37 protein-coding genes are annotated in these 46,506 nt (G+C 41.0%); 30 read left to right on the forward strand and 7 right to left on the reverse strand.

All coding sequences use genetic code 11. From position 1 onward, the window contains the following. The first annotated feature begins 470 nt into the window (after positions 1 to 470). From DEM91_RS05630 to DEM91_RS05650, 5 genes are read left to right on the forward strand one after another with little or no spacing between them, the layout of a single operon-like run. Positions 471 to 1,343 (forward strand): hypothetical protein, encoded by an 873-nt coding sequence (locus DEM91_RS05630; protein WP_008124312.1) that lies wholly within the window; start codon positions 471 to 473, stop codon positions 1,341 to 1,343. Positions 1,344 to 1,361: 18 nt separating this feature from the next. Then, positions 1,362 to 2,849 (forward strand): TolC family protein, encoded by a 1,488-nt coding sequence (locus DEM91_RS05635; RefSeq protein WP_025072087.1) that lies wholly within the window; start codon positions 1,362 to 1,364, stop codon positions 2,847 to 2,849. Positions 2,850 to 2,856: 7 nt separating this feature from the next. Continuing rightward, the gene (locus tag DEM91_RS05640) at positions 2,857 to 3,846 is read left to right on the forward strand and encodes an HlyD family secretion protein (RefSeq protein WP_025072086.1); all 990 of its coding nucleotides are present in this window, start codon (positions 2,857 to 2,859) and stop codon (positions 3,844 to 3,846) included. 45 nt (positions 3,847 to 3,891) lie between these two features. Further along, positions 3,892 to 5,055, forward strand: coding sequence for an ABC transporter permease (locus DEM91_RS05645; protein WP_249858265.1), 1,164 nt, complete (start codon positions 3,892 to 3,894; stop codon positions 5,053 to 5,055). 58 nt (positions 5,056 to 5,113) lie between these two features. Next, positions 5,114 to 6,376, forward strand: coding sequence for an ABC transporter permease (locus tag DEM91_RS05650; protein WP_249858266.1), 1,263 nt, complete (start codon positions 5,114 to 5,116; stop codon positions 6,374 to 6,376). Positions 6,377 to 6,593: 217 nt separating this feature from the next. Here the strand turns inward: DEM91_RS05650 and DEM91_RS05655 are convergent, their stop codons facing one another. From DEM91_RS05655 to xseB, 3 genes are all read right to left on the reverse strand, one after another. After that, positions 6,594 to 7,691 (reverse strand): Mrp/NBP35 family ATP-binding protein, encoded by a 1,098-nt coding sequence (locus tag DEM91_RS05655; RefSeq protein ID WP_249858295.1) that lies wholly within the window; start codon positions 7,689 to 7,691, stop codon positions 6,594 to 6,596. A gap of 37 nt (positions 7,692 to 7,728) precedes the next feature. Then, complete coding sequence (trmB, locus tag DEM91_RS05660; protein WP_249858267.1) at positions 7,729 to 8,499, reverse strand: tRNA (guanosine(46)-N7)-methyltransferase TrmB; 771 nt, start codon at positions 8,497 to 8,499, stop codon at positions 7,729 to 7,731. A gap of 256 nt (positions 8,500 to 8,755) precedes the next feature. Further along, entirely contained in the window at positions 8,756 to 8,950 is a 195-nt protein-coding gene (gene xseB, locus DEM91_RS05665; protein WP_249858268.1) for an exodeoxyribonuclease VII small subunit, read from the reverse strand. An 891-nt stretch (positions 8,951 to 9,841) separates the two neighbouring features. Here xseB and DEM91_RS05670 point away from each other — a divergent pair. The 3 genes from DEM91_RS05670 to DEM91_RS05680 all read left to right on the forward strand — a co-directional run bounded on the left by DEM91_RS05670 (position 9,842) and on the right by DEM91_RS05680 (position 13,562). Continuing rightward, the gene (locus tag DEM91_RS05670; protein ID WP_249858269.1) at positions 9,842 to 11,941 is read left to right on the forward strand and encodes an ATP-binding protein; all 2,100 of its coding nucleotides are present in this window, start codon (positions 9,842 to 9,844) and stop codon (positions 11,939 to 11,941) included. A gap of 108 nt (positions 11,942 to 12,049) precedes the next feature. Further along, on the forward strand, positions 12,050 to 13,009 hold the full coding sequence (locus tag DEM91_RS05675; protein ID WP_249858270.1) for a helix-turn-helix transcriptional regulator: 960 nt from the start codon (positions 12,050 to 12,052) through the stop codon (positions 13,007 to 13,009). Position 13,010: 1 nt separating this feature from the next. Then, the gene (locus DEM91_RS05680) at positions 13,011 to 13,562 is read left to right on the forward strand and encodes a 3'-5' exonuclease (protein ID WP_249858271.1); all 552 of its coding nucleotides are present in this window, start codon (positions 13,011 to 13,013) and stop codon (positions 13,560 to 13,562) included. 106 nt (positions 13,563 to 13,668) lie between these two features. Here DEM91_RS05680 and xseA read toward each other — a convergent pair whose 3' ends face one another. Further along, positions 13,669 to 14,964: an exodeoxyribonuclease VII large subunit gene (xseA, locus tag DEM91_RS05685; RefSeq protein WP_249858272.1), complete on the reverse strand. Its 1,296-nt coding sequence runs from the start codon at positions 14,962 to 14,964 to the stop codon at positions 13,669 to 13,671. Positions 14,965 to 15,245: 281 nt separating this feature from the next. Between xseA and DEM91_RS05690 the strand changes: the two genes are divergently transcribed. The 16 genes from DEM91_RS05690 to DEM91_RS05765 all read left to right on the forward strand — a co-directional run bounded on the left by DEM91_RS05690 (position 15,246) and on the right by DEM91_RS05765 (position 33,998). Then, complete coding sequence (locus DEM91_RS05690; protein WP_249858273.1) at positions 15,246 to 16,145, forward strand: sirohydrochlorin chelatase; 900 nt, start codon at positions 15,246 to 15,248, stop codon at positions 16,143 to 16,145. 87 nt (positions 16,146 to 16,232) lie between these two features. Beyond that, positions 16,233 to 19,304 carry a SusC/RagA family TonB-linked outer membrane protein gene (locus DEM91_RS05695; protein ID WP_410525626.1) on the forward strand — a complete coding sequence of 1,024 codons (3,072 nt, stop codon included), beginning with the start codon at positions 16,233 to 16,235 and terminating at the stop codon, positions 19,302 to 19,304. A 58-nt stretch (positions 19,305 to 19,362) separates the two neighbouring features. Next, positions 19,363 to 20,718: a RagB/SusD family nutrient uptake outer membrane protein gene (locus DEM91_RS05700; RefSeq protein WP_249858274.1), complete on the forward strand. Its 1,356-nt coding sequence runs from the start codon at positions 19,363 to 19,365 to the stop codon at positions 20,716 to 20,718. Between the two features lie 102 nt (positions 20,719 to 20,820). Continuing rightward, positions 20,821 to 22,038 carry a DUF4929 family protein gene (locus tag DEM91_RS05705; protein WP_249858275.1) on the forward strand — a complete coding sequence of 406 codons (1,218 nt, stop codon included), beginning with the start codon at positions 20,821 to 20,823 and terminating at the stop codon, positions 22,036 to 22,038. 94 nt (positions 22,039 to 22,132) lie between these two features. Further along, the gene (locus DEM91_RS05710) at positions 22,133 to 24,976 is read left to right on the forward strand and encodes a M16 family metallopeptidase (RefSeq protein WP_275975245.1); all 2,844 of its coding nucleotides are present in this window, start codon (positions 22,133 to 22,135) and stop codon (positions 24,974 to 24,976) included. Next, positions 24,960 to 25,853 (forward strand): ChaN family lipoprotein, encoded by an 894-nt coding sequence (locus DEM91_RS05715; protein ID WP_249858277.1) that lies wholly within the window; start codon positions 24,960 to 24,962, stop codon positions 25,851 to 25,853. Before DEM91_RS05710 ends, DEM91_RS05715 begins: the two co-directional genes overlap by 17 nt. Positions 25,854 to 25,887: 34 nt before the next feature. Continuing rightward, positions 25,888 to 26,370 (forward strand): hypothetical protein, encoded by a 483-nt coding sequence (locus DEM91_RS05720; RefSeq protein WP_249858278.1) that lies wholly within the window; start codon positions 25,888 to 25,890, stop codon positions 26,368 to 26,370. A 40-nt stretch (positions 26,371 to 26,410) separates the two neighbouring features. Further along, complete coding sequence (locus DEM91_RS05725) at positions 26,411 to 27,343, forward strand: fibrobacter succinogenes major paralogous domain-containing protein (protein WP_249858279.1); 933 nt, start codon at positions 26,411 to 26,413, stop codon at positions 27,341 to 27,343. A 265-nt stretch (positions 27,344 to 27,608) separates the two neighbouring features. Then, positions 27,609 to 28,997 carry an MATE family efflux transporter gene (locus DEM91_RS05730; protein WP_249858280.1) on the forward strand — a complete coding sequence of 463 codons (1,389 nt, stop codon included), beginning with the start codon at positions 27,609 to 27,611 and terminating at the stop codon, positions 28,995 to 28,997. Continuing rightward, positions 28,969 to 29,610, forward strand: coding sequence for an AAA family ATPase (locus DEM91_RS05735; RefSeq protein WP_249858281.1), 642 nt, complete (start codon positions 28,969 to 28,971; stop codon positions 29,608 to 29,610). Before DEM91_RS05730 ends, DEM91_RS05735 begins: the two co-directional genes overlap by 29 nt. Before the next feature lie 7 nt (positions 29,611 to 29,617). Then, positions 29,618 to 30,124: a metallophosphoesterase family protein gene (locus tag DEM91_RS05740; RefSeq protein ID WP_249858282.1), complete on the forward strand. Its 507-nt coding sequence runs from the start codon at positions 29,618 to 29,620 to the stop codon at positions 30,122 to 30,124. A 7-nt stretch (positions 30,125 to 30,131) separates the two neighbouring features. Then, positions 30,132 to 30,398, forward strand: coding sequence for a hypothetical protein (locus tag DEM91_RS05745; RefSeq protein WP_249858283.1), 267 nt, complete (start codon positions 30,132 to 30,134; stop codon positions 30,396 to 30,398). Beyond that, positions 30,395 to 31,543: a dTDP-glucose 4,6-dehydratase gene (gene rfbB / locus DEM91_RS05750; RefSeq protein ID WP_249858284.1), complete on the forward strand. Its 1,149-nt coding sequence runs from the start codon at positions 30,395 to 30,397 to the stop codon at positions 31,541 to 31,543. Before DEM91_RS05745 ends, rfbB begins: the two co-directional genes overlap by 4 nt. A 13-nt stretch (positions 31,544 to 31,556) precedes the next feature. Continuing rightward, the gene (locus tag DEM91_RS05755; RefSeq protein ID WP_249858285.1) at positions 31,557 to 31,967 is read left to right on the forward strand and encodes a sugar 3,4-ketoisomerase; all 411 of its coding nucleotides are present in this window, start codon (positions 31,557 to 31,559) and stop codon (positions 31,965 to 31,967) included. Then, on the forward strand, positions 31,960 to 32,898 hold the full coding sequence (locus DEM91_RS05760) for a GNAT family N-acetyltransferase (RefSeq protein WP_249858286.1): 939 nt from the start codon (positions 31,960 to 31,962) through the stop codon (positions 32,896 to 32,898). Before DEM91_RS05755 ends, DEM91_RS05760 begins: the two co-directional genes overlap by 8 nt. Next, entirely contained in the window at positions 32,895 to 33,998 is a 1,104-nt protein-coding gene (locus tag DEM91_RS05765) for a DegT/DnrJ/EryC1/StrS family aminotransferase (RefSeq protein ID WP_249858287.1), read from the forward strand. Before DEM91_RS05760 ends, DEM91_RS05765 begins: the two co-directional genes overlap by 4 nt. Positions 33,999 to 34,122: 124 nt before the next feature. Here the strand turns inward: DEM91_RS05765 and DEM91_RS05770 are convergent, their stop codons facing one another. Then, complete coding sequence (locus DEM91_RS05770) at positions 34,123 to 34,731, reverse strand: porin family protein (protein ID WP_249858288.1); 609 nt, start codon at positions 34,729 to 34,731, stop codon at positions 34,123 to 34,125. Positions 34,732 to 35,638: 907 nt separating this feature from the next. Here DEM91_RS05770 and DEM91_RS05775 point away from each other — a divergent pair. From DEM91_RS05775 to DEM91_RS05800, 6 genes are all read left to right on the forward strand, one after another. Then, positions 35,639 to 35,863 (forward strand): DUF4492 domain-containing protein, encoded by a 225-nt coding sequence (locus tag DEM91_RS05775; RefSeq protein ID WP_008124255.1) that lies wholly within the window; start codon positions 35,639 to 35,641, stop codon positions 35,861 to 35,863. A 12-nt stretch (positions 35,864 to 35,875) separates the two neighbouring features. Further along, complete coding sequence (locus tag DEM91_RS05780; RefSeq protein WP_249858289.1) at positions 35,876 to 37,438, forward strand: cytochrome ubiquinol oxidase subunit I; 1,563 nt, start codon at positions 35,876 to 35,878, stop codon at positions 37,436 to 37,438. A gap of 19 nt (positions 37,439 to 37,457) precedes the next feature. Continuing rightward, positions 37,458 to 38,600: a cytochrome d ubiquinol oxidase subunit II gene (locus DEM91_RS05785; RefSeq protein ID WP_249858297.1), complete on the forward strand. Its 1,143-nt coding sequence runs from the start codon at positions 37,458 to 37,460 to the stop codon at positions 38,598 to 38,600. A 163-nt stretch (positions 38,601 to 38,763) separates the two neighbouring features. After that, positions 38,764 to 39,414: an endonuclease III gene (gene nth / locus DEM91_RS05790; RefSeq protein ID WP_249858290.1), complete on the forward strand. Its 651-nt coding sequence runs from the start codon at positions 38,764 to 38,766 to the stop codon at positions 39,412 to 39,414. A gap of 3 nt (positions 39,415 to 39,417) precedes the next feature. Continuing rightward, complete coding sequence (locus tag DEM91_RS05795) at positions 39,418 to 40,128, forward strand: DUF2461 domain-containing protein (protein WP_249858291.1); 711 nt, start codon at positions 39,418 to 39,420, stop codon at positions 40,126 to 40,128. Next, positions 40,125 to 41,666 carry a ComEC/Rec2 family competence protein gene (locus tag DEM91_RS05800; RefSeq protein WP_249858292.1) on the forward strand — a complete coding sequence of 514 codons (1,542 nt, stop codon included), beginning with the start codon at positions 40,125 to 40,127 and terminating at the stop codon, positions 41,664 to 41,666. Before DEM91_RS05795 ends, DEM91_RS05800 begins: the two co-directional genes overlap by 4 nt. Positions 41,667 to 41,682: 16 nt before the next feature. On the opposite strand, the gene DEM91_RS05805 is transcribed toward DEM91_RS05800, so the two are convergent. Together DEM91_RS05805 and secA are read right to left on the reverse strand one after the other, a co-directional pair. Next, a complete protein-coding gene (locus tag DEM91_RS05805; RefSeq protein WP_249858293.1) occupies positions 41,683 to 42,474 on the reverse strand; it encodes an ABC transporter ATP-binding protein in 792 nt (263 codons plus the stop codon). A 164-nt stretch (positions 42,475 to 42,638) separates the two neighbouring features. Further along, entirely contained in the window at positions 42,639 to 45,971 is a 3,333-nt protein-coding gene (gene secA, locus DEM91_RS05810) for a preprotein translocase subunit SecA (protein ID WP_249858294.1), read from the reverse strand. Between the last annotated feature and the right edge of the window lie 535 nt (positions 45,972 to 46,506).

The following is a 46,506-nucleotide window of genomic DNA, read 5'->3' on the forward strand; positions in this document are numbered from 1 at the left end:
TTCACGCTAAGTGAATGATAATGAACAGTTAATAAATTACAAATATTTTCCAATTATTTGGAAAGCAACATAGAAGAGGTTATGAAACTTTCTCAAAATTCGCGTATTTGTGACCAACTTTGCCGTTGGATGATTTCACGCGAGTTTTGAGAGGCACTTTGTAAAGATAATTCAGCATTGATAAGCCTTTCATATTGCGCACCACCGATTTTAGAATAGGATGCTTTTTGTTGTAGAAATATAAATTTTCAATGAAAGAACCGTAAGTGTTGAAGCGGACTATCAGTTAAAATTTTCGATTTTTTCTAATGCAGGGTAGTTCGGTAATTATCAGATATTTTGACGAATAACTATTTATTTTTTTACTTAAAAAGACGAAATAATGAACTTTAACATATTTACCAACACTAATTGTTTTGTTGTTCAAGATATATTCGTTAAATTTGCATCATATTAATAAGTGATAAGCGGTGAAAAAAAAAGTTGTAATTCCCATTCTTGTTTTTATAATCCTATTGCTGGCGGGCGTAGGCATTTTAACCTATTATTTGTTTGAGCAAAAAGAACAAAACAAAGAAATGCAAGCCTTGGCAGAGTTGGATAAGAAAGAAATGGAAAACGAATACCAGCGCTTCGCCAACCAATATAGCGAAATGAAGACGCAAATTAGCAACGACTCTATTATTGCACAACTCACCAAAGAACAAGAGCGAACCCAACAGTTACTCAATGAACTGCGGCAAGTGAAAAGCAATGATGCGAGAGAAATTGCACGCCTAAAAAGAGAGTTGGCAACAGTTCGTGCAGTATTGCGTAGTTATGTGCTCGAAATAGACTCGCTCAATCGTCTTAATCAAAATCTCACAGCAGAGAATACTCGTATTAAAGGAGAATATGAAGCTGCCAACCGGCAGATTGAAGGACTTAGCACAGAGAAGCAAAATCTTTCTGAAAAAGTGGCAATAGCCGCACAGTTAGATGCCATCAACATCAATATGTCTTTGCGTGATAAAAGAGGTCGTTCTACTTCAAAGATGAAAAAAGCGAAAACTCTACAAGTTGATTTTAGCATTGCAAAAAACGTTACTGCAACCAATGGCATGCGAACCCTCTACGTTAGAATTGTCTCACCGACAGGAACTGTTCTTGGTGGGGCAGGAACGTTCCCCTACGAAAATAAGAATTTACAAGCTTCTATGAAGAAAACGGTTGAATATGGTGGCGCCCAAACAAATGTTACAACTTACTGGAATATAGATCAGGCGTTAGTGGCAGGGAGTTATCAAGTGAGTATCTTCGCAGAAGGGAATATGATAGGATCAAGAAGTTTCACATTTAATTAAAGGTATTACATATTTATCATGAACAGATTGCTTACTATATTCATGCTTGTGGGTACGGTGCTACCCCTTAGCGCACAAACCAAGCTCACACTGGACAGCTGTCGAGCGATGGCACTGCGCAACAACAAGCAACTGAATGTAGCCAGACTTCAGCAAGACGTTGCAAAGAACACTCGCAAGGCACTGCGTACGAAATACCTTCCCAAGGTAGATGCTATCGGTGGATACACATACTTCAGTCGAGAGATTTCCTTACTCAACGACCAGCAAAAGGCAGGATTTGGGAGCATGGGTACGCAGCTCAATAATGCTATTGGTGGAAAAATCTCTGGGAACATTGCAACGTTGGTACAGCAGGGAGTACTTTCTCCTCAAATGGCACAGCACATGGGTGCTCTGCTTGGAACGATTGGGGAATCGGTTGCTCAGACTGGCAACACTATTGGCAGTAGCATCAACGATGCACTTCGAACCGATACTCGACAAGTATGGGCTGGTTCTGTGGTGGTGAAACAACCCATTTATTTAGGTGGAGCCATCATAGCAGCAAACAATATTGCTGATATCACGGAACAATTGGCTGCCAACGACCTAACATTGCGTACACAAACGACCATCTACGACATTGACCATGCGTACTGGCTGGTGGTATCACTCAACCAGAAACTAAAGTTGGCGAATAGCTATCGTCAATTAGTGGGCAAACTCAACGACGATGTTCATCAAATGATAGAACAGGGAGTGGCGACACGTGCTGACGGTCTAAAAGTAGAAGTGAAAGTGAACGAGGCTGACATGCAAATCACACAAGCACAAAATGGCGTATCACTCGCTAAGATGTTGCTATGTCAACTCTGTGGTTTATCTTTAGAAAACGACATCACACTGGCAGATGAAGACAATGAAATGTTAGGAACGGTGATGACACCAACCAGCTATCCTAACACTGATCTTCTCAGCACTCGTCCAGAATTAAGAATGCTACAAAATACCATTGATATAAGCAAGGAAAATACCAAGCTCGTTCGAGCTGCTTACTTGCCACACGTAGCCCTTACAGGAGGATATATCATCTCAAATCCCAATATGTTTAACGGATTTCAAAGAAAGTTCTCTGGAATGTGGAACGTGGGATTGATGGTGCAAATTCCTGTATGGAACTGGTTTGAGTGCGATTACAAAGTGCGCGCCACACGTACGTCTACCCAAATAGCTGAACTCAACATGAGTGATGTACAAGAGAAAATTGAACTGCAAGTTACACAAAGTAAATTTAAGTTCAAGGAGGCTCGTAAAAAGCTTGCCATGGCGTTAAAGAATATTTCAAGTGCAGAAGAAAACCTGCGATGCGCCAACTTGGGATTCAAAGAAGGCATTATGAACGCAACGGAAATCATGGCAGCACAAACAGCTTGGCAAAAAGCACAAACACAGAAAATAGACGCAGAAGTAGAAGTTAAACTTGCCGAAGTTGACCTCAAAAAGGCACTGGGCATCTTACAATAATAACATCATGTCGACAAAAACACAACACAACAATATCTTGCTGGCAATCTTAGGATTTGCCGCAGCCGTTATCCTCGTGGCTATCATCGGTTTCTTCACACTTGGAAGAACGCCAGAGATTGTTCAAGGAGAAGTAGAAGTATCTGAATACCGGGTATCAAGCAAGATACCAGGACGTATTTTAGAACTCAGGGTGAAAGAAGGTGACTATGTTCGAGTGGGCGACACCCTTGCTATACTCGAAGCACCCGAAATGAATGCTCAAGAGCAAGCGGCTTCAGCGACGCAACAGGCTGCTGCTGCAATGAGCGACATGGCTGACAATGGCGCACGAAAGGAGCAAATACAAGGCGCTTATCAACTGTGGCAACAAGCGCTTGCAGCATGCGACATCGCACAAAAGTCTTATCAGCGTGTGCAAAATCTCTTCGATCAAGGTGTGATGAGTGCTCAAAAACGCGACGAAGCCTTTGCAGCTTATAAGGCTCGTGAAGCACAAGTAAAGGCAGCAAAGAGTCAATATGATTTGGCGAAGAATGGTGCACGAACTGAAGAAAAACGTGCCGCTGCTAAACAAGCACAGGCTGCCCAAGGTGCTGTAAACGTAGTAAAATCGCTCTTGAGAGAAACCGTACAAATAGCAAAGGTAGAGGGTGAGGTAAGTACTATCTATCCTAAAGAAGGAGAATTGGTAGGAACAGGGTCACCCATCATGAGTATCTCTGTGATGAAAGACCTTTGGGGTACGTTCAATGTACGCGAAGATCAACTCAAAGGCTTGAAAGTTGGTGACACCTTCAAGGCTTACTCACCTGCTTTCGATAAAGAAATCAACATGAAGGTGTACTACATTAAAGACCAAGGGTCGTATGCTGTATGGAAAGCAACGAAGACTAATGGGCAATATGATTTGAAAACATTCGAGGTAAAGGCTCGCCCCATTCAGAAATTTGAAGGTCTCCGCCCTGGTATGTCTCTCATCATACGCGAGTCATAGACGCTTTTTTCCGCCAATTCAACATACATTTTTTCTGTCAAAACAATGGTAAAAAGAATATTGCAAATAGCCTTGCGCGAATGTGGAGTACTGATTAAAAACCCCATGTACGGGTTTTGCATGATCATATTCCCACTGCTCGTCATATTCTTTTTCACCTCTTTACTGAACGAAGGGCAACCTGTAGAGATGCCAGTAGGTGTCGTGGATCAGGATAACACACCCACTTCTCGCCGCTTGATACGAAACTTGGATGCTTTTCAGACGACGAAAGTGGTGGCACATTATCCCAACATGAATGATGCCCGACAGGCGATGCAACGCAATGAGATATATGCGTTTCTACTCATACCCAATGGTACGACCGAAGGCATGATGAGCGCGCGCCAACCAAAGATTTCCTTTTATTACAGCAGTGTAACACTTGTTGCAGGTTCTACCTTGTTCAAGGATCTCAAAACTATTGCCACATTAGGCTCGGCAGGCGTTTCATCAGCCAAACTATCAGCGATGGGGAAAACTCAAGGGGAGATACGAACCTTTTTGCAACCCATTGCAATCGACCTACACATGGTCAACAACCCATGGGCGAACTACAATGTCTACCTCAGTACCACGATGATTCCAGGTGTACTCATGCTTTTTATCTTCCTTATTTCTGCTTACTCGATAGGAACAGAACTTAAGTTTAAAGAGTCGAAAAAGTGGTTGGGGATGGCTGACAATAACATCTATGTGGCAATGATGGGTAAGATGTTACCGCAAACCATCATCTTCCTCACCATATTCTATGCCTTTGAGATTTATATTTATTATGTGCTTCAATTTCCACACACAGGAGGTTTGCTGACAATTTTAATCACTGGACTGCTTGCCGTGCTTGCTTCACAAGCGTTCGGAATCTTCATTTTCGGACTTGTTCCTTCGCTTCGAATGTCAATGAGCGTTTGTTCTTTGTGGGGAGTGCTGAGCTTTACCACCAGTGGTGCTACCTTCCCAATATTCTCCATGAATCCTATGATAGAGGCAATGGCACAGCTTTTCCCGCTTAGGCATTATTACATGCTCTACCAGATGTGCATCTTCAATGGATTTCCGTTAACCGACGCATGGTTCAACTTGTTGGTATTGGGCATATTCATCATTCTTCCCGTGTTTACGATGCGACACATCAAACAAGCCATGCTTATTTACAAATACATTCCATAAAACATTTCAGGTCCAAAACCTACAACCTGTTAAATCATTCAAGGAGCAAAAAAATACAATGAACGACGGCTTATTATATAGAATCAAAGAAGGCATACTGGATATGTGCTACATCTGGATGAAGGAAATCCGTTCATCGTTCACCGACGAGGGCGTTTTGATATTCTGCATCTTGGTACCACTGCTCTATCCCCTGATCTATTCATGGGCCTACAACAATGAAGTGACCAGAAACGTTCCTGTCGCAATCGTTGACAACGCCAACTCTCAGTTAAGCAGAGAATTCATTCGTTCTATTGACGCATCACCAGACACCAAGGTTGCTTACTACTGTAACAGTCTCCCTGAAGCGCAAGATTTGGTAGCCAAACAGGTGGTACATGGCATTGTCTACATACCCGAGGACTTTTCAAGAAAGATATATAGAGGTGAGCAAACACACGTGAGTGTGTACTGCGATATGAGTCTTATGCTCACTTATAAAGCCATTTTACAAAGCGCACAAGCTGCAGCCAGTAGTCAAAACACAAAACTCCAAGTGCAGCAAACCAAAGGATATACGCAGCGAGATGATGAAATTGCCACCCAACCTCTTGCTGTAGATGAAGTTCAAATCTACAACTCAACGGGAGGATATGGCAATGCCATCATTCCGGGAGTGCTGATGATGATTATTCAGCAAACGCTACTCTTGGGCATTGGCTTAGCTGCTGGTACTGCAAGAGAGAACAACAGATATCAAGACTTGGTTCCTATCAGTCGCCATTATAATGGCATCTTTCGTATCGTGTTAGGGAAATCCATAGCCTATTTCATGCTTTACATCGTACTCGGTGCTTATTTAGCACTGGCGGTACCCAAGTTTTTTGGTTTTACCTCATTAGCAACGGGACACTCCCTCATCGGACTCCTCGTTCCCTATATACTCGCCAGTATATTTTTTGGAATGACTTTATCGTGCCTCGTACGCTATCGAGAAAACGTAATCCTATTAGTTATCTTCACATCCATACCCCTTTTGTTCATGACTGGGATATCATGGCCGCAGCATAACATACCAGGAATGTGGCAAGGAGTATCTACTCTTTTCCCCTCTACCTTTGGTGTACGGGGATTCTTACGTGTTCATAGTATGGGAGCTACGTTGGCTGACATCCGTACCGAATACCAAGCATTGTGGATACAGGTGTTAGTGTACTTCATACTCACTTGCCTTGTGTATCGTTATCAAATCATTCATACCCGTCGCCAAGCGATTGACCGCTTCGAATATTTGAAGAATAAGGCAAAAGCAGCTAAAGAAAGTAAGGGAAACGACTAAACCTTGGAGAAATTCTCTTTACGAATTCTTCTCTTAAGATAAATATCTATCACGAACAAAAAAGATAAAGAGCAGGTTCGTTAGTTCAGAATTGACAAGAATCCCTTTCGGGAGAACAGTCCTCGGAAAGTGAAGATTACATTTTTCTGAATGATTTCACCTGCCCCATGTTTTGGTGCAACCATCAATCGCCCAGTGGAGATATAACTCTTTTGAATTATTTCACCTGCACTCTCTTTGTAGGATTTTGTTCTTTATTGCGACGATTTGTTACCGTCACCACTGCTTGCGCTAAGTTCAGAAAGGCTTGTCCTGTCATTGTGTTCACATCAACAGCCGACGGTTCACCACCATCTCCATGCTCACAAATGCTTTGTACCAAAGGTATTTGTGCCAAGAGTGGCGTATCCATCTCTGCTGCAAGCCTCTTACATCCTTCTTTTCCAAAGATATAATATTTGTTCTCTGGAAGTTCTGCAGGTGTAAACCAAGCCATATTTTCTACCAATCCTAAAATCGGAACATTCACCTTTTCATTACGATACATATCAATTCCCTTGCGTGCATCAGCTAAAGCGACGTCTTGCGGTGTACTCACTATCACTGCTCCTGTGATAGCAAGGGTTTGTAATAATGTGAGATGAATATCACTCGTACCCGGAGGTGTATCTAAAATAAAATAATCAAGGTCTCCCCAATCAGCATCAGCAATCAATTGTTTTAAGGCATTTGAAGCCATTGCGCCACGCCACAACGTTGCTGTGTCAGCATTTACAAAGAAACCCACACTTAAAAGTTTGACACCATATTTCTGTATGGGCTCTATCAACTGTCTACCATCCTTTTCTACCGAATATACGTGTGCATCTTCTACCCCAAACATCTTTGGAACTGACGGACCAAAGATGTCTGCATCCAACAACCCAACTTTATATCCCAATTGAGCTAAGGCGATAGCCAGATTGGCAGAGACCGTGGACTTTCCCACACCTCCTTTCCCAGAACTTACAGCTATAATATTTTTTACTTGTGGTAAAAGTTTATCTACCGTTGGGCGTGGCGTAGACTTAAATGCCGTTTTGATAGTCACTTCAACCTCCTTCGATACGTGATAATGAATGGCAGCTTCAGCAGCCTTGAGCGTTGATTTCAGAAATGGGTCCGTCTCTCGAGGGAATAGTAAAGTAAACTCCACTTTCATGCCGTCAATTCTTACGTCATCTTCCAGCATTTCGCTGTCTATCAAGTTCTTTTTCGTACCAGCATACACTACCGTTGCCAGTGCGTCTGTAATCAGTTTAGGATATATGGTCATCATTATTTATATCAAATTATTCTATTATTTAACATGTTTATTTACCCACAGTCTTATCGCTTCGCTTGCTTCGGTGATAGCTGCGATAGTCGTCAAGTGGTATTTCTATATCGGGTTCTTCCAGCATGCCATTTCGGGGTAGCTTAAACTTCAAGTATTTGATGTTTAGACCTCTTGCTATCCACATCGATTCGTAATAAGTCTGGATAGACAATATTTGCTTTGTTGCTTCATCCATATCTGTGGTATGATACAAATCTTCTGTACTTTGAACGATGGGCAGCTGGTTGTTATCCACCATGGCAAGGGTATATGTAAAAAGAAAGTTAGAGTCTGTCTTCAGGTGTATCAATCCACCATCTAACAAAAAGCATCGATAGCGGTTCATAAAATACGTACTTGTGAGTCGCTTCCGCACGTTTTTCATTTGCGGATCTGAAAATGTGAGCCATATTTCCTGTACCTCGTCTTGACCAAAGAAACGATCTATCAGTTCGATATTGGTACGCAGAAATGCCACATTCGCGAGTCCTTGTTCTATCGCTTGCTTGGCACCAGTCCACATACGTGCGCCCTTGATGTCAACTCCTATGAAGTTGATGTGGGGAAACAGTTTTGCCAATCCCACCGTATATTCGCCCTTTCCACATCCCAGTTCTAACACTATCGGATGATTGTTCTTGAAATATTGCTCTCGCCAATGCCCTTTCATTTCAAACGGCACTTGCTCTATCACTGAATGCGGATATTGGAAAACATTTTCAAACGTTTCCATCTCAGCAAATTTTGCTAATTTTCCTTTGCCCATATTGGTTGTTGCTATACTGCAAAGGTAAGCAATTATTTATTTTCAGCCAAACGACAATTATGCTTATTGCGGTGAATCTATTTAGACAGCAAACTCATTTTTACAATGCACTGATGGTCTGCAATATATAAATTCGTTATACTTTTCCTTGCTCATCCATGTAGACAAGCCTGCTAAAGCATTGCATCAAAATCCAAGAGTCACGGAGTTGTAAAAAATAGGGTAGGCAACACCTCTCAAAAGCACTTTTACAAGTTTACTCGTTTTGCGAAAGTATCTTCTTTATATCTTCGTCCACCTTGGTGAGTTTCGCTTTACACATCTTGATAAGTTGCTGAGCTTTCTTAAGTTCCGTGGTCAGTTCATCAATGTCCAACTCATCATTTTCCATGCGCTGCACAATACTTTCCAACTGTTGCACAGCCTCTTCGTAGTTCATTTCCTTTGCCATTTTTCTGTTCTGCTATATGATAAAAGATATTGCCATGCCGCCTTGCACGACACGACCCTCGACATGAGATCCGGCGCACCATGTGATTTGCACAGTCTGATGTCTCTTCCTGTCCCATGGTTGATATGGCAAAAGTACGAATAAAATCAGAAATAAGCACATTAGTAGTCATATATATAATGGTTAAGGCACGGCTCTTGTCGTTAAATAGCGTTTGGCTCTTTTATCCAATAGCAATCAAATCATTATCAGGTCACAGACAAAGACACACATTTTTGTATCATCAAGAGTATCAATCTTGCGAGGTGTGTAGGCTTAAAAGCCGCCCATCAATTCTTTTTTATTCTTGATTTTAAGTGTTTATTGATGCTGAATTATCTTTACAAAGTGCCTCTCAAAACTCGCGTGAAATCATCCAACACCAAAGTTGGTCGCAAATACGCGAGTTATGCGAAAGTTTCATAACCTCCTGTTATTGAAGTTGTTACATTTAACCCTGTTCTTTTTCTTCCTATTTTCACCACCTTTTGGCGATTAAAGCATTGAGATAAGCGTGCAATTTGCATGCTTTAATGCTGCTGAAGCATGTGAATAACAGCTCTAATACATGTTTCCAAGACCGTTAAGTCCATGTTTCAGCTTGAAAAGGCATTGATTTTGACAAAATCAGCCCATTTTTGCAGTTCGTTTGCCTATTGATTTTTTCTATTTTGAAGATTTTAGATGACCGTTTTTCGGTAAAATAACAGGACAAAAACAGCGGTTGCCTTTATCAAGAATGAGCAGGAAAAAATAACGCAACACTTTTCAACTTTTTGGCAACCTATACACTTTTTTGGCATACCCTGCACCGTATCTTTGCCACATCAACACAAAAAATAGTAGAGAATTATGGCAAAAACAAGCATTCAGTACATCAAAGAGGCTGCAAAGAAATTGGTGGATAGCAAATTACAGCGGTTAGGTGCAGCCAAGACACAAGAGATTTTCAAAGGTGTGATGCAATCGGTTGGATTGGAAACAATGGGAGAAGTGTACTTGTTTGTTGCCCAGTTTGACCTGACTTGTCGCGATAGAATATCCGATATGGACGATCTTGCCAGCTATTTCGAATGCTCGTCATTAGACATGATAGAGTATGTGCCAGCACTCACATCGCTCGAAAGCAAAGGTATCCTCGTGCGTAGGGGTAGGAATGAGGAAAACATTTTGAAGCAGAATTATAGCGTATGCGATGCTGTAGTATCTGCTGTGATTGACAACAAGCCTGTTGATATCCGTCATGACACGATAGAAGAGGTGCAGATGGATAAGTATGAGTTTTGCAAACGAATAGCAGAAAAGGTAGAAAGCCCGAACATTGTTACCAATGAACTGATATTATTTGCTGAAAAATTAGAGAAATGTTGCCAGCATCTTGCGTTTATACGCCAGCTAACGGACAAAGTAGGGAACATTGTCGACCGAATACTGTTCTACGATATATGCCATGACAATTTTCAAGAAGATGGAGATGGAACTTCAGATCTAAATACTACATTGAAAGATTTGTACAGTAACATCAGCGAACGCATTGCCACACGAAAGAAGATTGTCGAGCGAAAGCATGTTCTCTTCACCTTGGAACTGATAGAGTTGGATGACAATTATGACGAAGACCTGTTACTAACAGATAAAGGGAAGGAATTTTTCTACGCTGAAGACCTCGTGGCGTTCAGCAAGTTGTATAAATACCGTGACATCTATTCGTTCGTCAACGGCATATACGATTTCTTTCATTCCTCAAAACGCTACAATAGCAACCGACCGAATGAGATGGTGACTCGCATTATCAATAAAACAGTGCATAGCTATGAGCAGACAAACCAGCATTTAGCTGAGGTGAGAAGAATACAGAACCTCATACCCGACGCCTTCGAAAAGATGCTTTTCTACACCGTGGCAAAAGAAATGATAGACGGTGAAGAAACATCTTTGTCACTTGCGGTTAAGACTATCTACCCTCGTCAGATGCGGAAAAAGGTGTTGCAAGACTTCAAGGACAGAAGAAGTGAACTACAGAAAAAGGAATTGGTTGTGATTGAGACAAACTTCTCCTTATTTGGAGAGGACACACTATTGGTCATGACCGACAAAGCAAAAGAGATATTGCTGGGCGAAGATGCGGAACTATTTATGAGAGAGGTGTCAGACAAACAACTAATCCCTTGCAACAAGATAACGAAAAAGAAACTATTTTTCTCTCCAGCACTTGAAAAACAGTTGTCGCTCCTGCGCAATAGTTTAGAGGAAGAATACTATCAAAGGCTCTGCAACAGAATAAAAAAGAACAACCTGCCTACGGGCATTGCCGTTTTGCTGTATGGAGAGCCTGGCACAGGTAAGACCGAAAGCGTGTTACAGATAGCCAAAGCCACAGGGCGCGCTATCATGCACGTGGACATCAGTGCTACGAAAACATGCTGGTTTGGCGAAAGCGAGAAACTCATAAAGAAGGTTTTTACCGACTATCGGCGATTGTGCACCAAGAGCAAGCTAAAACCTATCCTGCTATTCAACGAGGCTGATGCCATCTTCTCCAAGCGTAAAGATGTGAACAATGGAAGCGTTGCACAGACAGAGAATGCCATTCAAAACATTATTCTTGAAGAGATGGAAAACCTCGATGGCATCCTCATCGCAACCACCAACTTGGCGGACAACCTTGATAGGGCTTTCGAGCGGAGATTCTTATTCAAGATTCATTTTGATAAACCTACCATCGAAGCTAAGAAAAACATCTGGATGAGTAAGTTGCCTACGCTCTTGGCTACCGATGCGCAAACGTTAGCGGCAGCTTATGAGTTGAGTGGCGGACAGATAGACAACATTGTGAGGAAGGCTGTGATGCAAGAAGTCGTTCATGGCGACAAGCCTACGCTCCAATTGCTTGTGGAGATATGTAACGAAGAGCGTATCAAACGAAACGATGCAAAACGTATAGGATTTTGATAACGATGTTCGATGGCGATACAAGCGAGAAAACAAATAACAAACAAGCAGGGTGACAAATGTCAGCAGCTATTTGTATCTTTGCAATCAATAAAAACCTAATGCCTTATGCCAGCAAACCAATTTGGAAGATATGTATGGCTTGTGGATACGCTTCGACGCTACAAATACCTTTCCTATAAGGAGATTAACGCCAAGTGGCAACAAAGCGGACTAAGCTATGGTGAAGGGGATGAGCTGCCTCTTCGCACTTTTCACAATCATAGGAAAGCCATTTACGACATATTTAATATTGCCATTGAGCTTGACCCTGATGTGAAAGGTTATAAATATCATATAGAAAACCCAATCGAACTGGAAGACGACAGCCTTCGTAGTTGGCTCATCGACTCGTATGCTACTTTGAACCAAATTCAGGTAGATAGCAAGTTGAAAGACCGAATAGTGTTTGAGGATATCCCATCAGGAAATACATGGCTTACCACTTTTATGCAGGCGATGCGCGAGAATAAAGTCATGAAGATTACACACCAAGGCTTTGGCAAGGACTTCCCAAACACCTTCGAGATTGAGCCATATTGTCTGAAAGTAGTAAAGCGACGTTGGTATGTCATTGCCAACAACCCTTACTACACGGCACTTAATAAGAAACATAAAGAAGAAGAGGGGTATTCACCACGAAAGGAAATACGCACCTACGGACTTGACCGTATCATAGAGGCAACGATTCTTGACAAAACCTTTGAAATGAAAACAGATTTCGACATCAAGAAGTTCTATGAAGGTTGCACAGGCATCATTCCAAGTGACGAACCGATAGAACGTGTCGTCTTAAAAGCCTACGATCAAGCGCCTGACTACCTTCGCACGCTACCGCTGCACGAATCTCAAAATGAAATTGAAACCTGCGAAGAGTCTGTCACTTTCTCATACCACGTGAGGTTGACGTACGACTTCGTGCAACTTATTATGCAACAGGGAGATCAGATAGAAGTGTTGGAGCCAAAGAAATTGCGTGACCAAATTCGAAATATGGCAAACACCTTACTCTCTTATTACAAGGACTGACATGGAAGGATTGAACTTTATAGCAATAGATTTTGAAACAGCAACAGGCAAACGAGCATCTGTTTGCGAAGCTGGAATATGTGTGGTGAAAGACGGAAAGATTGTCGAAACCAAGTCGTGGTTAATCCGTCCCGAAGACAATGCCTACTCCTATTGGAACATTCAGATACACGGCATTCATCCCGAAAATACGGAGAATGCGCCCAGTTTTCCATGCGTATGGCAAGAAATATTGACCTATCTAAAGGAAACGCCTATACTCGTAGCTCACAATGCAGCCTTCGACATCTCCTGCATTCGCAAATCATTAGAGTTGTACCACCTCGATACACTTGATGTTGACTATTATTGCACACTTCGTGCCGCACGTCATCACTACGATTTTGAATGCCATACGCTTGGTTATCTCTGTGAGCAGTTTGAGATTCCCGAAGGTACACACCATCGGGCTGGCGATGATGCCGAGATGTGTGCGCGCCTGTTTCTTCGAGAAATAAAAGATGCAGGCTGGTGCGAACTTACAGAAATGACGTATTGTAACGGGAAGTTATAGTGACATGTTCGTCCAAGGAATTGTCCCTCAGACGAAAGTGTCAGCACGATTTGGTTGCCTTTCTCCGTATATTTTTGAAAAAAGAGTGACAACTCTCTCTTGTTTCCTACTTCACTGTTGATTTGATGATGCCATTCTCTACACGTGTTTCTATCTCATCTCCAGCCTTTAATTGGTGTGCATTGCGCACTGCCCGCCCTTGATGCAGGGTGATACTATAGCCACGTTTGAGTAAAAGTTGAGGGTCGAGTAGTGAGCAACGCTGTTCCAACAAGTCGAGATGATGACGAGCATCAAGGAGGAGGCGCTGAACAGTGGGGGATAATCTGGCAGAGTGAACCTCTATGTGTTGCTGTGCCTGATGTACGTGGAGCCTTGCGGAAGTAGTTAAACGCTGTTGGCACTGCTGCAAATGCGTCAATTGCTGGAGTTTAACACGAGAAAAGAGGAAGGGTATTTTACTCGTAAGGAGGTCAAAACGGTTCTTTTCAAGTTCCATGGCATGCCTTACTGTTTGTATTATTTCCTGTTCTGCATCATCAATGCGATGCCAAGTATTTCTCAAATGTTCAACCAAGTAGGCTGCTGCAGCGGTAGGTGTCTTTACTCGTTGAAAGGAAATCATGTCGAGTACGCTCTCATCCCTATCGTGTCCAATTCCTGTGATAATGGGCAAAGGGAAATTAGCCACGTTCTCGGCTAATAAAATGGTGTCGAAACCACTCAAATCACTGGTAGCACCGCCCCCACGAATGATGACCACCACATCGAACTTGTCTGCCTGATCATTGATTTGGTTCAAAGCATTAATCACACTCTGCTCAACTTTTTCGCCTTGCATCACAGCAGGGAAGAGCTGCACATCGAAAGAAAGCCCTGCATCATTGTCTTGTAGCTGTCGCAAGAAATCGCCATAGCCTGCCGCCTGTTCGCTGGAAACGACAGCAACACGCTGAGCAAAGAGTGGCAAGGTGAGTTCTTTTTGTAAATCAAAGACGCCCTCTGCCTTTAATTGGGCAATGATTTCTTGTCTTTTTCTTGCCATATCACCCATCGTATAAACGGGGTCAATGTCTGTGATAATCCATGAGAACCCATAAGCCTCGTGAAAATTTGCATAGACCTTCAGTAACACTTTCATGCCAGCTCGTAAGGATTGTCCCGTCATGCGCTCGAAATACGGTCGCATCAGCATCCACTTGTTCTTCCAGCATTTAGCGGAAGCCTTGGCTATGGGCGTATTGGTTTGCTCATCTTTCTGCACTAACTCCATGTAACAGTGCCCTCTCACCTCACGTACCTCAGACAATTCGGCCTCTACCCAATATTCATCGGGCATGACAGTTTGGAGAGTTTCGCTCACTATTTCGTTGAGTTCATAAAGCGTTAATTTTTGTTTCATTTGCTTTGATATTTCACATACAAATATACAATTTTATTTTGAAAGGCGATGCATGGTAATAAAAATGCACTGGCAGATAACTCCGATTGTTACGTTTCTTAAATGAACTTACAATTGGAGATACAAGAGAAACTGCCCAGAATGATTTAGAGAAAAATCATCATATTTAGGTATTGCCTTGACAATTAGGAGCTATTACCTTTGCAAACTTACAAGAGACATGCAAAGCATGTTGTTGAACGAAAAAAAATTAAATAACTAATTTATATATCATCTTGAAAATGAAAAATTTAAGAAAAAAACTTTTGGCATTAATATTTTTATTGACAATAGTAGGTAGTATGCAAGCCAAAAATGCGTTAATTGTAATAGCGCATGGCTCACCTATGCCCAGTTGGCGTAAACCAGTCTTGGATTTAGAACAAATCGTACGGCAAAAATTAGCAACTCATCCCGTAAAAGGCATTGACTATATGCGTGTGGCACTCATGGAATATACAGAACCTTCGATAGCCAATGTAGTAAAGGATTGTTTGGAACAAGGAGCTGATACCATCTTTGCGTTACCTTTATTCATAGCCCCATCAAGTCACACGGAAGAAGATTTACCTAACATTCTTGGCATGAAGTATAATAGATATGTACGCGAAGAGTTGGCAGAGGAAAATACCGAGATGGTTCATACCAATGTTCCTATTGTCATGGGACCAACATTCTATTATAGCTACGTGTTAGAAAAGACGATGTTACAACGAATAAAAGCGATGTCGAAAGATGAGGCAAACGAAGCCGTAGTATTTCTTGCACATGGCGACCCAGAACGTATTGGATTTTGGAACATGATGTTAGAACATGTACAAAAATACATCAAAGACAACAGCAAGATAACTTATACTGATGCACGACAGATAGAGATGGGACATGACTTCGCAAATGAACTACTACCTATATTAAAACGTGCCGCACAACACAAAAAGCGAATATTGGTACAGGGCATTTATCTTACTTCAGACGTGAAACGTATGGCAGATAGGCACAAAATGCAGGAAAAACAAGCGGAGCTAACCCGAGATGGCGTAGAAATAGTTTACAGCAATGAGGGAATTTTGCCTGCATCATCTGATTTAATTGCCAATTGGGTAATAGAAGAAACGACACAATGGTTGAAGAGCAAGAAATAGCTCTTCAATCTTATCCGTTAGTAAAATAGTGCATACATGTTACGTATTAAGCCAAAACACACAGCCAAAACAACCAAAATCGTACAGATGACTTTGCTGCTATTTGGGAACACATCATGCAAGAAAAGTATTTTTGTCTTGCTCTGTATGATATGGGGCATTCTCAATACTCATGCTCAAACAAGTAAGGTTTTCGGTTATGTTACTGACACAAATAACGAGCCTCTAATAGGCGTGTCAGTGAAAGTGGAAGGCACTAATACGATGACTGTTACAAATAACGAAGGACGATTTTTATTAAGTATTCCACGACAAAACTCATTTACTGTAACATTCTCATATGTGGGATATACCACAAAAAAAGTGAAATGTAAAGATAACACACCATGCCTAAACGTGAAGTTGTCAGAAGATGTAAATCAAGTAAATGAAGTTGTAATACGTGCAAAAAGCAATATCAACGCGATTGACTTGCGAGCTAAATCGGGTGCAGTGGTTAATGTAGACATGAGAGCACTTAAAGATAAGCCAATGATTGACATGGGATTGGCTCTGCAAGGAATGGTACCAGGATTAATGGTTTCTAATACAGGGGAATTGGGTAAAGCCCCTGAAATACGCATACGTGGAAACTCTTCATTTAGAAAGGGGAATATGACCAATGAACCATTGTATGTTTTAGACGGAAAAATAATAGCTGCCGAAACCTTTTATAACCTTCCCCCACAAGATATTGCAAGTATTAAGGTGTTAAAGAACGCATCAGCATGTGCCTTATACGGCGTTAAAGCTGCTAATGGGGTTTTAGAAATAACTTCACAACGTGGATATTGCGGTAAACTTACCATTTCCTACAGCAACAATATCGGAATTACGGGACGAGGAAAACGAGGAGTTCGGCTAATGAATTCCAGTGAAAAATTGGAATTCGAACGACTTTTACAAAATCCTGCCACACCAGGTTATCGGTTTAGTGCTGACTACTACAACAAGTATGAGGCAGATAATCCTGATAAGGCTCAACTTATCAAAGAAGGAGAAGTATATCTCAATGAATTACGGAAAATTGACACAGACTGGTTTAACGAACTGATACATAATAATATCTACCAACGCCACAGCTTCAGCTTGAAAGGCGGGAATAATTCAACGACTTATTATGTTTCTGCGAACTATGCCAATCAAGGTGGAAGAATGAAAGGAAATGACAAACAACGTTATAGCGTACGTCTTAGCTTAGACCAAAGGTTAGGAAAGATTGGTTATATGATGCTGGGAGTAAATGGTGCATACGCAAAAACGAATACGCCAACTGGCACAACCTTCGACCCAACTTCATTGGTGTATAACCTTAATCCTTACGAAACAACTTCATCGCAACTTTATTCATACCCAGGACAAAGGTTCAAAGACTTGCTTTACCAATTTCAACAAGACCATACAGATAAAGACGTGGGGTTTTCCGCCAACCTCACTCTTACTCCTTTTGCAGGACTAACATTGGCATACATTGCAGGTGCTGACTTGAGCTTTGGCAATAATCATCGATTTACTCCTGCTACCTCTTACAGTGAACAGCATCAAGGTATCCCTCTCCTAAGGCGCGGGATATACAGCAAATCTCAAAATGCGACAACAAACATATCGAGCAATTTTAGAGCAACATATAATCAGGTAATCAATGACATACACGACCTTACTCTTGGTGCGAATATAGATTATTACTTTTACGACAATGAAGGAGTAGGCATCACAGGATATGGTGTGGGTAATATAGACTCACCTTCTGCCATAAACCATTCGCTACAAGGGCTTAGGCAACCTGAGATACGAAACCCACATGACAGAAACGCACAATTGGGTATAGGAGTGGTAGGTGGCTATTCCCTTAAAAACATCTACGACTTTTACGCTACCTTCAAAGCGGATGCGTCATCCGTTCTTCCTAAAGAGAAACGTTGGAACTCTGCTTGGGCAACGGGAATAGGGTGGACGCCAACCAATTATTCTTTTTTGAAGGGCAATAAGATAATATCTGCACTGAACCTAAAAGCATCTTATGGCGTAACAGCTAATCTTAATGGTGTTTCGGTATCACAAACGATTGGCACATTCTCATTTTCCAACAAAGGCTATGATGAGGTAAGGCCATTGGAACTACTTATGCTTTATAATAAAGACTTGAAAGCAGAGCAAAATAAATCAATGGACGCTGGTCTAACCCTTGAACTATTTCACCGCATTACATTTGATGCGAATTGGTATAATCGCATTACAGAAGAAGCCCTGTTGGATGTTCCTATTGCAACAAGCACAGGGTTTCAATTGATGAAACGCAACGTTGGAATTCTACAAAATAACGGTATAGAGTTAGGCTTTAACGTTAGGATTATTGATAATTATGACAGCAGGTTAAATTTGCGTGCCAACTTTTGCTATAATCGCAACAAAGTTATTGATCTATATGACGGCAATCGATTATATACGAACGAAGATGATATACTGCCAACTTACGAGGTAGGTAAATCGTACGATATGCTGTATGGGCTTCATTCATTAGGTATCAATCCTCTTACTGGTTATCCAGTATTCAAGACTCCTGATAACAAGGAAAAACAAGCAAGCGAATTTCTTACGAAGTCTGATTTCCAATCCTTAGGTCATCTCACGCCACCATACAACGGAGGATTGAATGTTGATTTTCAATACAAAGAATTTGAAATGAATGTTGGCTTTTACTACACGCTTTCGGGTATTCGTCAATTTGATTACAAGTACGTACGTAATAAAGACAATGCAAACAAGAATGCTATTGCTGGACTTACTGAGCACATGTGGTTTAAGCAAGGAGATGAGCACAAAATTTATCCCACACCCTATTACGCAAACAGTGTGGCTGAAGAAAACATGGCTTTGTATGCAACCTCTCGCACAGTTGGTTCAAGCAACATGTTAAAATTATCCATGGTGTCATTGAGATACCGCATTGCAGGAAAATGGTTAGAAAAGCATTTACCTTTTTTACAATTCGCCTCAGTGGGATTTCAAGGTTCAAATCTCTATACATGGACATCCTTTAAGGAGTCGGATCCAGAAAGTGGAAAACTTTCTGGAACACTTCAACCTGTGTTCACATTTAATATGAACCTAACATTTTGAAATTATGTTTAAGATAACACGCAAAAATATATTATTGTTTCATTATATCATTTCTGCGATGATATTTACATCGTGTTCGCTCAACATTCCGCCAATGGATATGTTTTCAGACCCCGATGCGATTACCAATGTTCAAAATGCACGTTCACTCTTAACTTCAGCATATAGGGCATACCCTCATTACGAATTGGAGTTTTCAATCTTAGGCAATGACTTTTGCCCTACGTCACTCTCTCACAGCAATGTAGAATTAACAAACCTGTATGCGTGGCGTCCTAAAGAAATCACACAACTTTCCACGAATCTTTGGCTTGGATATTATAACGTTATTGCTATCTGTGATGCTTTAGATGAACGACTGCCACAAGTGCAGATAGAAAAAGAAGATGACAGGCAGGAAATCATCAATATTTCTTCGGAAAGCAAACTACTAAAAGCTTGGTGCTATTTGCAATTACTCAAGATATATGCCCCAGCTTACGACAGAAACCCAGATGACATGGGAATCATACTAAAGTCGACACTCGGAATAGAAAACAAACAGCGTAGTTCTATCAAAGATTGTACGAGTTATATCGAGGATTTATTACTACAAACAGCCAAACATCCCTTTAACAACAAAAACCAGATGTGGATGTCGAACGATGCTGCTCACTACTTATTAGCCGATCTCTACCTTTATATGGGACAATGGGATAAAGTTCTCGAATATGCTGTCCCACAGCTTTCGACAATGCCAAAGGCAGGGTCGGACTCCTATGAAAAAGAATACCATTCTTTATGGACTGACAAAAACTCAACAGAACGTATTTTTGCTTTTTATATGGATAGTCCTGTTTTCACTAATTTGGAATACGACAGAAACAAAGGAGATTTATTTGCCATCAACCCAAACTTTGCAATTGACAAATCAGACAAACGTTATGACATGGCGATTATACCCAAAAAGATGTACAACAAACAGGTCATGCTCTTGGGTAAATATAATAAATTGCAAAAAGACAACATGGTTGTCTCCTACCTTAACAAAATGCGGCGGGCAGGTCTTATCTTCATGGTGGCTGAAGCTTATGCACAAATAGGAAATAATCACAAGGCTATTGCAACGATAAACAGTTATCGAAAATTAACTGGAAAGAACATGCTTACAGAAAATTTGAATGGCAAAGATTTAGTCGATTCTATCCTTTACGACAAATACCAAGAGTTTGTTGGAGAAGGCACTAATTACTTTGACTTAAAACGTACACACAACAAACCGCTTGCTCGCTTAACTCTATGGGGCGAGGGACATTCCGCTTATATATCAGAAGACGACTATCGGTGGACTTTCCCTATACCAAAAGCAGAATACCGCTTTAATCTTGCTGAAATCAACCAAAACAAAGGCTGGTATTATACAAATGACAAATGAAAAACAGGTAAAGGTGTCTAACATGACATCACACTAAAAGACATCACACGGGACTGGCAAATATCTCATAAAAATAACTCAATTTTTTATAACAATTACACAATGAAAACCATTAAATTTACATTAGCAGCCCTTTTGGCACTTTTGCTTATACCCTCTTGTACAGAGGATAAGGATGAGCAAATGACAAATCATCTAAATCTTGAACTGCAAGGAGTTCATGAGATTGCAGAAGATGATAATACGACGATCACGATTAAGGCAAGTCTGTCCTTTACACCAGAGGAAGACGTTACTGCCAATTTGATTGTCACAGGAAACGACGACAAGATAGTAGAACTTTCTACGCAAAATCTTGTTTTCAAGAAAGGTGAAAAGGTTCAAACCTTTACTATCAAGTCCAACAACAAACATTTAGTTAAAGGAGTCCGTTCTATTACCATCAATGTGGGTCACATAAACAATGATAATGTAAAATTATTAAAGCCTGTGACTATTAATGTTCGACAAGATAGTGATATCCCAGTTTTAACAGAAGCACAACAATCATTAATCAAGGGTTATAAAGAAAAGTTTGGAGTTGACCTCACAAGCATCCTTGGTAAAATAAAGGTAAAAGCAACTGTTAGTTATAATGCAAGTGACAAAGAACAATACTTTGGAGGTAAAGAGAAAGAAACATTCAACGGTTACACCATTATTACACTCAGCGAAAAAGCCACTGCCGACAAACCCGTTCTAAAGATGATATCCAATGCAATGGGACTTAACGACTTTTTCTACATGGTACTTAAAAAGAAGACAGTTGAGGATACTGAATTCTTCCAACAACAACCTAATGGCTTGGCTGTTGTGAAAGCAGTAAAGTTTGATCCTAAGGAAGATACATTCACGACAGCTCTTGACAATATTGAACTCAATATTAAAGATGGAAAAATTAATTTCTTAGGAACGGGAAAGGATGTATATGGAGACGAAATAACTGTAGTGCCTTTTTCATACAAGTTCTCTGCATGGGACCGTTTGCAGAACATTGTAAAGCAAGGGAATGTCTCCGTTACCATCAAATTGCCTTATGAAGACCATGAGCAAACGATATTGATAAACCAAGATGTAATTGATGCAGGTGGAAGTATTTCCCCAAATAGATGGCTCGGATATAGCACCATAGACAAGGATTCATATAAGAACGATCCGTCTGACTACATCAAGCCTACCTCTGTTCTTGACTTCAAGGGAGGGAAGATGTCTTTTACATTCCCATGGGACTTTGATGAGGCGAATGGCTACACACAAATAAATGTAGAATATACCTTTTAATATTGGTTAAAAAACAGAATCATCTCCTCTTCTATTAAGAAGCGGTGACAACTATTAGCAATAAGAATTTCACAAAATCATACCCTAAAGGTATATGCACATAAAACTAACAACTTGTAGAATAAGCTTATTATCACTTCTACTTGTTATTTCTATTTCTATATCAAGGGCGAGGGGCACAACGTTCCCTCCCCTTTCCCCCAATGCTGTTGAGGGGAAACTCACCAATGGCTTACGTTACATCCTTGTACCTACTACAAACCAATCGCATAAAATAGAAATGCGGATGATTATGCGAATAGGTTCGTTGGTTGAAGATGAAGAACAAAGAGGATGCGCACACTTTTTGGAACATTTAGCGTTTGAGGGAACTAAACGTTTTCCCAATCGCACTATGATACAGGCTTTCGAGGCGCAAGGAATGAAATATGGGCGAGATATTAATGCGTTTACGGGATTCGACCGTACCATTTATTCCTTATCTCTACCAATCACCAGTGCCCAACAACGTTCTGAAATACTGCAATTAGCACTTCATTCGACAAGCGATTGGCTTGGTGCTATTGAAATATCAACATCTCATGTTGAAAATGAGAAAGGCACCATTATAGAAGAACTTCGCAGTTATACCCTGCCTGATGATTTTTATACGCTAAAAATAGGAACAGGAAGATATTCTAAGCGTATGCCTTTAGGATCAGAACAAGAAATTAAAGCTGTAACGCCTAAAGCATTACTACAATATTACAATAAATGGTACAAGCCTCATAATGCAACTATTATTATTGTTGGAGATGTAGACGTTAAGGAGGCTAAACATTTGATATCAACAACATTGGGACATCTTCCAAAAACAAACAAGCAAACTACACCTCCCACCTATCCTTTAACTTACAGCAAAGGCACCAACTATATGGTGTTAACCGATAGTTTACAAACCACTCAAAAAATTGATTGGATAATTCCACATGTCATGCCTTTTACCACCAATCTGCACAACATGCTTGAACGTAAACGTATGGAAATTGTGTGTTCTTTACTCAACAACAGATTAAAGGAAAGCGGAACAAGGTGCGAAGTCTATGACTCGTGGTATTTAGCAAATAAAAATCATTTTACATTCTCATTTTCATCAACGCATAACAGCACATTGCTACAATCCATAAGAACTGCCTCAGCAGAGTGTAGACGTATTGTCAAGCAAGGTATCTGCTCCATAGAACTTCAACATCTCATCAAAAAGCAACAAGAAAAAATGATTGTTGAAAAAGAAGACAAAACTGCTACTGAGATTTGCGATGATCTAATCGATTATGTTATTTTTGGGGAAAGACGAATTTACTCTAATCAAGAAGCCAATCTGCTGAAAGTGCTATTAAGTAAAACTACGAGCAAAGATATCGTAAAGCGTTTAAGCTTCTTGTTGAAACAAATGCGAAAATCAAGCCTAATAGCTTACAATAGTCATAGTGACAATTCATTGTCCAAGCAAGCAATCATACAAGCATGGCAACAAGGACAGCGGCAAAGCATGGAAAGATACACATTCCATCCACCTCATCCAAGTTCTCCATGTGCTGCCATACAACGCCCCGAAAGGGATCTGAAAACGTACGAGATTACAAATGGGGCAGTAACAAACCAAAACATCCATGAAAAGTTGGGCGTAACCGATATAAAACTTTCCAATGGAATACGCTTATTGCTCAAACCTACCAATACTGCCGACTCTACCATTTACATCGCATGGATAGGACGTGGCGGAATGGCAGACCTTACAACTCTACAACAAAAGCGCTACTACGATGCTATTGCTTATGTGGATCTGGGTGGTATACAAGGATTGCCAAACGACACGCTGTCTGACATCATGATGCAAAAATCACTCTCAATGGCTTTGGGAGTAGATCAATATTGGCATCAATTATTAGCTTCTGGACCAGTCTGCTATAGCTCTTCTTTATTTCGTTTGATCAGAGAAAAAATAATGCATCCAGGCTTAGATTATCCACTATTCGAAAATCTGAAACAATCAGAAATAACGAATAATGGAAAAGAGACCTTGTTACAGCGTATGATGAAACGAGATATTAACCGACTCATAGATATTTGCATTGATTCATTGGTTGGAAACGGAAGAGATAAAACTTTTTTAATGAATAAAGCAGATTGGCAACAGCTTAATTTAGATACGTTGGCAACCTACTATAAGCGTACATTTGGTGATTTGCGCAATACAACAATCATCCTAACAGGGGGATTTGATTTGACAAAAATTATACCGCAAGCTGTCGCTATCTTTTCTGAAATGCCTCAACAAGATGCTATGCCTTTGGACAATCGACCTATAAGTTTACCATGCAATGAGGTGCGAAAAGTATTCATAGACAATGATAGTCATCAAAAGGGAACACTCTACATGGTACTTCCCTTCAACTATCATCCTGGGTTGAGAACGTCTCTCTGCATCAAACTAATGCGTGACTTGTTGCAAGAGCGTGTTATTGATATCCTGCGAGAAAAGCTTCACATCGTATATTCACCTTACGTCGACCTATTTTACGATGGATACCCACAACAACGAGCATATTTACAACTTACCATCGATGCAGAAAAGAACAATCTGGAAAAGGTTGAACAAACTCTCTGCAACATCGTCACACAATTTCAAGACACTGCTGTAAGCACAGCTAATCTTGAAAAAATGAAGCGATCGTTTTTGGTAGCTAAGCAGCAAGCTCTATCCAACGACACGCCCATAGAGTGGAAAAATGCACTCACATTATTGATTAAGAATGATGAGAGCATTGCTGACTTCAATCATTACGAATCTATATTACAACAAATCACAGCACAGGAAATACAACAAATGTTTAAGCAATATATAAAATTAAACAAACGAATAGTACTAATAAAGACAGATGAAACAAAAAAATAAATTTCTATCCCTTCTACTTGTTATAGTAGCAGCAGGATCCATGGTCGTCAATGCGCAACAGACTACCTATGATGCTTATCGATTATACGACAACAGTGGCAAAGCTATCGATTATCAACAAATGGTGCGACAACTATCAAAGGCAGACGTCGTATTTTTAGGCGAGATACATAATTGTGCCATTACTCACTGGTTAGAGTTACGCATTCTGCAATCACTCTATTTGGCTCATGGAAGAAATTTGGCATTAGGTATGGAGATGTTCGAAGCCGACAATCAACTCATTCTTAATGAATATCTGCAAGGACTTATTTTCTCTGACAGATTCGAAGAAGAGGCGCGTATATGGCCCAATTACGTTACAGATTATGCGCCAATTGTCAACTTCGCTCGTGAAAACAAGATATCAACTGTGGCAACAAATGTACCAAGAAGATATGCGGCAATGGTTAAAGAACACGGGTTAGCATTCATTGATTCACTTTCTAAAGAAGCCAAGGAGTATTTCCCTCCATTACCCATTCCCTACGAGCCAAACCCACAAGCCGAACAAGGATTTGCCATGATGAGAATGTTGGGTGGTGGAAAATCAAATAAAGATAACAGCCACCTTTCTGAAGCACAGGCACTCAAAGATGCAACAATGGCATGGCATATCGCACAAACCTCCACTCCTAAAATGTTGCATATAAATGGAAATATCCACACTGATGGCAACAGTGGCATTATCACCTACCTAAGGAAATATGCCCCCAAGAAAAAAATAATTACTCTACGTACTGTGCGACAAGAAGATATTACATTTTTAGATGATACATACAAAGGATTAGCAGATTATTACCTTTGTGTGCCGGAGGATATGACAAATACTTATTAGATAAACAATTATAATAAAATAAACAACGTATAAAATGAAAATCAATTACAAGCTCGTACTGTCATGCGTGTTGTTCATGATTACGCCTTTCCGAACAATGGCAACAGAATATTTGACCATTGAGTTTAAGGACAAAAGTTTTGTTACCTTTGGTATGGACAAACAACCCGTCATTTCTTTTAAAGGAGGAAATTTGGTGATTACTGACAATTTCAATGAAACAAAAGAAATGGTCACCAATCAAATCGTACGCTATTATTTCTCAAAACAACAACCCACGACAAACATTGATGAAGAACGAACAGTTGCGCAGAAACCATTTGTTCTCAATGGACATGTGATGTACCAAGGGCTTACATCATCATCTGTCGTAAGAGTTTTCACCCTCAACGGAGTAGAAGTAGCACATTACAAAGCCGATTCGCAAGGTTGTGTGGATATTGATGTCTCAACCATGCCACATGGCGTTTACATTTTCCATTCAAATAAAAATGTAATTAAAATTGTAAATAAATAACTTTTATAGAAAACAATATAAACCATAATTCACAAGAAATATGAAAAGAAAAATCATTCTCTCGTTTGTTTTATCAGCTATTGTGATAAGCATCAATGCTCAAGAGTACAACATGAAGATAAACAAAGTAAACGGTGAAGTACTTACTATTGCAACAAGCGAAATCAAAGATGTCATGTTTGAAGAGATAAAAGGCAAGGAGGAAGAGCCACAAGATGAACCACGCTTTATTACCATGGGTGGTAAAAAATGGGCAATGGGGAACCTTGTTTATGATAATGGAAAGTGGCGAATTGCTGCCAACCAATGGGAGTACTTCAATGCTGTCTATGGAAGAGCTGGCGAAGGAAATACCAAATGTAAACTCAGTGATACGCAAGTAGATCATTTCAGATGGGGAGTATTAGGCAATGCAGCCATAACACAGGGGTCAGACGTTGTAAAAGCCTTTGGTAATGGATCTTGGGATATTTACAACATCTCTGGAAAAATGTATAAAGATATTGATTGTAAAGATGAGACCAAGAATTTCGATGAAGCAAAATATGGTGATTTGGCATTTTGGGCTACGAAAGGTAAATGGCGCATGCCGTCTAAAGCCGACTGGAATTACTTAAAAGATGGGTGCGATTGGCAGTTAGGTTATATTACATTAGATAACGGCAAGCAACTTTATGGCTGTCTGATTACAGAAGCCGCAGGAGATTTTGGTGAAACAAATACCATAGCTAAAGAGTTCTCGAAAGCTGAAGTAGAGAAAAATCTCTTTTTGCCATTAGCAGGGTATCGCTTTGAAAACAAGATAAAAAATGCTGGATATGGTGGTTATTATTGGACAAGCCAACTGTTCAATAAAACAGATAATTATGCTTTTGAAGTATCGTTCGACCACGATGGATTCTACATTAATCAAAATGGTGGCGATGCTAATAATGGTAACTGTATCAGACCTATCTTGGTAGAAACCAAATAATAAAAGCTGTTTCAAATAATAATGAAACAACTCTTTATGACCCCTTGGAAGTAGGAAACTTTCTGACGGAACGTTTCTTACTTCCATTTTTTAATACCGACTCTCTTTATTCGGATAAACACACATCAATTTTTACATGATATCTATCGCCCTAACTGCTACAGTTTTGAAATGAAAGGACAACAGGTGGTTAGTTTTATCTTTATATTAATGTTTAAAGTTTAGAATATTTTCGTACTTTTGCAAAGATAATAAGGAGATGTTCATGGATAATAAATCAGCGACATTAGAATTAGGAACCAAACCTGTTGGCGCTCTACTGATGCAATACGCCATGCCGGCCGTGATTGCCATGACGGCATCATCGTTATATAATATGATAGATCGCATTTTCATCGGTCAGGTGGTGGGTCCGTTGGCAATTTCAGGATTAGCTATTACCTTTCCGCTCATGAACTTGTCTGCTGCTTTTGGTGCTGCTGTAGGTGTAGGATCGTCTACTGCTATTTCTGTGAAGTTGGGACAGAAGGACTACGATATTGCTGAGAATGTATTGGGCAACTCTGTTACATTGAATATTATTATAGGACTTGCCTTCGGAATTATCTGCTTAATCTTTTTAGATCCCATCATTTTATTTTTCGGAGCCAGTGAAAATACCTTGCCTTATGCACGAGACTATATGCAAGTTATCTTAATTGGTAACATCATATCGCACATGTATTTTGGCATGAACAACGTGCTGCGGGCGGCCAGCAAGCCCAAGCACGCCATGTACGCCACCATGTTTACCGTGGTTATGAATATTATCCTCGATGCCATCTTTATCCTTTGGTGGGGCTGGGGTATTCGAGGAGCCGCTTTCGCAACGATTATTTCACAAGCCATGGCATTGGTTTGGCAGCTCAAGTTGTTTAGCAACCCCAATGAGTTGTTGCATCTAAAAAGAGGTATCTATCGCCTTAAAACAGATTTAGTAAAAAATATTATCGGCATTGGCATCTCTCCTTTCCTGATGAACGCTTGCGCTTGTATCATTGTTATCTTCATGAACAATCAGTTTGTGCGCTATGGAGGTGACATGGCAGTAGGAGCTTATGGCATCGCCAATAGTATCGCCGTGGTTTTCATCATGTTCGTCATGGGCATCAATCAAGGAATGCAGCCAATTGCAGGTTACAATTACGGTGCAATGCAGTTGGATCGGGTGATGAGGGTTTTACAGTTATCCATTATAGCTGCCACGGTTATCATGACAGTTGGTTGGGCTATCGCCATGTTCATACCCTATTACTGTGTGCGTCTCTTTACAAACGACCCGACACTCATTGAGATGTCTATCAAAGGTGTGCGCATTGACCTGCTGATGTTTCCTGTCGTTGGAGCGCAGATGGTTATTACCAACTTTTTTCAGTGTATCGGAAAAGTAAAAATCAGCATTTTCTTGTCTTTATCCCGACAGCTACTTTTCTTGTTACCTCTGCTGGCTATCTTACCTCCCATGTTTGGAATAGATGGCGTATGGGCCTCACTACCTGCTTCAGACCTTGTTGCTGTCATCGTGGCTGTGACGATGATGACGATTTATATGAAGAAATTCAAAATACAACATAAAGAATCTACCAATGGAACACAAAAAGAAGATAATCATTAACATTGGCCGACAAGTGGGCAGTGGTGGACGCATTATCGCCAAACTGCTTGCCGATGAGTTTGAATGTCAGTTTTATGACAAAGAGATACTCAATTTAGCTGCTAAAGAAAGCGGGTTCAGTGAAAAGTTTTTTGAGCAAAATGATGAACACAAAGGTTTTTTCCAAACCCTCTTTCACACGCATGCGCCCTTATTAAGTGATAATAACTTCTACGACAATAAGTTCTCACAAGAGAGTCTTTTTCAGTTCCAAAGCGAAGCCATCATGAAGGCTGCCGATGAAGGCAGTTGTGTTTTTGTGGGACGAGCCGCCGACTATGTGCTGCGAACTTATCCAAACGTCGTAAACATCTTCATCACTGCCAACATGAAAGACCGCATCAAATTAGTTTGCCAGCGATTAGGCTGTGATGAAAAGAATGCCAAGAAGTTGATTATCGACAAAGAAAGTGAACGCGCTTCTTATTACAATTACTACACTGGAAAGAAGTGGGGACACAGTTGTAGCTACGACCTCTGTATCAACTCGAGCTACATGGGATTGGAGAAAACAGCAAAATTCATAGGAGACTATATCCGCATGCGGTTTGGATATAGCTCTGAAAAAAGGTAATGCGTAAATGAAAAGAATTGGTATTATCAGCGACACGCACGCCTATTGGGACGACAAGTACGAGAAATACTTTGCCGAGTGTGATGAGATATGGCACGCTGGCGACATTGGCTCATTGGAAGTGGCACAAAAATTGGCTGCCATCAAGCCGTTAAGGGCTGTTTGTGGTAACTGTGACGGTGGTGACTTGCGACGAATGTGCCGTGACAAACTGCGGTTCAAGTGCGAAGATGTGGATGTACTGCTGACGCACATCGGCGGCTATCCCGGCAATTACGCCCCACAAATACGCAGCTTGCTTTTTGCTTCGCCACCTCAATTATTCGTTTGTGGACACTCGCATATCCTGAAAGTGCAATACGACAAAACACTCAACTTGCTTCACATCAATCCCGGTGCGGCAGGCTTACAAGGCTGGCACCGTGAAAGAACGCTGATAAGATTGACCATAGAAGGCAATAAATTCACCGATTGTGAAGTTATTACATTAAGTGATAAGAACCATCATCCATAGCACACAGATGAAAAAAGCACATACCTATTTATTTCAATTTATCGTACTGACAGGCGTGTATTATGGTACACAACTCCTGTTCAATTGGGGTGGTGAATATCATTGGCAAAATTTGATGATTGGGAGTGCCTTGTTCGGAATGACGATGATGTTGCTCAATATCTATTCCGACTATAGAGAACAGAAAAAACGAAAGGAAAAGAATCAGGAATATTTGGAAACTTACGATAAAGTGATTAAAGACAAAGATCATAAAAAACAACAAGAAATATGAAAACATACTTAGTGACAGGAGCCGCAGGCTTCATCGGAGCCAACTTCATCAAGTATTTGCTTGACAAAAAGTACAAGAATGAAGACATCAAGGTGATTATACTGGATGTACTGACCTACGCAGGCAATCTCGGTACTATCAAGAATAATATTGACAACAAACGTTGTTTCTTCGTGAAAGGCGACATCAGAGACAGAGCTTTGGCAGACAAGTTGTTTGCTGAACACGATATAGACTTTGTCGTAAACTTTGCCGCTGAGAGCCATGTGGACCGCAGTATCGAGGACCCACAACTGTTTCTTTCGGTGAATATACTTGGCACTCAAAACCTCATGGACGCTGCCCGAAGGGCTTGGGTCACGGGCAAAGATGCACAAGGTTATCCCACATGGAAAGCTGGCAAACGCTATCATCAGGTTTCTACCGACGAGGTTTACGGCTCATTGGGCGCAGAAGGATTCTTTACAGAACAAACTCCGCTGTGTCCGCACAGTCCCTATAGTGCGTCAAAGACCAGTGCTGACATGATTGTCATGGCTTATCGCGACACCTACCGCATGCCCGTGAGCATCACGCGATGCTCTAACAACTACGGTCCTTATCACTTTCCAGAGAAGTTGATACCGCTCATTATCAAAAATATCCTTGAGGGTAAGCAACTTCCTGTGTACGGTAAGGGCGACAATGTGCGCGACTGGCTCTATGTAGAAGACCACTGCAAAGCCATTGATATGGTGGTGCGAGAGGGTAAAGAAGGCGAGGTGTACAATGTAGGTGGGCATAACGAGATGAAGAACATCGACATTGTGAAGCTCACTATCAAGACCATTCACGACATGATGCAGCAGGATAAAGACCTGAGAAAGGTGCTGAAGAAGCAAGAAGTGGATGAACAAGGCAACATTAAGATTGATTGGATCAACGATAACTTGATTACTTTTGTCGCTGATAGATTAGGACACGACCAGCGTTACGCTATTGATCCCACAAAGATAAAGAACGATTTGGGGTGGTATCCTGAAACTATGTTTGCCGACGGAATCGTGAAAACCATCAAATGGAACCTACAACATCAGGATTGGATCAACGAGGTAACCTCTGGAGACTATCAAAAATACTACGAACAGATGTACGGTAACCGATAAGAAACACGAGCAGTTGAAAACGAAAATCATTGACTTAGTTAAGATCGTTGACCCCAGAGGAAACCTAACCGTTGCCGAAGGTTGCAAGGATGTGCCCTTTGATGTGAAGCGGGTGTACTGGGTGTACGACGTGCCAGCAGGCGAAAGTCGTGGTGGACATGCCCACAAACGGTGCAAAGAGTTTTTAATTGCATTGAGTGGCAGCTTCCATGTAACGCTCAACAACGGCAAGGAAAAGACTTCTATACTGTTGAACCACCCTTATCAAGGCCTGTTTGTCGATACTGATACATGGCGGACGTTAGATGACTTCTCCTCGGGAGCAGTATGCTTGGTATTGGCATCTGAGCCTTTCGACGAAGAAGATTACATTCGAGAGTATCACTCGTTTATGGAATATATCAAGAACAAACCTGATGTTTGAGATAAAACGATATGCACCAAACGACAAGGAGCGTTGGAACAGCTATGTGAGAGAGGCAAAAAATGCCACCTTTCTGCTTGACAGAGCCTATATGGACTATCATCAAGACAAGTTTGCGGACGCTTCATTGCTCTTTTACAAGGAGGGTATGCTGTACGCGCTGTTGCCTGCCCATATTGCAAACGACACCTTATACACACACTTAGGATTGACATACGGTGGTCTTGTCATGGACTATCGGGTTACCGCTTCCGACATGTTGTGCCTTTTCGAGGAACTTAACACATACCTTCGCACACAGCACATCAAGCGAGTGGTGTACCGTCCCACGCCTTCTATCTATCACCTAATACCTGCCGAAGAGGATTTGTACGCACTCTTCAAAGTCTGCAACGCTCAATTAGTGGCACGCAATATTTCTTCCGCCATCCATTTGGCACATCCACTGAAGTGGAGTAGAGACCGAAAATACGGCATTAACCGATGTGCGAGAAATGGCATAGAGATAAAACAGAGTACAGACTTTGCCGCCTTTTGGCAAGTATTGGAAGACAATTTAATGAATAAATACGGTGCGAAACCCGTTCATAGCTTGCAGGAAATAGAACTGTTGCACCAACGTTTCCCCTATCACATCCAGTTGTATGTGGCATGCAAAGATAACATGGTGTTAGGAGGAACCGTTCTTTATCTCACTCCCAATGTGGTGCATACGCAATACATCTCGGCATCGCCAGAAGGAAAGCAACTGCGTGTCATCGATGGGCTGTTCCATTTCTTACTCCATCAATCGTGGGACAAACGACAATATTTTGATTTTGGCACGTCTACTCTGCAAGATGGGCATCTGCTCAACGCTTCACTCATTCATCAAAAAGAGGGGTTTGGCGGTCGTGCTATATGTTATGACACTTATCAGTGGGAGGTATGATACCCTATTTATCTTTACAACGAGTAACCAATGAACACCTGACAGAGATACAACAGGCTGTCAATAAGGTAATTGAGAGTGGTTGGTATCTGCAAGGTCAGGCGGTACAAGCGTTTGAAAAACAATATGCCGAATACATTGGCACGCAACATTGCGTGAGTTGCGCCAACGGACTGGACGCGCTCACCCTCATTCTCAAAGCCTATATCGAACTGGGAATGATGCAAGCTGGCGATGAAATTATTGTGCCTGCCAATACTTATATTGCTACTATCCTCGCCATAACATCCAACCAATTGGTGCCTGTGCTGATAGAACCACGCATGGATACGTTTCAGATCGACGACACCAAGATAGAAGAAGCCATTACCGAGCGCACTCGTGGCATTATGTTGGTGCACCTCTATGGACGTTGTGCATACACCAATCTTGTTGGAGAGCTCTGCCAAAAATATCACCTGAAACTCATAGAAGACAATGCGCAGGCACACGGATGCCGCTACAATGGCAGTCAACGCACAGGGTCTTTGGGCGATGCGGCTGCACACAGTTTTTATCCTGGCAAGAACTTGGGAGCTTTGGGTGATGCAGGTACCGTAACAACCAATGATAGCGAACTGGCAAACACGATAAGGACTTTGGCTAATTATGGTTCGTCGCAGAAATATGTGTTTCCTTACAAAGGGCAGAATAGCAGGATGGACGAAATACAAGCAGCTGTGCTGAGCGTGAAACTAAAATACCTTGATGCGGACAATGCACGTCGCAGCACCATTGCACAGCACTATTTGTCCAACATACACCATCCTCTTATCACACTCCCACAAGGATGTAGCGAGGATAACGTGTGGCACATTTTCCCCATTCTAACTCCACAAAGAGACAAGTTACAGCAATTTTTGTCGCAACAGGGCATCCAGACCGTTATTCATTACCCTATTCCGCCTCATCAGCAAGGGGCTTACAAAGAGTGGAACCACCGTACATACCCTATTACCGAACGCATTCACGCACAAGAATTGAGCATTCCACTCAACCAAACACTTACCGATGCAGAAATGAATACGATTGTCAATGTACTGAACTCTTATCCTACGTGAGTCACGGGCTGACGATAATAGCATAAAAAAATGCACCTCCATATAATAAGGAGGTACATTTTTACCCTAACTTAATAGTTAGATACGGAATTATAGGAGCATGTTTTGACATGCTCATATCGAATTACAGTGCAAATTTGTAACCAACTGTAATCTGGAAAACGCTATTCTTACTGCTGTCTTCGCCAATAATCTTGGTTACTCCCCAATTGTATCGTGCATCAATATTTATATTGCTGAACTCATAGGAAACACCCACGGGAATAGAGACATCAACCTTATTCACTTTGGCATCAATTCCCGCAGCTTTAAGAGCTTTCTCTAAATCAACCTCTGCGTTGACACCATTCTGTGAAACTTTGACTTTATTATTGATTAAAAAACCTGGTTGTAAACCTAATTTCACAGCAAATCCATTAGCCACATAGACGTTAGCAAGAATGGGAACATTAATATAATCTAACTTTACTGTTCCATCTACATCGCCTATTTTTCCCTTAGCTCCCTGCATAGAGTAAAGTAATCCACCCGAGATACTAACCATGTCCGTAGCCTGTACTTCTATTTCGGCACCAACTACTGGCGCAAATCTTGAGTCGGCATCACCATCATTTGTAAGCGTAGCTATGTTCAAACCAACTTTAGGTTGTAAGGTAACCGTACCTTTGTCACGCTGTCCGTACGCTGCAATTGCTATAAACATAACGCATGCACTTAAAATAACTTTTTTCATATAAGATAATTATTATAAATAAATTAAACTTATGCAAAGATACACAAACAACGTAACACTCCAAACGTTAACGATAGATTTTTCAGGAAGAAATCATTTTTTATTTTCTTCTTGTAGGATAGACGATGAAAGCGAATGCGAATTGATACTGCATTGGGTGGAGTGTATTTATGTGGATATGAAAACATCCAAAGTAGGAGAGATGCGCAACTCGACTATCTCAATGTGTGAGGATTACTAAGTCCGTGCAGCGAAAAGGCGTTTTGTGAACAATACAATGACTCAAATAAATAAGAAAAAATTTTACAAGTACCCCTTCATAGCTGCCATATTTTGAAGCAACCTGCTCCTTACTTACAAATATCGAAGTTTTGGCGAAGTTTCGAATTTTGTTGATTATCAAGATGATACAAATAATGGTCGTTTATATTCAATCATTTTACCTGCATTTTTGCATGAAATAACGGCTTTTTTTGCTGTTATCAACATGCAATAACCGCATTAAGTCATGTGAACAGCATGCTTAACCCATGTGAACAACCGCCTTATCTCCATGCTTTAGCACAAACGAGGCTTTTTCATGATTCTATTTTGCCATCATAGCATTGACTTTGCCTATCGATTTTTTCTATTTCATCATTTTTCAACGCCCATTTTATTGTCATTTTTTAGGACAAACAAAATAGAAAAAGAGGTCGACAATGAGCGCAAACAATGTAAGCTGTTTCTTTCATGAGAGGTGTTGTTGAATATAAAGAAAAAACAGTTTTTCCCCATCTACCACCTTATATAAATAAGCGAGCAGGGCTCAATACATGAAAAAAAAGCAAGATTTTTAATTATTTTTTCGGAAAAAGTACAACATTAAATAAATTTTGCTATCTTTACACCGCATAAACAACTTACTATGAATAAAAAGAGCTTCCTCTATAGAGCTTTTGATTTATACTATGATGGTTTCAAAAACATGACACTGGGTAAAACCCTGTGGGCTGTCATTATTATCAAACTCTTCATTATGTTTGCGGTATTAAAATTCTTTTTCTTCCCAAACTTCATTCATCAAAATGCCAAAGATGGAGGAGAGGCAGATTTTGTTTCGAGCGAGATGATAAAACGAACAATTCATTAAATATTTAACATTATGCACAATCTGTTATTAGAGATTTCGGCACAGACGATTGATTGGTCACGTGCCCAATTTGCTTTAACAGCCATTTATCATTGGCTTTTTGTTCCACTGACATTGGGTCTTGCCGTTGTCATGGGCATTATGGAGACTTGTTATTACCGTACACGTGATCCTTTCTGGAAGGATGCTGCACGTTTTTGGCAGAAACTGTTTGGTATCAACTTCGCTATGGGCGTGGCTACCGGACTTATCTTGGAGTTTGAGTTTGGTACCAACTGGAGTAACTACTCTTGGTTTGTAGGCGATATCTTCGGTGCGCCATTGGCTGTTGAGGGTATCATTGCCTTTTTCATGGAGGCTACCTTTGTTGCTGTGATGTTCTTTGGTTGGAAGAAAGTTTCACCTGGATTCCACTTGGCATCTACTTGGTTAACAGGTCTGGGAGCAACGATATCGGCTTGGTGGATTTTGGTAGCTAATGCATGGATGCAGTTGCCTGTAGGACAGGAGTTCAATCCAGACACAATGCGTTTCGAGATGAATTCTTTCATGGAAGTTGCCCTATCTCCGTTCGCAGTAGATAAATTCTGTCATACGGTTACTTCATCTTGGATTATTGGTGGAGTATTCACTGTAGCTGTTAGTAGTTGGTATCTGCTCAAGAAGAGAGACCACAAATTGGCGATAGCAAGTATGAAGATTGGTAGCATTGTTGGTTTAGTGGCAACATTGTTAGCGTTGATTACTGGACACAGTTCAGCTATTCAGGTAGGTAAGGTTCAACCGATGAAGTTGGCAGCCATGGAAGCGCTTTATAATGGAGGAACGAGTCAAGGCTTAACTGTTTTTGCTGCTGTGAATCCTTTCAAGCAACCTGATTATACCAACCAACAACAACCACCTATGAAGCTGGAGCTTCCTAAAGGTTTGTCATTCTTAGCAACATTAGATTTTGATGGTTATGTTCCAGGTATCAACGATATTTTGAACGGATATACCAAACCTGATGGCACGCAAGTTATCTCTGTTGAGGAGAAAATGCAGCGTGGCCGTATGGCTATCGCAGCTTTACAGGATTACCGTAATGGTAAAAAAGATGAAGCCACAAAGCAAGCTCTGAAAGACAACATGCCTTACTTCGGTTATGGATATGTAAAGTCACCGCATCAGGTGGTACCTTTCATTCCTGTTAACTTCTGGGCTTTCCGCTTAATGGTGGGCATAGGAATGTTGCTCATTCTCTTCTTTATTTGTTCTTTGTTCATTGTGTACAAGAAAGACATTGTCAAACACCGTTGGTTGTTGATTTCGGGCATCGTTTTATTGCCTTGTTCCTACATCGCATCACAGTCGGGTTGGCTTGTTGCAGAGTTTGGACGTCAACCTTGGACTATTCAGGATATGCTTCCAACATGGGTAGCTATTTCTGACATTAAACCAAGTTCTGTTATTGTCACATTCTTTATCTTCTTGATTCTGTTTACAACGATGTTGGCAGTCGAGATAAGTATTCTTTGTAAGGCTATTAAAAAAGGGCCAGAGAACAGTGAGATATCAAACCATGTTGAATTATAATTAGAAAGGTATAACAATGATTACATATAGTTTTTTACAGCATTACTGGTGGTTTCTTGTTTCTTTGTTAGGAGCCTTACTGGTTTTCTTGATGTTTGTACAAGGTGCTAACTCTTTGGTTTTCAACCTTGGAAAGACTGAACACGAGCGTAGAATGGTGATAAATAGTACTGGACGCAAATGGGAAATTACCTTTACTACCTTGGTAACGTTTGGTGGTGCTTTCTTCGCCTCATTTCCTTTGTTCTATAGTACCAGCTTTGGAGGTGCTTATTGGTTGTGGATGATTATCCTCTTTTCTTTTGTTGTTCAAGCAATCAGCTATGAATTTCAAAACAAGTTGGGTAATTTCTTAGGCGTAAAGACTTTCCAATGGTGTTTAGTAATCAATGGTATTTTGGGTCCTGTATTGTTAGGAGGTGCTGTGGCTACCTTCTTCAATGGATCTAATTTCGTTGTCGACAAAATGAATATTACCAATAGTGTTGCTCCTGTGATTAGCCATTGGGCAAATTATAGTCATGGTTTGGATGCATTGTTGGATATTTGGAATGTTGTATTAGGTTTGGCAGTTTTCTTCTTAGCACGTATTTTGGGTACCCTCTATATTATAAATAATGTGGCAGATGAAACTTTACGTGCACGTAGTCGCAAACAACTGCTTTACAATACCGCTGCTTTCTTGCTCTTGTTCCTTCCATTCTTGATTAGAACTTTGTTGAAAGATGGCTTCGCTTACGACCCTGCAACAGGAGTAATCTCTATGGAGTCAATGAAGTATCTATATAACTTGTTGGACATGTGGTATCTGTCAGTTGTGCTATTGGTGGGTGTTGTGCTGTTACTTTTTGGTATCGTCAGAACCGTTATGTGCAATAACTACATCAAGGGTATTTGGCCAGCAGGTATTGGCGTTGTGTTAGTGGTACTCGTTTTGTTGCTTATCGCAGGATGGAACAACACTGCCTACTATCCTTCTAATGTTGATTTACAGAGTTCTCTGACCATTGCCAATAGTTGCAGTAGTGAATTTACGCTCACAACGATGTCGATTGTTTCGCTCTTCATTCCATTTGTCTTGGCTTACATCGTTTATGTATGGTATACCATGGATAAAGACAAAATTACGAAAGAAGAAGTTAAGGAAGGAGATGTATATTAAGTCTGTTGACTAATTTCAAGTCTGAATGTGACTAAATTCTCGTAGACGATGAATTTAGTCACATTCTTTTTTGGTAGCTCCCTTTTTCCTACTCCTATTTATTCAATACTTAAAACCGTTCAGATTCTTTGCTAATGTCAGAATCATTTATTAAATTTGTGTGATGACACGAAAAGAAAGATACAAATACATCCTCGATTACTTTAAGGAAATATCGCCAGAGGTCACCACAGAATTAGAGTTCGGTTCTGCATTTCAACTATTGGTAGCCACCTTGTTGAGTGCCCAATGTACTGATAAGCGCATCAATCAGGTAACGCCTGCGTTGTTTGCACGTTATCCAGATGCTCCTTCAATGGCACAAGCCACAGCAGAAGACATTTTCACGTATGTGCGTAGCGTGAGTTATCCAAACTCGAAATCTAAACATTTGGTGGAGATGGCTCAAATGTTGGTGCGAGATTTTGATGGAGAAGTGCCAGATAATACGACAGATTTGGTGAAGTTGCCAGGCGTAGGTCGCAAAACAGCCAACGTGGTTCAAGCCGTTTGGTATGGAAAGGCAAAAATAGCTGTGGATACTCATGTGTATCGAGTGAGTCATCGATTAGGATTAGTTTCTCAAAAATCCAACACTCCCTTAAAGGTAGAGTTGGAACTGATGAAATATATCCCAGAGGCGGATGTGTCAAGCGCACATCATTGGCTTCTTCTTCATGGACGCTATATTTGCCAAAGTTTGCGACCTAAGTGCGAGAAGTGCCCATTTGAAGCTATTTGTCCCAAACTCATGAATTTTTCTAAATTAGGATAACCCATGGATATTAAAAGAATTTTGCACTATTTGGAGGAAATTGCTGCCAATAACAACCGAGATTGGTTTCAATCCCACAAAAAAGAATACTTGTGGTGTCGTCAAGAATTTGAAGAAGGAGTGACTAAGGCGATTGCTACTATTGCGGAGTTTGACCCTACGGTAGCGCATGTCACGGCAAAGGATGCTTGTTTTCGATTTAATCGTGACACTCGTTTCTCGCCCGACAAATCTCCCTACAAACGACATTTTGGTGCCTATATCAGTGCAAAGGGCAGAAAGTCCTTGCATGCTGGTTATTACATTCATCTACAGCCAGGGCATTGCTTGTTGTCCGCAGGGGCTTATTGGTTGCCCACTCCCATATTAACTTCTTGCCGAAATGAAATCATGGGTCATATTGACACTTGGCGTGAATGCGTTGAGAATGGAAAGTTTGTCAATTATTTTGGCTATGCCAACGAAGGCGTTTGGAGCGATGGACAGGCGTCTCAGAAAGGATTTGGAATCTCATGCTTAAAGACTTGTCCCCAAGGTTTCCCTTCTGATTACGAATTTATACAATACCTTCGTATGAAAGATTATGCTTGTTGGCGCCGGGTAGATGATGACTTCTTTGCCGGGAACGATTGGCTTCTTCCGATGGCTGAATTATTTAAGGTGGCACTGCCCATGATGCAGTTTACGAATAACGTCATTGATGATTATGAATGAAAAGTGCTGATTGGCTTCAGTTGCATCCGTTATTAAAAATAGTATTGGCTTTCATCATCGGTTTGGTGATTGCCCATACCTTTAACTTTGGATCTTTTGCTCCATGGTGGCTATGGTTAGGGATAACGATAGTTGCGTTATTAGTTGCCTTGCTATGCAGAAGTCATGCCCGTTGGCAAGGCGTCTGTATCTTTGGGGCATTTATTTTCTGGGGGATGTCTCTTTATACACTTCAGGATTGTCGGTCGGCTTCATCTCTGCCCGCTGGTGAGCAGGTTGCTCAAGGAGTCATTATGAGTCCGTTGATATCTAAAGGGAAGGTGGTACAATGTGATGTGTTGCTTACGAAAGGCTTGTTGTCAGGAAGCAAAGTGAAAGCATCTATTCTCAAAGATACGCTCCAACGGCGTTATCAGCAACTTGGTATTGGGAGTGGTATTGTATTTCGTGCTGTGTTTCATCCTTTTGAAAATCTAAAATCAGAATCACATTTTAATTATCCACAATGGATGTATCTGCATGGATATCGAGCCCAAACCTTTATTTATTTCACCAATTGGCAAACTTGTGCTGTCGACTTTCATGAGTTGCCGCGTGTAGAGCGTCTACGTTTGTTTGCCCAACAAGTTCGTTCTCGTTTGTTGCAAATTCTTGAACGGCAAGGTCTTCACGACCAAGACTATGCTGTCATTGCTGCTATGACCTTAGGAGATAAATCCTCCTTGTCCAAGTCTACCAAGGAACTTTACTCCATTACGGGTACTTCTCACTTGTTGGCACTGTCGGGTTTACACCTTAGTATTCTGTTTGGATTATTAAGTGTCGTCTTTGGGAGGCGTCACCTTCTGAACGTTGTTATAGTCATCCTCACGATTTGGGCTTATATTTTCTTAACGGGTATGTCTTCAAGTCTTCTACGATCAGGACTTATGTTGACGCTTTATTCATTAGTATCTTTACTGAATCGTCATCGCATGTCATTAAATGCGCTATCTTTTGCAGCCATAGTGATGTTGATGATACAACCCATGTTGTTGTGGGATGTCAGTTTTCAATTGTCGTTTATGGCTGTGTTAGCAATTCTAATTTTATACCATCCCATTTATCATTTGCTACCCTTGCATTGGCTTCAATGCTCTTCCTTTATCCGATTGTTATGGGGAATGATGACAGTGTCTGTTGCAGCACAAATAGGTACAGCACCGTTGGTGGCTTATTATTTCGGACGTTTTTCTTGTTATTTCCTATTCACCAATTTGATAGCCGTTCCTCTCACCACTTTTATTTTATATACAGCCTGCTTGGTGTTCATGTTGTCCTTTTGGACGTCGGCACAAAATATTGTTGCCCAAGTCATGGCATGGGCAGCACAGTGTCTCAACCAACAACTCTCTGCCATCGCATCGTGGACTGGTGCCAGTGTTGAAAACATTCATCTCACAGCCATACAGGTCTTGGCTATCTATCTGCTGATAGGCTGTGGCATTGGATTCTTGTTTTATTTATCCAAGAGTTACCGTCAATCCAAAATCTATTGAATATGCTTTGTTGCGCCTATTCGTTGCTCATTTCTCTATTGAAATAAGCTTCTAAGTCTGCTTCTGCTTTCTGATTTTCGTTGGGCAAGTCTTTGATAATCTTTCCTTTCTCAAGCAAAATGACTCTTGTTGATATCTCTATGGTATGTTGTAGGTTATGACTGCTCACCAAAATCGTGGCATTTGTCTGCTTGTGGTAATCCAAAATGATTTTCTTGAGCAAGTTCTGACTGGATGGGTCAAGGAAATTGAAAGGTTCATCCAAAACAAGTAGTTGGGGATGTGCAATCATTGCTGCAATAATCCCTATTTTTTGTTGATTTCCAGCAGAGAAATCACGAATCAATTTCTTTTGTCCAAGTATCTCACCATCCATGAGTTGCGCCATTGAGTTGAGAAAACTTTGTAATTGCTCTGTTGGAAGATGGTTTACTTTAGCGATGAAATCAAAATATTCTTCAGGTGTTAAAAAGTCAATTAAGAATCCACTATCAATATAAGCACCTGTTAATGCTTTCCATGTTTCTGTTTCAGAAGGTGATATCCAAGTCAAGTTGGTTGAATCTTGTGAAGGCGTTAATGATTCCGTAGAGACTGTTTGCTTTGTCTCTTTCTCATCAAATCCCAACAGAACCTGACCCTCGTCTGCCTTTTGTAAATCTAATAACAGTCTGAACAAGGTTGTTTTACCAGCTCCATTGTTGCCTACCAAGCCTATCACTTCACCTTTGTCTATCTCCAAAGAGGAGATATCGACAGCAGTTTTTTCACCAAATATCTTTTTAAGACCAGTAAGTTGTATCTTCATAAGGTTGATTTTTCTTCATTTGATGTTATGTCATGAAATGCGTAGATGTTTGTATGTGAGGGTTCGTAACAGTAGAGTGCGTGTCGTCATATAGAAAGATTGCTGACGGGCAAGAGTTATCCATTCTTGTTCATCGTCAGCAATCTTCGTTCTACTGCTTGTCACTAACGGAGGTTTCTGCCGTGACAATTCTTGAATTTCTTACCACTACCGCATGGACATGGGTCGTTTGGTCTTGGCATCTTATCCTTGATATACGGAGTTCGGTTCACTTGTTGTGCACCTTCTCGCGTGTCTTGTCTCGCTGCAGCTGCTTGATTTGGATCGGTGAGATCTTCTTTCTGTTCGTTGTAGCGTTGACTTCTTTGTTCTGGAGCAGCCTCTTGCACTTCTTCGTGTTGCATTTCAGGAATTTGTGCACGCATCAAGATGCTGGTTGTTTGGTTATTCATCTCGTCAATCATGCTGTCCCAAAGTTTCGCACTCTCCAGTTTGAAGATAAGCAGAGGGTCTTTTTGCTCATACGAAGCATTTTGCACACTGTGCCGCAAGTCGTCTAATTGTCGCAGATTCTCTTTCCAGTTTTCATCGATGATGTGCAACAAGGTAGATTTCTCGAACTGCTTCACTACGTCCTTTGCTTCTGTATCGTAGGCCTCTTTCAAGTTACAAGAGATTTGATACATTCGCTTGCCATCGGTCAGTGGCACCGCAATGCGCTCAAAGCGTTCGCCTTGTTCTTCTTGAACTTGCTTGATGACGGGCCAAGCTACAGCCTGAATGCGGTCTGACTTGCGTTTAAAAACCGCCATGGCATCTTGGAAAGCTCGTTCAGCCAAGGCATTTTTATCACCTGCCGTAAACTCTTCTTCCGTAAATGGAACTTCCATTGCCAACACCTTCAAGAACAATTCCTTGGCTTCTTGATAGTCGTTCGAACCAACGATGTTGAGACAACGGTCCCAAATAATATTGGTAATATCCATTCCGATACGTTCTCCCATCAAGGCGTGGCGACGTTTCTCATAGATGACCGTACGTTGTTTGTTCATCACGTCATCGTATTCGAGCAAATGTTTACGGATACCGAAGTTGTTTTCCTCTACCTTCTTTTGTGCTCGCTCAATACTCTTGGAAATCATCGGACTCTCAATGCGTTCGCCTTCCTTGAATCCAAGTCTGTCCATGACTGAAGAAATACGTTCTGAACCAAACAGACGCATGAGTTTGTCTTCCAAGCTCACATAGAATACCGAACTACCAGGGTCACCTTGACGTCCTGCACGACCGCGCAACTGACGGTCTACACGTCGACTCTCGTGTCGCTCTGTACCAATAATCGCAAGTCCTCCCGCTTCTTTTACTTCAGGAGAGAGCTTGATGTCCGTACCACGACCAGCCATGTTGGTTGCAATTGTTACAGCCCCTAAGCCGTTGATGGACTGACCAGCCTGTGCTACAATGTCCGCTTCTTTTTGGTGTAGTTTCGCATTCAGCACGTTGTGAGGAATCTTTCGCATGTTGAGCATCTTGCTGAGCAACTCAGAAATCTCAACAGAGGTAGTACCTACCAAGCAAGGGCGTCCACTATTTCTCATCTGTTCTATTTCGTCAATGACGGCAGCATATTTCTCACGAGCGGTTTTGTACACACGGTCGTCCATATCATTGCGCTGGATAGGACGGTTGGTAGGTATCTCTACCACATCCAATTTATAGATGTCCCAGAACTCCCCTGCCTCTGTAGATGCAGTACCTGTCATACCTGCCAACTTATGGTACATACGGAAGTAGTTTTGCAGCGTAATGGTTGCAAAGGTCTGTGTGGCAGCTTCCACTTTTACATGCTCCTTCGCCTCCACTGCCTGATGCAATCCATCGCTCCAACGGCGGCCTTCCATGATACGTCCTGTCTGTTCGTCAACGATTTTTACTTCGCCATCCATCACAACGTATTCATCGTCTTTGTTGAACATGGTATATGCCTTCAGCAACTGCTGCAAGGTATGAACACGTTCACTTTGCACACCATAGTGGGTCAACAGTTCATCTTTCTTATCAATACGCTCCTGATCAGAAAGATTTGTTTCGTTCTCTAATGCCGAAAGTTGAGCCGTGATGTCTGGCAATACAAAGAGTTGATTGTCATTCACCTGATTAGAGAGCCATTCTGTACCCTTATCTGTCAAGTCACAGCTGTTCAGTTTCTCATCAACAACGAAGAAGAGTGGCTCTACTGCCTTTGGCATCTCACGGTTGTTGTTCTGCATGTAGTACTCTTCTGTCTTGAGCATACCTGCCTTGATACCTTCTTCAGAAAGATATTTAATGAGCGGTTTGTTCTTTGGGAGAGATTTATAAGACCGGTACAGAGCAAGGAAGCCCTCTTCTGTCTTCTTCTGATCTTTGTTTGCTTGTCCCTCTGTAATGAGTTGTTTTGCCTCAGCTAAGAACTGAGTAGCAAGTTTTCGCTGCACATCAACCAGTCGTTCCACCAGTGGTTGATATTCTTCAAACATCTGGTCATCGCCTTTTGGGATAGGTCCACTAATAATCAAAGGAGTACGTGCATCGTCTATCAATACCGAGTCTACCTCATCCACAATGGCATAGTTATGGGCACGCTGTACCAAGTCGGCAGGAGAAATCGCCATATTATCACGCAAATAGTCAAAACCAAATTCGTTATTGGTACCAAATGTGATATCTGCCATGTATGCTTTCCTACGCTCTGGCGAGTTCGGGCGATGCTTATCAATGCAGTCTACGCTCAATCCATTAAACTCGTATAGCGGTCCCATCCACTCCGAGTCACGTTTTGCCAGATAGTCATTCACCGTTACTACGTGAACGCCGTTTCCTGTCAAAGCGTTTAAGAAAACGGGTAGGGTAGCGACTAAGGTCTTTCCTTCACCCGTAGCCATCTCTGCTATCTTACCTTGATGAAGGGCAATACCACCAAAGAGCTGTACATCGTAGTGTACCATTTCCCATTTCAAGTCATTTCCACCAGCTGTCCAGTGATTGTGATAAATCGCTTTGTCGCCATCAATGGTCACAAAATCCTTAGAAGGATCGGCAGCTAATTCACGGTCAAAGTCGGTGGCAGTAACCACAACTTCTTCATTTTCTGCAAATCTTCGAGCGGTATCTTTTACGATAGAAAAAGCGGTAGGCATGACATCATTGAGTGCCTTTTCGTATATTTCGAGTGCCTCTTTTTCCAATTTATCTATTTCTTCGAAGATGGGTTCACGTTCATCGATAGGTGTCTCTTCGATGTTGGCTTTCAGTTGCGCAATTTTGTCCTTTTGCGCTTGTGCGGCATCCTGTACATACTTTTGTATCTCTTTGGTTTTGGCACGTAGCTCGTCATTGCTCAGCTTTTGTATGTCGGGATAAACCTTTTTCACTGTTTCTACCAAAGGTTGAATCAGTCGCATATCTCGGCTCGATTTGTCGCCAAACAATGACTTTAGAAATTTATTGATATTCATTGTATCTATTTATTTGTTTTTATTCTCTATATAATAAGGTGATGCAAAATTACGAATAATATTTGTTAATTTGCTATTTCTCTTTTATTAATTTGGTGGTGTCCCCAGATGTTTGGGTAAGGTGCTTCATGTCAATGACTTTCTATCTTGATATTTCCTCTTTTCTTCTTTCTTTTGCATGGATTTGTTATCTCATTGACTTAAGCTGCTTATCTCCATGGGTTAACCGCCTTATCTCCATGACTTAAGCTCCTTATCTCCATGAGTTAATCGCCTTATTGTACTTTCCTAAAATCACTTGACAGTTTTTATTCACTTTTCCTAATTTACTTGTCAAATTTTTTCATTCATTCTAATTTACTTGTCAATTTCGCTTTTCGGCAAAAAAATATATTCTCAAACAGAGAAAAAGATAGCCTAAAGATGAACGAACCCTGTTTTTCGGCAAGTTCTTTAGGGGGCTCGAAGCCCCTAAAGAACTTTAGTAAGATAGCCTGTAAGCATCACTCACCCAGTTTTCGGCTTGACAAAGATA

Source organism: Prevotella sp. TCVGH, from assembly GCF_023522295.1.
Lineage (GTDB): Bacteria > Bacteroidota > Bacteroidia > Bacteroidales > Bacteroidaceae > Prevotella > Prevotella timonensis.

Bases quoted from the DNA above. Each gene is read 5' to 3' on its own strand.
- DEM91_RS05700 (WP_249858274.1), top strand. From the start codon at position 19,363: ATGATATTTACATCGTGTTCGCTCAACATTCCGCCAATGGATATGTTT.
- DEM91_RS05645 (WP_249858265.1), top strand. From the start codon at position 3,892: ATGGTAAAAAGAATATTGCAAATAGCCTTGCGCGAATGTGGAGTACTG.
- DEM91_RS05675 (WP_249858270.1), top strand. From the start codon at position 12,050: ATGCCAGCAAACCAATTTGGAAGATATGTATGGCTTGTGGATACGCTT.
- DEM91_RS05775 (WP_008124255.1), top strand. From the start codon at position 35,639: ATGAATAAAAAGAGCTTCCTCTATAGAGCTTTTGATTTATACTATGAT.
- DEM91_RS05760 (WP_249858286.1), top strand. From the start codon at position 31,960: ATGTTTGAGATAAAACGATATGCACCAAACGACAAGGAGCGTTGGAAC.
- DEM91_RS05725 (WP_249858279.1), top strand. From the start codon at position 26,411: ATGAAAAGAAAAATCATTCTCTCGTTTGTTTTATCAGCTATTGTGATA.
- DEM91_RS05795 (WP_249858291.1), top strand. From the start codon at position 39,418: ATGGATATTAAAAGAATTTTGCACTATTTGGAGGAAATTGCTGCCAAT.
- DEM91_RS05655 (WP_249858295.1), bottom strand. From the start codon at position 7,691: ATGACCATATATCCTAAACTGATTACAGACGCACTGGCAACGGTAGTG.
- xseB (WP_249858268.1), bottom strand. From the start codon at position 8,950: ATGGCAAAGGAAATGAACTACGAAGAGGCTGTGCAACAGTTGGAAAGT.
- DEM91_RS05770 (WP_249858288.1), bottom strand. From the start codon at position 34,731: ATGAAAAAAGTTATTTTAAGTGCATGCGTTATGTTTATAGCAATTGCA.
- DEM91_RS05805 (WP_249858293.1), bottom strand. From the start codon at position 42,474: ATGAAGATACAACTTACTGGTCTTAAAAAGATATTTGGTGAAAAAACT.
- DEM91_RS05650 (WP_249858266.1), top strand. From the start codon at position 5,114: ATGAACGACGGCTTATTATATAGAATCAAAGAAGGCATACTGGATATG.
- DEM91_RS05780 (WP_249858289.1), top strand. From the start codon at position 35,876: ATGCACAATCTGTTATTAGAGATTTCGGCACAGACGATTGATTGGTCA.
- DEM91_RS05690 (WP_249858273.1), top strand. From the start codon at position 15,246: ATGAAAAATTTAAGAAAAAAACTTTTGGCATTAATATTTTTATTGACA.
- xseA (WP_249858272.1), bottom strand. From the start codon at position 14,964: ATGAAACAAAAATTAACGCTTTATGAACTCAACGAAATAGTGAGCGAA.
- DEM91_RS05695 (WP_410525626.1), top strand. From the start codon at position 16,233: ATGACTTTGCTGCTATTTGGGAACACATCATGCAAGAAAAGTATTTTT.
- DEM91_RS05715 (WP_249858277.1), top strand. From the start codon at position 24,960: ATGAAACAAAAAAATAAATTTCTATCCCTTCTACTTGTTATAGTAGCA.
- DEM91_RS05800 (WP_249858292.1), top strand. From the start codon at position 40,125: ATGAAAAGTGCTGATTGGCTTCAGTTGCATCCGTTATTAAAAATAGTA.
- DEM91_RS05740 (WP_249858282.1), top strand. From the start codon at position 29,618: ATGAAAAGAATTGGTATTATCAGCGACACGCACGCCTATTGGGACGAC.
- DEM91_RS05670 (WP_249858269.1), top strand. From the start codon at position 9,842: ATGGCAAAAACAAGCATTCAGTACATCAAAGAGGCTGCAAAGAAATTG.
- DEM91_RS05730 (WP_249858280.1), top strand. From the start codon at position 27,609: ATGGATAATAAATCAGCGACATTAGAATTAGGAACCAAACCTGTTGGC.
- DEM91_RS05710 (WP_275975245.1), top strand. From the start codon at position 22,133: ATGCACATAAAACTAACAACTTGTAGAATAAGCTTATTATCACTTCTA.
- DEM91_RS05680 (WP_249858271.1), top strand. From the start codon at position 13,011: ATGGAAGGATTGAACTTTATAGCAATAGATTTTGAAACAGCAACAGGC.
- DEM91_RS05635 (WP_025072087.1), top strand. From the start codon at position 1,362: ATGAACAGATTGCTTACTATATTCATGCTTGTGGGTACGGTGCTACCC.
- DEM91_RS05735 (WP_249858281.1), top strand. From the start codon at position 28,969: ATGGAACACAAAAAGAAGATAATCATTAACATTGGCCGACAAGTGGGC.
- rfbB (WP_249858284.1), top strand. From the start codon at position 30,395: ATGAAAACATACTTAGTGACAGGAGCCGCAGGCTTCATCGGAGCCAAC.
- DEM91_RS05720 (WP_249858278.1), top strand. From the start codon at position 25,888: ATGAAAATCAATTACAAGCTCGTACTGTCATGCGTGTTGTTCATGATT.
- trmB (WP_249858267.1), bottom strand. From the start codon at position 8,499: ATGGGCAAAGGAAAATTAGCAAAATTTGCTGAGATGGAAACGTTTGAA.
- DEM91_RS05765 (WP_249858287.1), top strand. From the start codon at position 32,895: ATGATACCCTATTTATCTTTACAACGAGTAACCAATGAACACCTGACA.
- nth (WP_249858290.1), top strand. From the start codon at position 38,764: ATGACACGAAAAGAAAGATACAAATACATCCTCGATTACTTTAAGGAA.
- DEM91_RS05705 (WP_249858275.1), top strand. From the start codon at position 20,821: ATGAAAACCATTAAATTTACATTAGCAGCCCTTTTGGCACTTTTGCTT.
- DEM91_RS05745 (WP_249858283.1), top strand. From the start codon at position 30,132: ATGAAAAAAGCACATACCTATTTATTTCAATTTATCGTACTGACAGGC.
- DEM91_RS05640 (WP_025072086.1), top strand. From the start codon at position 2,857: ATGTCGACAAAAACACAACACAACAATATCTTGCTGGCAATCTTAGGA.
- secA (WP_249858294.1), bottom strand. From the start codon at position 45,971: ATGAATATCAATAAATTTCTAAAGTCATTGTTTGGCGACAAATCGAGC.